Source organism: Streptococcus panodentis (assembly GCF_017884005.1).
GTDB classification, from domain to species: domain Bacteria; phylum Bacillota; class Bacilli; order Lactobacillales; family Streptococcaceae; genus Streptococcus; species Streptococcus panodentis.
In genome coordinates this window covers 1-56,762 of the sequence record NZ_QFAY01000010.1, presented here as the reverse complement: position 1 = coordinate 56,762, position 56,762 = coordinate 1, and the positions used below count along the sequence as shown (strand labels likewise).

General features: G+C 47.0%; 56 protein-coding genes and 2 pseudogenes. 44 read left to right on the top strand and 14 right to left on the bottom strand.

What is annotated here, in order from left to right; genetic code table 11:
• Window positions 1–93 precede the first annotated feature (93 nt).
• The 9 genes and pseudogenes from upp (at window position 94) to DHL47_RS05865 (ending at window position 8,781) form a co-directional block, all read left to right on the top strand.
• Window positions 94–723, top strand: a complete 630-nt coding sequence (gene upp / locus DHL47_RS05905; RefSeq protein WP_128835680.1) for a uracil phosphoribosyltransferase — start codon at window positions 94–96, stop codon at window positions 721–723.
• 189 nt (window positions 724–912) lie between these two features.
• Window positions 913–1,512, top strand: a pseudogene (locus DHL47_RS05900) (ATP-dependent Clp protease proteolytic subunit); the annotation flags it as partial.
• 140 nt (window positions 1,513–1,652) lie between these two features.
• Window positions 1,653–1,922, top strand: coding sequence for a DUF2129 domain-containing protein (locus tag DHL47_RS05895; protein ID WP_209551215.1), 270 nt, complete (start codon window positions 1,653–1,655; stop codon window positions 1,920–1,922).
• An 89-nt stretch (window positions 1,923–2,011) separates the two neighbouring features.
• Window positions 2,012–3,172 carry an ABC transporter substrate-binding protein gene (locus DHL47_RS05890; RefSeq protein ID WP_128835687.1) on the top strand — a complete coding sequence of 387 codons (1,161 nt, stop codon included), beginning with the start codon at window positions 2,012–2,014 and terminating at the stop codon, window positions 3,170–3,172.
• Window positions 3,173–3,396: 224 nt separating this feature from the next.
• Window positions 3,397–4,266, top strand: a complete 870-nt coding sequence (locus tag DHL47_RS05885; RefSeq protein ID WP_128835690.1) for a branched-chain amino acid ABC transporter permease — start codon at window positions 3,397–3,399, stop codon at window positions 4,264–4,266.
• Between the two features lie 3 nt (window positions 4,267–4,269).
• Window positions 4,270–5,223, top strand: coding sequence for a branched-chain amino acid ABC transporter permease (locus DHL47_RS05880; RefSeq protein ID WP_209551214.1), 954 nt, complete (start codon window positions 4,270–4,272; stop codon window positions 5,221–5,223).
• On the top strand, window positions 5,223–5,987 hold the full coding sequence (locus DHL47_RS05875) for an ABC transporter ATP-binding protein (protein WP_128835692.1): 765 nt from the start codon (window positions 5,223–5,225) through the stop codon (window positions 5,985–5,987). The genes DHL47_RS05880 and DHL47_RS05875 overlap by 1 nt, the downstream gene beginning before the upstream one ends.
• Entirely contained in the window at window positions 5,987–6,697 is a 711-nt protein-coding gene (locus DHL47_RS05870; RefSeq protein ID WP_128835695.1) for an ABC transporter ATP-binding protein, read from the top strand. Before DHL47_RS05875 ends, DHL47_RS05870 begins: the two co-directional genes overlap by 1 nt.
• Before the next feature lie 1,427 nt (window positions 6,698–8,124).
• A complete protein-coding gene (locus tag DHL47_RS05865) occupies window positions 8,125–8,781 on the top strand; it encodes a CBS domain-containing protein (protein WP_128835697.1) in 657 nt (218 codons plus the stop codon).
• A 30-nt stretch (window positions 8,782–8,811) separates the two neighbouring features.
• Here DHL47_RS05865 and DHL47_RS05860 read toward each other — a convergent pair whose 3' ends face one another.
• On the bottom strand, window positions 8,812–9,699 hold the full coding sequence (locus DHL47_RS05860; RefSeq protein ID WP_128835700.1) for a YitT family protein: 888 nt from the start codon (window positions 9,697–9,699) through the stop codon (window positions 8,812–8,814).
• A 374-nt stretch (window positions 9,700–10,073) separates the two neighbouring features.
• Here DHL47_RS05860 and tmk point away from each other — a divergent pair, with 374 nt between their 5' ends.
• The 11 genes from tmk (at window position 10,074) to nth (ending at window position 20,265) form a co-directional block, all read left to right on the top strand.
• Entirely contained in the window at window positions 10,074–10,712 is a 639-nt protein-coding gene (gene tmk, locus DHL47_RS05855) for a dTMP kinase (protein ID WP_209551213.1), read from the top strand.
• Window positions 10,709–11,602 carry a DNA polymerase III subunit delta' gene (locus tag DHL47_RS05850; RefSeq protein WP_209551212.1) on the top strand — a complete coding sequence of 298 codons (894 nt, stop codon included), beginning with the start codon at window positions 10,709–10,711 and terminating at the stop codon, window positions 11,600–11,602. The genes tmk and DHL47_RS05850 overlap by 4 nt, the downstream gene beginning before the upstream one ends.
• A 22-nt stretch (window positions 11,603–11,624) precedes the next feature.
• Window positions 11,625–11,942, top strand: a complete 318-nt coding sequence (gene yabA / locus DHL47_RS05845) for a DNA replication initiation control protein YabA (RefSeq protein ID WP_128835708.1) — start codon at window positions 11,625–11,627, stop codon at window positions 11,940–11,942.
• A gap of 2 nt (window positions 11,943–11,944) precedes the next feature.
• On the top strand, window positions 11,945–12,802 hold the full coding sequence (gene rsmI, locus DHL47_RS05840; RefSeq protein ID WP_209551211.1) for a 16S rRNA (cytidine(1402)-2'-O)-methyltransferase: 858 nt from the start codon (window positions 11,945–11,947) through the stop codon (window positions 12,800–12,802).
• Between the two features lie 597 nt (window positions 12,803–13,399).
• Window positions 13,400–14,635 (top strand): ammonium transporter, encoded by a 1,236-nt coding sequence (locus tag DHL47_RS05835; protein ID WP_209551210.1) that lies wholly within the window; start codon window positions 13,400–13,402, stop codon window positions 14,633–14,635.
• 58 nt (window positions 14,636–14,693) lie between these two features.
• Window positions 14,694–15,035, top strand: a complete 342-nt coding sequence (locus DHL47_RS05830) for a P-II family nitrogen regulator (RefSeq protein WP_128835715.1) — start codon at window positions 14,694–14,696, stop codon at window positions 15,033–15,035.
• 550 nt (window positions 15,036–15,585) lie between these two features.
• Window positions 15,586–16,350: a DpnI domain-containing protein gene (locus DHL47_RS05825; RefSeq protein ID WP_128835718.1), complete on the top strand. Its 765-nt coding sequence runs from the start codon at window positions 15,586–15,588 to the stop codon at window positions 16,348–16,350.
• A 410-nt stretch (window positions 16,351–16,760) separates the two neighbouring features.
• Window positions 16,761–17,852 carry a 3-phosphoserine/phosphohydroxythreonine transaminase gene (gene serC / locus DHL47_RS05820; protein ID WP_128835721.1) on the top strand — a complete coding sequence of 364 codons (1,092 nt, stop codon included), beginning with the start codon at window positions 16,761–16,763 and terminating at the stop codon, window positions 17,850–17,852.
• A gap of 12 nt (window positions 17,853–17,864) precedes the next feature.
• Entirely contained in the window at window positions 17,865–19,040 is a 1,176-nt protein-coding gene (locus tag DHL47_RS05815) for a 3-phosphoglycerate dehydrogenase family protein (RefSeq protein ID WP_128835723.1), read from the top strand.
• A 141-nt stretch (window positions 19,041–19,181) separates the two neighbouring features.
• Window positions 19,182–19,535 (top strand): arsenate reductase family protein, encoded by a 354-nt coding sequence (locus DHL47_RS05810; RefSeq protein ID WP_209551209.1) that lies wholly within the window; start codon window positions 19,182–19,184, stop codon window positions 19,533–19,535.
• 100 nt (window positions 19,536–19,635) lie between these two features.
• Window positions 19,636–20,265 carry an endonuclease III gene (gene nth / locus DHL47_RS05805; protein ID WP_209551208.1) on the top strand — a complete coding sequence of 210 codons (630 nt, stop codon included), beginning with the start codon at window positions 19,636–19,638 and terminating at the stop codon, window positions 20,263–20,265.
• Between the two features lie 132 nt (window positions 20,266–20,397).
• Here nth and DHL47_RS05800 read toward each other — a convergent pair whose 3' ends face one another.
• The 4 genes from DHL47_RS05800 to DHL47_RS05785 form a co-directional block, all read right to left on the bottom strand.
• On the bottom strand, window positions 20,398–21,285 hold the full coding sequence (locus DHL47_RS05800) for a diacylglycerol/lipid kinase family protein (protein ID WP_128835731.1): 888 nt from the start codon (window positions 21,283–21,285) through the stop codon (window positions 20,398–20,400).
• Window positions 21,286–22,106: 821 nt separating this feature from the next.
• Complete coding sequence (locus DHL47_RS05795) at window positions 22,107–22,727, bottom strand: N-acetylmuramoyl-L-alanine amidase family protein (protein ID WP_209551207.1); 621 nt, start codon at window positions 22,725–22,727, stop codon at window positions 22,107–22,109.
• A 277-nt stretch (window positions 22,728–23,004) separates the two neighbouring features.
• Complete coding sequence (locus tag DHL47_RS05790) at window positions 23,005–23,391, bottom strand: bleomycin resistance protein (protein ID WP_128835736.1); 387 nt, start codon at window positions 23,389–23,391, stop codon at window positions 23,005–23,007.
• 11 nt (window positions 23,392–23,402) lie between these two features.
• Window positions 23,403–24,230, bottom strand: coding sequence for an exodeoxyribonuclease III (locus DHL47_RS05785; protein WP_209551206.1), 828 nt, complete (start codon window positions 24,228–24,230; stop codon window positions 23,403–23,405).
• A gap of 137 nt (window positions 24,231–24,367) precedes the next feature.
• Between DHL47_RS05785 and DHL47_RS05780 the strand changes: the two genes are divergently transcribed.
• Both DHL47_RS05780 and DHL47_RS05775 read left to right on the top strand, forming a co-directional pair.
• Window positions 24,368–24,820, top strand: a complete 453-nt coding sequence (locus tag DHL47_RS05780; RefSeq protein ID WP_128835740.1) for a DUF3290 family protein — start codon at window positions 24,368–24,370, stop codon at window positions 24,818–24,820.
• On the top strand, window positions 24,817–25,449 hold the full coding sequence (locus DHL47_RS05775) for a DUF421 domain-containing protein (RefSeq protein ID WP_128835742.1): 633 nt from the start codon (window positions 24,817–24,819) through the stop codon (window positions 25,447–25,449). Before DHL47_RS05780 ends, DHL47_RS05775 begins: the two co-directional genes overlap by 4 nt.
• Before the next feature lie 70 nt (window positions 25,450–25,519).
• Here the strand turns inward: DHL47_RS05775 and DHL47_RS05770 are convergent, their stop codons facing one another.
• Window positions 25,520–26,008, bottom strand: a complete 489-nt coding sequence (locus DHL47_RS05770; protein ID WP_209551205.1) for a DUF805 domain-containing protein — start codon at window positions 26,006–26,008, stop codon at window positions 25,520–25,522.
• A gap of 469 nt (window positions 26,009–26,477) precedes the next feature.
• Here DHL47_RS05770 and metG point away from each other — a divergent pair, with 469 nt between their 5' ends.
• From metG to DHL47_RS05750, 5 genes are all read left to right on the top strand, one after another.
• Window positions 26,478–28,475, top strand: coding sequence for a methionine--tRNA ligase (gene metG, locus DHL47_RS05765; protein WP_209551204.1), 1,998 nt, complete (start codon window positions 26,478–26,480; stop codon window positions 28,473–28,475).
• Window positions 28,476–28,804: 329 nt separating this feature from the next.
• The gene (locus DHL47_RS05760) at window positions 28,805–29,602 is read left to right on the top strand and encodes an amino acid ABC transporter substrate-binding protein (RefSeq protein WP_209551203.1); all 798 of its coding nucleotides are present in this window, start codon (window positions 28,805–28,807) and stop codon (window positions 29,600–29,602) included.
• Between the two features lie 238 nt (window positions 29,603–29,840).
• Window positions 29,841–29,975 (top strand): hypothetical protein, encoded by a 135-nt coding sequence (locus tag DHL47_RS13520; RefSeq protein ID WP_275946003.1) that lies wholly within the window; start codon window positions 29,841–29,843, stop codon window positions 29,973–29,975.
• Between the two features lie 4 nt (window positions 29,976–29,979).
• On the top strand, window positions 29,980–30,636 hold the full coding sequence (locus DHL47_RS05755; RefSeq protein WP_209551202.1) for a DUF4230 domain-containing protein: 657 nt from the start codon (window positions 29,980–29,982) through the stop codon (window positions 30,634–30,636).
• Window positions 30,637–31,258: 622 nt separating this feature from the next.
• Window positions 31,259–31,975: a suppressor of fused domain protein gene (locus DHL47_RS05750; RefSeq protein WP_209551201.1), complete on the top strand. Its 717-nt coding sequence runs from the start codon at window positions 31,259–31,261 to the stop codon at window positions 31,973–31,975.
• A 377-nt stretch (window positions 31,976–32,352) separates the two neighbouring features.
• On the opposite strand, the gene DHL47_RS05745 is transcribed toward DHL47_RS05750, so the two are convergent.
• From DHL47_RS05745 to DHL47_RS05715, 7 genes and pseudogenes are all read right to left on the bottom strand, one after another.
• The gene (locus DHL47_RS05745) at window positions 32,353–33,549 is read right to left on the bottom strand and encodes a ferredoxin reductase family protein (RefSeq protein ID WP_209551200.1); all 1,197 of its coding nucleotides are present in this window, start codon (window positions 33,547–33,549) and stop codon (window positions 32,353–32,355) included.
• Window positions 33,550–33,803: 254 nt separating this feature from the next.
• Entirely contained in the window at window positions 33,804–34,106 is a 303-nt protein-coding gene (locus DHL47_RS05740) for a hypothetical protein (RefSeq protein ID WP_209551199.1), read from the bottom strand.
• Window positions 34,107–34,110: 4 nt separating this feature from the next.
• Complete coding sequence (locus DHL47_RS05735; protein WP_128835765.1) at window positions 34,111–34,425, bottom strand: hypothetical protein; 315 nt, start codon at window positions 34,423–34,425, stop codon at window positions 34,111–34,113.
• Window position 34,426: 1 nt separating this feature from the next.
• Window positions 34,427–36,114: pseudogene (locus tag DHL47_RS05730) on the bottom strand (cutinase family protein).
• Window positions 36,107–36,517 carry a hypothetical protein gene (locus DHL47_RS05725; protein WP_209551198.1) on the bottom strand — a complete coding sequence of 137 codons (411 nt, stop codon included), beginning with the start codon at window positions 36,515–36,517 and terminating at the stop codon, window positions 36,107–36,109. Before DHL47_RS05725 ends, DHL47_RS05730 begins: the two are co-directional and overlap by 8 nt.
• A gap of 138 nt (window positions 36,518–36,655) precedes the next feature.
• Entirely contained in the window at window positions 36,656–37,096 is a 441-nt protein-coding gene (locus DHL47_RS05720) for a hypothetical protein (RefSeq protein ID WP_209551197.1), read from the bottom strand.
• Window positions 37,097–37,360: 264 nt separating this feature from the next.
• Window positions 37,361–38,575, bottom strand: coding sequence for a DUF2974 domain-containing protein (locus DHL47_RS05715; protein WP_209551196.1), 1,215 nt, complete (start codon window positions 38,573–38,575; stop codon window positions 37,361–37,363).
• A 163-nt stretch (window positions 38,576–38,738) separates the two neighbouring features.
• Between DHL47_RS05715 and DHL47_RS05710 the strand changes: the two genes are divergently transcribed.
• From DHL47_RS05710 to DHL47_RS05660, 11 genes are all read left to right on the top strand, one after another.
• Window positions 38,739–39,425, top strand: a complete 687-nt coding sequence (locus tag DHL47_RS05710; protein WP_209551195.1) for a response regulator transcription factor — start codon at window positions 38,739–38,741, stop codon at window positions 39,423–39,425.
• Complete coding sequence (locus DHL47_RS05705; RefSeq protein WP_209551194.1) at window positions 39,409–40,389, top strand: sensor histidine kinase; 981 nt, start codon at window positions 39,409–39,411, stop codon at window positions 40,387–40,389. Before DHL47_RS05710 ends, DHL47_RS05705 begins: the two co-directional genes overlap by 17 nt.
• Before the next feature lie 8 nt (window positions 40,390–40,397).
• Window positions 40,398–40,778 (top strand): class Ib ribonucleoside-diphosphate reductase assembly flavoprotein NrdI, encoded by a 381-nt coding sequence (locus DHL47_RS05700; protein ID WP_128835776.1) that lies wholly within the window; start codon window positions 40,398–40,400, stop codon window positions 40,776–40,778.
• 147 nt (window positions 40,779–40,925) lie between these two features.
• Window positions 40,926–41,681 (top strand): TraX family protein, encoded by a 756-nt coding sequence (locus DHL47_RS05695; RefSeq protein ID WP_209551237.1) that lies wholly within the window; start codon window positions 40,926–40,928, stop codon window positions 41,679–41,681.
• A 157-nt stretch (window positions 41,682–41,838) separates the two neighbouring features.
• Window positions 41,839–42,615 (top strand): ABC transporter ATP-binding protein, encoded by a 777-nt coding sequence (locus DHL47_RS05690; RefSeq protein WP_209551193.1) that lies wholly within the window; start codon window positions 41,839–41,841, stop codon window positions 42,613–42,615.
• Window positions 42,599–44,575 (top strand): FtsX-like permease family protein, encoded by a 1,977-nt coding sequence (locus tag DHL47_RS05685; RefSeq protein WP_209551192.1) that lies wholly within the window; start codon window positions 42,599–42,601, stop codon window positions 44,573–44,575. The genes DHL47_RS05690 and DHL47_RS05685 overlap by 17 nt, the downstream gene beginning before the upstream one ends.
• Window positions 44,576–44,724: 149 nt before the next feature.
• Entirely contained in the window at window positions 44,725–45,588 is an 864-nt protein-coding gene (locus DHL47_RS05680) for an ABC transporter ATP-binding protein (RefSeq protein WP_209551191.1), read from the top strand.
• Between the two features lie 2 nt (window positions 45,589–45,590).
• Window positions 45,591–46,457, top strand: a complete 867-nt coding sequence (locus DHL47_RS05675) for an ABC transporter permease (protein ID WP_209551190.1) — start codon at window positions 45,591–45,593, stop codon at window positions 46,455–46,457.
• A 25-nt stretch (window positions 46,458–46,482) separates the two neighbouring features.
• On the top strand, window positions 46,483–46,938 hold the full coding sequence (locus tag DHL47_RS05670) for a LytTR family DNA-binding domain-containing protein (RefSeq protein ID WP_209551189.1): 456 nt from the start codon (window positions 46,483–46,485) through the stop codon (window positions 46,936–46,938).
• A 9-nt stretch (window positions 46,939–46,947) separates the two neighbouring features.
• Complete coding sequence (locus DHL47_RS05665) at window positions 46,948–47,367, top strand: DUF3021 domain-containing protein (RefSeq protein WP_128835790.1); 420 nt, start codon at window positions 46,948–46,950, stop codon at window positions 47,365–47,367.
• Between the two features lie 493 nt (window positions 47,368–47,860).
• Window positions 47,861–48,919 (top strand): linear amide C-N hydrolase, encoded by a 1,059-nt coding sequence (locus DHL47_RS05660; RefSeq protein ID WP_209551188.1) that lies wholly within the window; start codon window positions 47,861–47,863, stop codon window positions 48,917–48,919.
• Between the two features lie 299 nt (window positions 48,920–49,218).
• Here the strand turns inward: DHL47_RS05660 and DHL47_RS05655 are convergent, their stop codons facing one another.
• Window positions 49,219–50,166, bottom strand: a complete 948-nt coding sequence (locus DHL47_RS05655; protein WP_209551187.1) for a hypothetical protein — start codon at window positions 50,164–50,166, stop codon at window positions 49,219–49,221.
• A gap of 156 nt (window positions 50,167–50,322) precedes the next feature.
• Here DHL47_RS05655 and DHL47_RS05650 point away from each other — a divergent pair, with 156 nt between their 5' ends.
• From DHL47_RS05650 to DHL47_RS05625, 6 genes are all read left to right on the top strand, one after another.
• Window positions 50,323–50,889, top strand: a complete 567-nt coding sequence (locus DHL47_RS05650) for a TetR/AcrR family transcriptional regulator (protein ID WP_209551186.1) — start codon at window positions 50,323–50,325, stop codon at window positions 50,887–50,889.
• Window positions 50,890–51,372: 483 nt separating this feature from the next.
• Complete coding sequence (locus DHL47_RS05645) at window positions 51,373–51,723, top strand: hypothetical protein (RefSeq protein ID WP_209551185.1); 351 nt, start codon at window positions 51,373–51,375, stop codon at window positions 51,721–51,723.
• Between the two features lie 9 nt (window positions 51,724–51,732).
• The gene (locus DHL47_RS05640; protein WP_245335559.1) at window positions 51,733–52,080 is read left to right on the top strand and encodes a class Ib ribonucleoside-diphosphate reductase assembly flavoprotein NrdI; all 348 of its coding nucleotides are present in this window, start codon (window positions 51,733–51,735) and stop codon (window positions 52,078–52,080) included.
• 545 nt (window positions 52,081–52,625) lie between these two features.
• Window positions 52,626–54,863: a SpaA isopeptide-forming pilin-related protein gene (locus tag DHL47_RS05635; protein WP_209551183.1), complete on the top strand. Its 2,238-nt coding sequence runs from the start codon at window positions 52,626–52,628 to the stop codon at window positions 54,861–54,863.
• A 200-nt stretch (window positions 54,864–55,063) separates the two neighbouring features.
• Complete coding sequence (locus DHL47_RS05630; RefSeq protein ID WP_209551182.1) at window positions 55,064–55,804, top strand: class I SAM-dependent methyltransferase; 741 nt, start codon at window positions 55,064–55,066, stop codon at window positions 55,802–55,804.
• The gene (locus DHL47_RS05625) at window positions 55,801–56,628 is read left to right on the top strand and encodes a SpaA isopeptide-forming pilin-related protein (RefSeq protein WP_338060090.1); all 828 of its coding nucleotides are present in this window, start codon (window positions 55,801–55,803) and stop codon (window positions 56,626–56,628) included. Before DHL47_RS05630 ends, DHL47_RS05625 begins: the two co-directional genes overlap by 4 nt.
• The last annotated feature ends 134 nt before the right edge of the window (window positions 56,629–56,762 follow it).

Sequence of the window (56,762 nt, the reverse complement as noted above, 5' to 3'; positions counted from 1 at the left end):
AAGAAAATCTTTGAAAAGGCTTGCTTGCTGCGAGCCTTTTTCCTGTGTTTTTGATATAATAAGAAGAATAAGTTGAAAGAAGGAAATCCAATCATGGGAAAACTTGAAGTTATCGCACATCCGCTGATTCAGCATAAGCTGTCCATTTTACGCCGTACGGATACTTCGACTAAGGCCTTTCGGGAGCTGGTCAATGAGATTGCTATGCTGATGGGCTACGAAGTGCTGCGCGACTTGCCCCTTGAAGACGTAGAGATTGAAACACCGATTACCAAGACAGTGCAAAAGCAGCTGACTGGCAAAACCTTGGCCATTGTTCCTATTCTGAGAGCCGGAATCGGTATGGTAGACGGCCTTTTGAGTCTGGTGCCGGCAGCCAAGGTCGGCCATATTGGGATGTATCGGGACGAAGAAACCCTGCAGCCGGTTGAATACCTGGTCAAACTGCCGGAGGATATTGACCAGCGCCACATCTTTGTAGTGGACCCTATGCTGGCAACGGGGGGCTCTGCTATTTTGGCAGTTGATTCCCTCAAAAAGCGCGGTGCCAGCAACATTACCTTTGTCTGTCTGGTGGCTGCTCCGGAAGGTGTCAATGCCCTGCAGGAAGCCCATCCGGATGTCGAGATTTTCACAGCTGCTCTGGATGACCATCTTAATGACCACGGCTACATCGTTCCCGGGCTGGGCGATGCCGGCGACCGGCTGTTTGGGACAAAATAAGAGCCTGAATGGTGAACAGCAAGACCTGCTGCAGCAATGCTTCATCTGTAAAATGGCTTTGCTGGCTTCTTGCTTTCAAATCTTTTGTGCAAAGCAAATATTTGACCTTTTTTGACCAAAAGGCTATAATAGTCCCATAATGTGAAATTCTATTTCCTAGTTTGATAGAAAAATTTTAAAACAGAAAGTGAGAAAACGATGATTCCTGTAGTGATTGAACAAACCAGCCGCGGAGAACGCTCTTATGATATTTATTCCCGCCTTTTAAAAGACCGCATCATTATGCTGACCGGTCCGGTGGAGGACAATATGGCCAACTCGGTCATTGCCCAGCTCCTTTTCCTGGATGCTCAGGACAATAGCAAAGATATTTATCTTTATGTCAATACACCAGGCGGTTCTGTATCAGCCGGTCTGGCTATTGTGGATACCATGAACTTTATCAAGTCTGATGTGCAGACAATCGTCATGGGCGTGGCAGCCAGCATGGGAACGATTATTGCTTCCAGCGGGGCCAAGGGCAAACGCTTTATGCTGCCAAATGCGGAATACCTGATTCACCAGCCGATGGGCGGCACAGGCGGCGGCACCCAGCAGACCGATATGGCGATTGCTGCAGAGCACCTGCTCAGAACCCGTAAGACTTTGGAGCAAATCTTGGCCAATAATTCCGGCAAATCTGTTGCGCAAATCCACAAGGATGCTGAACGCGACTACTGGATGAGCGCTCAGGAAACCTTGGATTACGGCTTTATTGACGAAATCATGGAAAACAGCAATCTGGGTTAAGAGAGAAGGAGCCGAAAGGAGGCTCCTTTTTTTGCAGTTTCCAACTGCTCTTCTGCTGTTCAGCGCTTTTTAAGGGCTGGTTTTTTGGGCCTATCTTTGCTATAATCATGTAAGGACTAGATCTATCGGAAAGGAGTTTTATGCTAAAGAAAAAAGAAAGAGTAGGCTTGGTGGTCTATCTCTATTACAATCGCGATGTTAAAAAGCTGGCCAGTGTCGGAGATGTCATCTATCATTCCAAAAAACATCGCTATCTGCAGCTTTATGTCAATAAAGAAGAGGCAGACAGTCTGAAAAATCAGCTGTCCAAAGAACGCTATATCAAAAAAGTACGGCTCTGCCATATTCAGGATTTAGACACGGATTTTGTCGGCAGCCTCTATCGAAACCAGGAAAACGTTATCATTTGATAAAAGTAAGCATAAAGGGTTGACAATTTTCAGATAATTCGATATATTCTTACTATATCATCAAACAAAAGGAATAAGGAGATTTTGGAATGAAGAAAAAATTTGCTCTGTCCCTAGCAGTATTTGCCAGTGCAGCTCTGCTCGCAGCCTGCGGCGAAGTTTCCAATAACAACTCAACAGCGACCGGTACAGAAATCGGCGACACGCTTAAACTGGGTTTTAACTTTGAAGAATCCGGTGAGGTTGCCGCTTATGGTACAGCTGAACAGCGCGGCGCTCAGCTGGCAGTGGATGAAATCAATGCAGCTGGCGGTGTGGACGGTAAGAAGATTGAAGTAACGGACAAGGACAATAAGTCTGAAACGGCCGAAGCAGCGACCATTACAACCAGCTTGGTAACTCAGGATAAGGTCAATGCGATCATTGGCCCTGCGACTTCCGGTGCGACTGCCTCAGCAACATCCAACGCTGCGAAAGCCGGTGTTCCGATTGTCACTCCGAGTGCGACTCAGGACAATCTGACGGACAAGCAGGATTATCTTTTCCGTGCGACCTTCATTGACAGCTACCAAGGTAAGATTATTTCTAAATATGTAACGGATAATCTGAAAGCGAAAAAAGTGGTTCTCTACTATGACCAATCCAGCGACTATGCTAAAGGAATGGCTGATGCTTTCAAGAAGGAATTTAAGGGTGAAATCGTCGCTACTGAAACCTTCCAGTCTAAGGATACTGACTTCCAGGCTGCTTTGACGAAGATTAAGGGCAAAGAATTTGACGCTCTCGTGGTTCCAGGCTACTACACAGAAGCTGGTAAAATTGTCAACCAAGCGCGTGGTTTGGGGATTACGCAGACCATCGTCGGCCCTGACGGTTTTGGCGATGCTAAGTTTGTGGAGCAGGCAACACCGGCTGCAGCGACAAATGTCTACTATGTATCAGGTTTCACAACTTCCGGCGATATGACTGACAAGGCTAAGAAGTTCATCGAAGCATACAAGGCGAAGTACAATGAAGAGCCTTCAATGTTTGCGGCGCTTTCCTACGATTCTGTGTATATGGCAGCAGAGGCTTCAAAAGGCGCTAAAACATCTGTAGAACTCAAGGATAACCTGGCCAAGCTGAAAGATTTTGAAGGTGTTACAGGTTCAATCACCATTGACAAGGACCACAATCCAGTGAAAACAGCTCTGATGATTGGTCTGAAAGACGGTCAGGTAGATACTGTTGAAACGGTTGAAGCTGAATAAAAGTTACGAGGCTGGGACTATCCCAGTCTTTGACTTGTTTTTAATTTCCAGTTGTTTGAGTGAGATTGGATAGATGACTGCTTGCTGTAAAAGTTTATGTATCAGCTCCTATTCATTTCTTCATCAACTATTATTGCTATTTTGGGAGTGGGATGACAAAATCACGACCTAGTCTGCTGGTTTTTGTCCCATTCCTTATTTTATTATAGAAAGCGTGGTGTGTCATGCTCCAACAATTAGTCAACGGTTTAATTCTGGGCAGCGTCTATGCGCTTCTGGCTCTGGGTTATACTATGGTTTACGGGATTATTAAACTGATTAACTTCGCCCACGGCGACATCTATATGATTGGGGCCTTTATGGGCTACTATCTGATTAATATCCTGAAGTTTAATTTCTTCCTTTCTCTCATCTTAGCCATGCTGGGGACAGCCCTTCTCGGTGTGATCATTGAGTTTCTGGCCTATCGTCCCCTGCGTCATTCGACCCGGATTGCGGCTTTGATTACGGCCATCGGTGTGTCCTTCCTCTTGGAATACGGCATGATTTTCTTTGTCGGCGCCAATACGCGTTCCTTCCCGCAGGTCATGAAGATTGAACGCTACAGTCTGGGTCCGGTTTCAATTTCCAACATTCAGCTGCTGATTCTGGGAATCTCGATTTTCCTCATGGTGGCCCTGCAGTTTATTGTGCAAAAGACCAAAATGGGGAAAGCTATGCGGGCTGTTTCTGTAGACAGTGATGCGGCCCAGCTGATGGGGATTAATGTCAACCGAACAATCAGCTTCACTTTTGCTCTGGGCTCTGCTCTGGCCGGAGCGGCCGGTGTCCTCATTGCCCTCTACTATAATTCACTGGAGCCCCTGATGGGAATGACTCCGGGGATTAAGTCCTTTGTGGCGGCTGTTCTGGGCGGTATCGGTATTATTCCCGGCGCGGCTCTCGGCGGCTTCGTTATCGGCCTGTTGGAAACCTTTGCGACTGTCTTCGGTCTGTCTGACTTCCGCGATGCCATTGTCTATGCCATTCTGATTGTGATTCTCTTGATTCGTCCAGCTGGTATCCTTGGCAAAAATGTGAAAGAGAAGGTGTAAAGTATGAAAAAGAATTTAAAAATAAATGCTTTATGGCTCGGCCTGCTGCTGATTGGCTATGTGCTGATAACAGTTTTGGTCAGTGCCGGTGTCCTCAATGCCTTCTATATCCAAATCTTTGAACAAATCGGCATCAATATTATTATGGCTGTCGGTCTCAATCTCATTGTAGGATTTTCCGGTCAGTTCTCGCTGGGCCATGCTGGCTTCATGGCGATCGGTGCCTATGCTGTCGCCATTATCGGCTCTAAATCGCCTACCTATGGTGCTTTCTTTGCTGCTATGCTGGTCGGTGCCCTCATCGCCGGTGCCGTGGCTCTGACAGTAGGGATTCCTACCCTTCGTCTCAAAGGGGACTATCTGGCTATCGCCACTCTGGGAGTATCAGAGATTATCCGTATCCTCATCATCAATGGCGGGGAGCTGACCAATGGTGCGGCCGGTATCACCTATATTCCGCCTTTTACCTCTTGGCAGATGGTCTATCTCTTTGCTGTTATTACAACGATTTTGACCATCAATTTCCTGCGCAGTCCGATGGGCCGCAGCACTCTGGCCGTCCGCGAAGACGAGATTGCGGCCGAGTCTGTTGGGGTTCATACGACCAAGGTCAAGGTAACCGCCTTTGTATTCGGTGCGATTACCGCGTCAATTGCGGGTTCGCTGCAGGCTGGTTTTGTCGGCTCAGTGGTGCCAAAGGATTACTCTTTTACGAATACGATTAACATTTTGATTATTGTCGTCTTTGGCGGTCTGGGATCGATGACCGGGACGGTTGTTGCAGCCGTAGTTCTAGGCGTTCTCAATATGCTGCTGCAGGATGTATCCAGCATTCGGATGATTGTCTATTCACTGGCCTTGATTTTAGTCATGATTTTCCGGCCGGGCGGCCTTCTGGGCACTTGGGAGCTGAGCTTATCCAAACTCTTTAAGAAGCATAAGGAGGTCAAAGAATAATGGCACTGCTTGATGTAAAAAAATTAACCAAAAACTTTGGCGGTCTAACAGCTGTCAGTGATGTGACGCTGGAGCTGAATGAAGGGGAGCTGGTCGGTCTGATTGGCCCTAACGGTGCTGGCAAGACCACTCTTTTCAATCTCCTGACAGGCGTCTACGAGCCCAGCGAAGGGACGGTCACTCTGGACGGGCATCTGCTCAATGGCAAGATTCCTTACAAGATTGCGGCCCTGGGCCTCAGCCGGACCTTTCAGAATATTCGTCTTTTTAAGGATTTAACTGTTTTGGACAACGTTCTGATTGCCTTTGGCAACCACCACAAAGCGCATGTCTTTGCCTCTTTCTTCCGCCTGCCGGCTTACTATAAGAATGAGGAGGAGCTGAAGACCAAGGCTTTGGAACTGCTGAAAATCTTTGATTTGGACAAGGAAGCAGAGACGCTGGCGAAAAATCTGGCCTATGGCCAGCAGCGCCGCTTGGAAATCGTACGGGCTTTGGCGACAGAGCCTAAGATTCTCTTTCTGGATGAGCCTGCTGCCGGTATGAATCCTCAGGAAACAGCAGAGCTGACGGCCTTGATCCGCCGGATTAAAAATGAGTTCAACATTACCATTATGCTGATTGAGCATGATATGAGTCTGGTCATGGAAGTGACGGAGCGGATCTATGTGCTGGAATACGGCCGTTTGATTGCCCATGGCACTCCAGACGAAATCAAGAACGATAAACGCGTTATCGAAGCTTATCTAGGAGGTGAAGCCTAATGCCCATGCTTAAAGTTGAGAATCTCTCTGTTCATTACGGCATGATTCAGGCTGTCCGCGATGTCAGCTTTGAAGTCAATGAAGGGGAAGTTGTTTCCCTGATCGGGGCCAACGGTGCCGGTAAGACAACAATCCTCCGCACCATTTCCGGACTGGTCCGCCCGAGTGCCGGCAAGATTGAATTTTTAAACAGACCGATTCAAAAAGTTCCTGCTCAGAAAATCGTAGCTGCGGGGCTTTCCCAAGTGCCGGAAGGCCGCCATGTTTTTCCGGGGCTGACGGTGCTGGAAAATTTGGAAATGGGTGCCTTTCTGAAGAAGGACCGTGAAGAAAATCAGGCTAATCTCAAAAAAGTTTTTTCCCGCTTCCCTCGCTTGGAGGAACGGAAAAATCAAGATGCTGCGACCCTTTCAGGAGGAGAGCAGCAGATGCTGGCCATGGGCCGAGCTCTGATGAGCCAGCCCAAGCTGCTTCTCTTGGATGAGCCGTCAATGGGCTTGGCGCCCATCTTTATCCAGGAAATTTTCGATATTATCCAAGATATCCAAAAGCAGGGGACAACTGTCCTGCTGATCGAGCAGAATGCCAACAAGGCTCTGTCCATTGCAGACCGCGGCTATGTCCTGGAAACCGGCAAAATTGTCCTCTCAGGTACAGGAGAAGAACTTCTGGCCTCAGACGAAGTCCGCAAAGCCTATCTAGGTGGCTAAAACTGGACTGACGTCCAGTTTTAGGTTGGGGAGGAAAAACAGAGTTTTCCTCAATGTAGGAGCTTTTTGAAGTCTAAAAGACGAACAAAAAGTCCAATCAGCTACCGCGTCAAGAGTTTTTTACCAAAATAAAGCGAAACTGAAGGACTTTTTATACAGTATCTTCCCAAAGATACATCCCTCTGTGGGTGAGGACGCAGCCATCATGGGAGTCTGTCTCAGCCTCTTTGAGCAATCAGCTACCGCGCCAAAAGTTTTTTACCAAAACAAAGCGAGACTGAAAGCCTTTTTATACGGTATCTTCTAAAAGATACATCCCTCTGCGAGTGAGGACACAGCCATCATGGGAGTCTGTCTCAGCCTCACCTTATGTTAGAATCCGGAGATTGTTTCAGGTTGTGGATGAGAACTCGCGGCAGCGAGTTTTCGTTTTATTAAGGTTCGGTGGCCCTTTTTAAGCTGCGGCTAAAGAAAACGAAGTTTTCATTAAAACAGTCCGGCGGGTATTTTTAGACTGCGAATAAAGCGGCTGTGTTAAAATTCTTCCAATAGCAAAAACGCATAAAATCAAATGATTGCAATAACATTGATTTTATGCGTTTTTTTTACTATCAATCATCGTATTTTTGTTTGGGATTAAATGTCTGCCCAGCCTTTGTCTGTAGAAAAAAAGCAGTGCATAGCATCATACACTGCTGATTAATCGAAACAAATTTGTATATATGGCTGACTAGTTTAAGATTGGCTGACGGCTTTTATGTCGCGTTCTAAGCATCGGCTGCAAAGAGATTAGGAGAACAGACTGTATCCAAGGTAGAACATAATAGCAAAGATAATAATGGCGATGATGAGCTGAACAGGTTTTGGCAGGTTATTCAATTTTTCTGTTACATTCTTCATGGTTTTTCTCCGATTTCACTAATATTTAATCCTATTATATCATTAGTGCGCGATGATTTCAATCGGTATTTTGCTTTTATAGTCTTTTAGTTAGCTTTTAGCAGTGAAACTGTCCGGGGGACAGTTTCAGCCTATCGCTTAACATACAGGACGATAGGACAGCGAGCTGCCCAAAACCTCCAGTGGAAGTTTTGAGGTGGCAGATAAAGCTTCCGCTAGGAAGTGTCAAAAGAGTCTTATACGGTATCTTCTAAAAGATCCATCCCTCTGTGGGTGAGGGCGCAGCCGTCATGGGAGTCTGTCCCACCGCCTTTGGGATGGCCAGTTAACGACGGAATAAAAGAGAAGCTAAATGACGATAAATCAAAGACAAGATACCTAGCCGGCAGCTTTCGCCAATTTTCCCAATCGCGGAATTTTTCTAAATTTTGAAAACTTAGGCAAAGATATTGAAAGCGTTTGAAATCGGCTGCAAAATAAAGTATAATAAGCATAAGAAATACGGATAGGAAGAAGAGGGAACTCTTATGGCAGTTAAAGATTTTATGACCCGAAAGGTAGTCTATATCAGCCCGGATACGACGGTTGCCCATGCGGCAGATATGATGCGCGATCAGAAGCTGCACCGTCTGCCGGTCATTGAAAATGACAGGCTGGTGGGCTTGGTGACGGAGGGAACGATTGCGGAGGCCAGTCCGTCCAAGGCGACCAGTCTGTCCATCTATGAGATGAATTACCTGCTCAATAAAACCAAGGTTGGTGATGTCATGATCCACGATGTCATCACCGTTTCGCAGTTTGCCAGTCTGGAAGATGCGACCTATCTGATGCTAAAAAATAAAATCGGCATTCTGCCGGTAGTGGATAACGAGCAGCTTTACGGGGTTATCACGGACCGTGATATTTTCAAGGCCTTTCTGGAAGTGTCTGGCTACGGCGAAGAAGGTGTCCGTATGCGCTTTGTGACGGAAGATAAGGTCGGAGTTCTGGAGCAGATCATCCGCCTGCTGGTGGAGGAGAACATTAATATTTCCAATACGGTCAATATCCCCCGCAAGGACGGCAAGGTGGTCATTGAAGTTCAGATTGACGGCCAGCTGGATGTAGATGCTGTCAAAAGCAAGTTTGAACAGCACCAGATTCAGATAGCAGAGATTACCCATACTTCAGCTAAAGCTTTATAGGCATGAAAAAAGCCTCCTTTGATGAGGCTTTTAACGTACAATCGGCTGTTTATTAGCATCCAGAGTGAAGCCTTCGCCCAAAATTTCATGAGCTTCGGTAATGGTGGTGAAAGCAAAGGGATCGATGCTGTTGATGATTTTTTTCATTTGCTGCATTTCATTACGGGAAACGACGCAGTAGACAATCTGCAAGTCCTGCTGGCTGTAAAAGCCCTGACCATTGAGGTAGGTGACACCGCGTTCCAGCTTGTCATTGATGGCCTGAGCCAGCTCGGTAGGCTTGCTGCTGACAATCAGGAAGCCTTTTCCGGCAAAGCCGCCTTCGGCAATGAGGTCGATGACGCGGGAGGTGATAAAGACGAACATCAGGGTATAGGAAACCATGCGCAGGTCCTTGAAAACCAGAAGAACCAAGGTGATGACTACAAAATCGACCGTCAGCATGAGCCTGCCCATGGAAATACTGGTGTATTTGTTAAAGATACGGGCGACGATATCGGTGCCGCCGGTGGTACCGCCAGCATTGAAAATGATTCCCAGTCCAGCCCCCAGGATAATTCCTGTTGCCAGACAGGCTATCAGCACATCGCCCTTTAAAGCCGTAAACAGATAATCCTGCAGGGATTTGGAAGCTGGCAGCAGTTCAAAAATCTTCAGCCAGGCCGAGACAGAAAAAGTTCCCAGAACGCTGAGGTAAAGGGTTCGAGGCCCCAGCAGCTTCCAGGCGATGATAAAGAGGGGAATATTGATAATCAGGTTGGTCGTCGAGACCGGAATTTTGAAAAGATAGTAGACGATCAAGGTCAGGCCGGTAGCGCCGCCTTCGTATAGGTGAAAGGGAATAACCAGATAGTGAATCCCAAAAGAAAAAATTCCAGCCCCCACAATGATGGCCAGTATGTTTTTTAATTTAAACATGTCATCCTCCTAACTCTTTTCAAACATTTCTACTGAATATATTTTACCAAAAATTTGTAAGACTGAAAATACCCTGAAAACATTTTTTAGATAATTTCTTCTATAGGCTTTTGTCTTTTTTTTTGGTAAAATAAAGGTTATACTCAAACTATGAGAAGCCACACCAAACAGCTGGGCTTTCAAGGCTTTGTTTTGAGACTGCGGATATAGCCATCTTGGTTTGATTTGCGCTCTTAGCAGCCTCTTTGGACGGCGGTTGCCGCAAGCTTTGTCTGCTTTTGCTGCAGCCTTCTGCTGTGGGTTTGAAACAGAAAGAGTAGTAGATGAAAAAATGAAGAGCCTGGACTTCCTTGGGTCTAAGCTAAAGGTAAAAAATGAAAAAAGGTATTTTAATTTCGCTTGAAGGTCCGGAAGGTGCCGGAAAATCAAGCGTGCTGGAAGCCCTGCTTCCTTTTTTGGAAAACATTGGTACGGGGATTGTCACGACCCGAGAGCCAGGCGGTGTCAAGATTGCTGAAGATATTCGCGCTGTGATTCTGGACCCGGCTCATACGGAAATGGATGCTAAAACAGAGCTTTTGCTCTATATTGCCAGCCGCCGCCAGCACCTGGCTGAACGAGTCCTGCCGGCCTTGGATCAAGGCAAAACGGTCATCATGGATCGCTTTATCGACAGCTCGGTGGCCTATCAGGGCTATGGACGGGGGCTGAGTGTGACAGACATTGAATGGCTCAATCAGTTTGCGACGGACGGGCTTAAACCGGATCTGACTCTTTATTTTGATATTGACGTAGAGGAAGGGCTGGCCCGCATCGCCAAAAACCAAGACCGCGAAATCAATCGCCTGGATTTGGAAGGTTTGGGTCTGCATCAGCGGGTTCGGCAGGGGTATTTGGCTATTCTGGGAAAGGAGCCGGACCGCTTTGTCAAGATTGATGCCAGCCAGCCCTTGGATGCAGTTGTCAGGGACAGTCTTGCGGTTATTCAGAACCGTTTTGGAAAGCTATCATGAAAATAGAAACTTTACGGCAGATTCAGCCCAAGATTCTTGCAAGATTTCAGGGGATTTTGGAGCAGAACCGCCTTCATCACGCCTATTTATTTACCGGCGCTTTTGCCAGTTTTGATATGGCGCAGGTGCTGGCTCAGAGCCTTTTCTGTGAGAATAAACAGGGAGTCTGGCCTTGCCAGTCCTGCCGTACCTGCCGCTTGATTGCTGCTGAAGAATTTTCTGATGTTACCGTGCTTCGGCCGGCCGGCGGGATTATCAAAACCGATCGAGTCCGTGAACTGGTGCGGAATTTCTCTCAGAGCGGTCTGGAAAGCAGCCGGCAGGTTTTCATCATCTGCGAGGCAGACAAGATGCACCTCAATGCTGCTAATTCTCTTTTGAAGGTCATTGAGGAGCCGCAGAGTGAGATTTATGTCTTTCTTCTGAGTGCGGATGAGCAGCTGATTCTGCCGACGATTAAAAGCCGGACACAGGTGTTTCATTTTTTGAAAAATAAGCCTGCTTTGCAGTACAGTTTGGAGCAGGCTGGCTTGGTCAAAAGCCGGGCAGAATTTCTGGCTGCCTACAGTCAGACTCAGGAAGAAGCTGATCGCTTGTCTGATAACTCTGCCTTCTTTGATCTGGTCAGTGAGTGCGAGCGCTTTGTCAAAGAGCTATTGGCAAGACCTGATCAGGCCTATCTGCAGGTCTCGCGTGTGGCCAAAGCAGCAGATGAAAAAGACAGGCAGGATCAGGTTTTTAAGGTATTGGAAATACTCTTTGCTAGAGAAATGATGCAGAAAAAAGGCCGGCAGGCTTTGGCAGCTCTGCTGCAGGCCAAGAAGATGTGGCAGGCCAATGTTTCTTTCCAAAATGCCTTGGAATATATGGTGTTAAATGAGCGATGGTGAGCAGAAAAAGGAGGAGCGCTTCATGGATAAAAGGGATTTGTTTGATGCTTTGGATGATTTTTCCCAGACACTTTTGGTGACTCTGGCAGAAGTCGAGGCCATCAAGAAACATCTTAAAAGCGTAGTGGAAGAAAATACGGCCCTGCGCCTGGAAAATGATAAATTAAGAGAACGCTTGGGCGAGGTAGAAGCAACTGCTCCGGCCAAGGGGCATAAAAGCCGGGATAATCTGCGTAAGATTTATGCGGACGGTTTTCATATTTGTACGGATTTTTACGGTCAGCGCCGGGAAAATGATGCAGAATGCATGTTCTGTGACGAGCTGCTGTTTAGGGAGTAGAGATGCAGATTCAAAGAAGTTTTAAGGACCATTCTGCCTATGGCAGGCTTTATCTGGTCGCGACCCCTATCGGCAATCTGGATGACATGAGCATCCGCATGATTGAGACTCTGAAAGCAGTGGATCTGATTGCGGCGGAGGATACCAGAAATACTGGACTTCTGCTCAAGCATTTTCATATTGCGACCAAGCAAATCAGCTTTCATGAGCATAATGCCCGGGAGAAAATACCGGTCTTGCTGGATCTGCTGAAGAAAGGGCAAAGTATTGCTCAGGTTTCGGATGCCGGCCTGCCCAGTATTTCCGATCCTGGTCATGATTTAGTCAAAGCGGCCATCAGCCAAGACATTGCTGTTGTGACAGTGCCTGGGCCCAGTGCTGGGATTTCAGCTTTGATTGCCAGCGGCCTGCTGCCTCAGCCTCATATTTTCTATGGCTTCCTGCCCAGAAAGGCTGGCCAGCAGAAGGAGTTTTTCAGCAGCAAAATGGCCTATCCCGAGACTCAGATTTTCTATGAATCGCCTCATCGGGTTCGGGCAACGCTGGAAAATATGCTGCAGGTTTACGGCGATCGTTCGGCTGTCTTGGTTCGCGAATTGACCAAGCTTTATGAAGAATACCAGCGGGGATTGATTTCGGAGCTGATAGACCATCTGGCTCAGCATCCGCCCAAGGGCGAGTGCCTCCTGATTGTCGAGGGAGCCCGGGAAGAAAAAAGAGAAATGGCAGATGCTGATCTTTTGGCGGAGATTGCCGTTCTGGTCGAATCTGGCAGCAAAACAAATCAGGCTGTCAAAGATATTGCCAAAAAATACGGCCGAAATAAGAGTGAGCTCTATGCCTTGTATCACAGTCAGTGACCCAGCAGCCTTTCTTTGGCGGTCGATCGGAAGCTTATCTTGAAAATTTTCGGCTTCGCTCTTTGGTTTTAAATCGCCCTGTCCCCACTCCAAGGCTTCAGAGGGACTGTTGGAGGTTGGGAATAAGGCAGACGCACCTTTCGTCAGTCCTGGCAGTATAGGGGCGGAAAGCTCGGGGAATTTTTTCAGTCCGAGCTCAGAAATGGGAGAGCGGGCAGCAGCCAAAGCAGGACAAGCCTGTACCGGACAGAAGGCCAGTACTGCTGAGACTTCCTAAGAGGCTTTTATCTGCCGTCTCAAGGTGTTTGGTGTGCATTCTGGTAGTTGGAGTAAGCAGCCTCTTATAAAAAAAGAATTTTCAGCCGGAAGTTTAACAGAGTGTTTTGAAACCGAAGAATTATCAAAAAACTGACAGGAGTCAGTTTTTTTGATTTGTGTAAGAAAATATAACATAAAAACAAAAAGAACTAAAAGCTTGTTTTTACGGTCTCTGTCGGCAGTTCGGGCATTGTTTTGTCAGAATATTTCAAAAAATCCTTTACACAAAGAAAATTTTATGTTATATTATCTAACATAAAAACAAAAAGGAGTTTCTATATGGATAGTGGAAGTACAGCTTTTATCTTATTAGCAGCAGCCATGGTTTTCTTGATGACGCCTGGTTTAGCCTTTTTCTACGGCGGTTTAGGCCGCAGGAAGAATGTCATCAATACCATGATGATGTCCATTGCCCCCATCGCTCTGGCGGTCTGTCTCTGGATAATCTGCGGCTATTCCCTCTCTTTTGCTGGTCAGGGAGATTTTGTTGGTAATTTTTCTTACATATTTTTTCAAGGTGTCAGTGAAACAGAGAGTTCTCTGGGAAATCAAATTTCAGATATAGCTTTTTCAGCCTTTCAAATGATGTTTTCCATTATTGCTGTTGCTATTGTGACAGGTTCAGTGGCCGGCCGGATGAGGTTTACGCCGCTGCTCTTCTTTATGGCCGGCTGGCTGCTTCTGATTTACTATCCCTTGGCTCACATGGTCTGGGGCGGAGGGCTCTTGGCCAAAATCGGAGCTCTTGATTTTGCTGGCGGCGATGTGGTGCATATTTCTTCTGGTGTGACCGGGCTGGTACTGGCTCTTGCTGTCGGCCGGCGGCGGGATTTTCAGCGGCTGGACTATCGGCCGCACAACATCCCCTTTGTCCTCTTGGGGACGGGTCTCTTGGCTTTTGGCTGGTTTGGTTTTAATGCTGGATCCGCGCTTGAGGCGAATGGAGCGGCAGTTCATGCTTTTATGACGACCATCTTGTCTGCAGCGGCTGCCATGTTTTCTTGGCTGCTGTTAGAGAAAGCTCTTATCGGCAAGCCTTCTCTGGTCGGCGCTTCAACTGGCCTCATTGCCGGTCTGGTGGCTATTACACCGGGGGCGGCCTATGTTCCTTACTGGGCTGCTCTGCTGATTGGCTTGTTGGTCAGTCCAGTCTGCTATTTTGCGATTTCTGTTTTAAAGGTAAAATTAGGCTATGATGATGCTTTGGATGCCTTCGGCTGTCATGGCATCGGCGGTCTTTACGGCGGTCTGATGACGGCTCTCTTTACCAGTCCGCAGCTGACTCCGGAAGCGGGCAATTACGGTCTGTTTTTTGGCAGCAGCCACCTTTTGCTGGCTACTTTAGCTGCCATTGCCTTGACTCTGGTTTGGTCAGCCCTTATTGCCTGGCTTTTGATTCGATTGATTGGCATGTTTACACCCCTGCGGGTCAGCGACCGGGCGGAAGCTCTGGGTCTGGATGACAGTGAGCACGAGGAAACAGCCTATCCAACCTTTATGGGCCTGGATTCTTAGAAATGAAAACAGCCGGAGTGCTGTATGAAAAGAGATACAATAAGGAAGGAGTAAGAAAATGAAGAAAATTGAGGCTGTCATTCGGACTGATAAACTGGAAGATATCAAGGAGGCCCTCTCTAAGGAAACGATTGCCAAAGGACTGACTGTCAGTCAGGTTCTGGGCCACGGCAATCAGCTGGGCTTTGCGGAATATGTCAGGGGACAGAAGATTGTTCCCAGTCTGTTGGCCAAGGTCAAGATTGAAATTGTAGTCCGCGATGAGCAGGTTGAACAGCTGATTGACTTGATCTGTCAGGCAGTCAGAACCGGCGAAGTCGGTGATGGAAAGATTTTTGTCCTCCCAGTTGAGAAAGTCATCCGCATCCGCACCGGTCAGGAGGATGCAGAAGCTCTCTAGCTGAGTCTGATTATTTAAAAACAATCCTGATTGATTTCGGGATTGTTTTTGCAGCGGGAAAGAATGTGAGAGGAGATGATAAAGGTGTATTCTTTCTCCTTTATGTGTTATAATCATTTCATTGCTGGAAAAGATGAGCTATACTCTTCGGAAGCCTTTATAAACTTGGTCATACTCTTTCTATTTCTATTCAACCGTCGTTAGCGTTGAGTTGCTTCAGCCGATTGAGGGCTGAAAATAGGTGAAAAAGATTAAACCTGAGTTCAGAATCAGTATTTATAGCTAACTCCAGCAGCGAACCTCCTCTTTGCTGTCAACCGTTGTTAATGTTTTGAACATATGTTCAGCATTCCTGCAAAGCTTCGTCTGGGAAAGTCGCCTTCATAGTATAGTTTCTTAAAAATAAAATAGCGAAGCCGAAAATTTTCAGGATATATTTTGATATAGTTTTTTTCAATGAACTTTCCGTCTGTAGATGATGGTGCAGCTATCATGGGAGTTTGATTGACCACCAGATTTCACATCGATTTTTAATTTTTTTGAGGTGCTGATGCAATTACAGTTGAATTTGGATTTGATAGAAGGTTATAAAAATAACAGCCAAAAGGCTCGTGTGCTGACTGAAGACTGGGTCAGCCGGCAGGCTTATTGCCCAAATTGTGGTAAGAAACCTTTAACTCACTTTAAAAATAATCGCCCTGTTGCAGATTTTTTCTGCCAAAGCTGTTCAGAAGAATTTGAGCTAAAAAGCAAGGGAGGAAATTTTTCCTCCATCATCAATGATGGCGCTTATAAAACGATGATTGATCGTGTTCAGTCTGATAATCATCCCAACTTTTTCTTTTTGACCTACTCAAAAACTTATGAGGTTCAAAATTTTCTGATTCTTCCTAAGCAGTTTATAACAGTTGAGACTATTATCAAAAGAAAGCCGCTTGCTCCGACAGCAAGGCGAGCAGGCTGGATTGGCTGCAATATTGATTTGTCACAGGTGCCGTCAAAGGGGAGAGTCTTTCTTGTCAAAAGTGGTCAGGTTCGAGAGCCCGAATTAGTTTTTAAGCAATTTACTGAAACCTTGTTTATAAGGGAACAGCCCTTTGCTGCTAGAGGCTGGCTCTTAGAAATTCTCAAATGTATAGATAAAATCAAAGAGAGGGAATTTACCCTTGAACAAATGTATGGTTTTGAAAGTAACCTAAAGCTGATGTTTCCTAATAATAATCATATAAAGGAAAAAATTCGCCAGCAGCTGCAATTTCTTAGAGATAAAGAGATGATAGAATTTGTTGGAAGAGGGAGATACAGGAAACTGTGAAAAAACTGGCTGCCTGCTGCATCACAAGAAGTCTAAGTTTTTTGGAAGTTCAGTCTTTTAGTTTGCTTTTAGTAGTGGCGGTGGGACAGAGAGGCTGAAGGACTTTCCCAGCCTCAGCCTATCGCTTAACATACAGGACAATAGGGCAGTGCGCTGCTCAAAACCTCCAGTGGAGGTTTTGAGGTTGCGGATGGAGTGTCCGACAGGAAGCCATAAATAGTTGGTTTTTGAAGAAACGATTACTTGTCCGTCTCATTCTTGAAGTTTTAGATAAATCAGAAGCTTTCAGAGCTTCTTTTTTCTTCGCTTTTGTTCGGATTTTTCTTGTGAAAGAGCTTGCATATCAAGAAAAAATGGAAATTTTCAGAACATTATGGTATGATAGACAAAATCAATTTCGGAGGTAGGATATGACCATTTACAATTTCTCTGCTGGACCGGCAGTGTTGCCTAAGGAAGTGCTGAAAAAAGCTCAGGCAGAATTTCTGGACTATGCCCAGAGCGGCATGAGCGTGATGGAGCTGTCCCACCGATCCAAGGAATTTGACGATATCATTAAAAGCGCAGAAAGCCTGCTGCGTGAGCTCATGGATATTCCGGATAACTACCGGGTGCTTTTCCTGCAGGGCGGAGCTTCCACTCAGTTTTCCATGATTCCGCTCAATCTGGCTCAGGGCGGCAAGGCCTACTATCTGGTAGCAGGCTCTTGGGGTAAGAAGGCCTATACAGAGGCAGTCAAGCTGAGCAAAACCATTCCCTTTGAACCGATTCTGCTGGCTTCATCAGAGGAGGGGGCCTATACTGAAATCCCATCTTTTGATGAAGCAGCTATTGACCCGCAGGCAGCCTATGTGCATCTGACGACCAATAACACCATCGAAGGAACGGCTATCTATGACCTGCCGGCGACCAATGGCGTGCCGATTGTGGCTGATATGTCTTCCAACATTCTGGCAGCCCAATACCGGGTAGAAGATTTCGGCCTGATTTATGCCGGTGCCCAGAAAAATATCGGACCTGCTGGCGTGACGGTGGTTATCATCCGTGAAGACCTGCTCAATGATGAGCCTGTTCTGTCCAGCATGCTGGACTACCGTATCCAGGCTGACAATGTTTCCCTTTACAATACCCCGCCAACCTTTGCCATTTACATCGCTAAGCTGGTCTTTGAGTGGGTCAAGGAACTGGGCGGTGTAGCGGAAATGGAGCGACGCAACCGAGAAAAATCCGGCCTGCTCTATGATTTTATTGAGCAGTCTGACTTTTACCGCAGTCCGGTCCGTTACAAGGAGCAGCGCTCTGTAGCCAATATTCCTTTTGTATCGCCGAGTGCTGAGCTGGATGCCAAATTTAACAAAGAGGCGGCAGCAGCAGGATTTAAAAATATCAAAGGCCACCGCAGTGTGGGCGGCATGAGAGCCAGCCTCTACAATGCTTTCCCGCTCCAAGGGGTCAAGGACTTGATTGCCTTTATGCAGCAATTTGAAGAAGAAAACAGCTAGGAGAGGAAGCAGATGGTCTTTAGTGTCAAAACCTTTAACAATATCAATCAAATCGGGCTCAGAGAGCTGGGCAATGCTTTTCAGGTTGACGGCGATAAGTCTGGCAATCCTGATGCTTATATCCTGCGCAGCCAGCAGCTGCACGGTCAGGAATTTCCGGCTAATTTAAAAGCTATCGCCCGGGCTGGGGCCGGTACCAATAATATTCCGGTTGATGAGGCAACTGCTCGGGGCATTGTGGTTTTCAATACGCCGGGTGCCAATGCCAATGCCGTTAAGGAAGCCGTTCTGGCCTCTATCCTCCTGTCTGCCAGAGATTATATTGCGGCCAACAGCTGGGCAAACGGCCTGTCGGGTGCGGATGTTCCCAAGCAGGTGGAGGCCGGCAAGAAACAATTCGCCGGAAGCGAAATTTCTGACAAAACGCTGGGCGTTATCGGTCTGGGTGCCATCGGCGGACGCATTGCCAACGATGCCTATCGTCTGGGCATGAATGTGCTGGGCTACGATCCCTATGTTTCCATTGAGACAGCCTGGAATATCTCCAGCCATGTCAAGCGGGTGGCCGACATCAAGGAAATATTTGAAAAGAGCGACTACATCACTATCCATGTGCCTTTGACCGAGGAGACCCGTGCGACCTTTGATAAAGCTGCTTTTGATTTGATGCAGAAGGGAACGACCATTATCAACTTTGCCCGCGGTGAGCTGGTAGACAATGCTGCCCTCTTTGATGCTCTCGAAGCCGGTGTGCTCAAGCGCTATATCACGGACTTCGGTGTAGAGGAGCTGCTCAACCACCCGCAGATTACGGTCTTTCCGCACTTGGGCGGCTCGACCGAAGAGGCTGAGCTCAACTGCGCTATTATGGCCGGCAAGACCATCCGGCGTTTCATGGAAACCGGTGAGATTATCAACTCGGTCAATTTTCCCAATGTCCGTCAGGCTCTTTCAGCGCCTTACCGCATCACCTTGATTAATAAGAATGTGCCCAACATTGTGGCTCGGATTTCCACAGCGGTCAGCGATCTCAACATCAATATTGACAATATTATCAACCGCTCCAAGGGGGACTTTGCCTATACGCTGCTGGATTTGGATGAGTCCGATGAAGGCAAGATTCAGGAGCTGGTGGACAAGTTTGAGGCCAGCGACAATATCGTGCGCGTGCGCTTGATTAAGAAATAAGAAAAAACAGACGATCCTTTCCTAGAGGATGCGTCTCTGCCTGCCGATGAGCCTTCTCTGCTTGTCGGCTTTTTAAAATAAATCAGCCTCAGCTTGACAAGAAGGAGCCAGCTGGGCTATTATAAAGACGGAGGAACCATCATGTTGCAATTTATCGAATACCCTAAATGCTCTACCTGCCGCAAGGCCAAGGCGGAGCTCAGTCAGCTGGGTCTGGACTTTGAAGCAGTGGATATAGTCAAGGATACGCCCAGCAAGAGCCAGATTCTCAACTGGATAGAGAAGTCAGACTTTGAGCTCAAGGCTTTTTTCAACACCAGCGGTCTCAAGTATCGGGAGCTGGGCCTCAAAGAAAAAGTGCCACACCTAACTGCCCGAGAAGCCGCGGACCTGCTGGCCGCAGACGGCATGTTGATCAAGCGGCCGCTCTTGGTCCAGGACGGAAAAATCTTGCAGATTGGCTATCGGAAGACTTACGGAGAATTGGGATTGTAAATGAAGAAAACCGGGGTGACTCGGTTTTTGAGCTGTTCTGCTTGGGGCGCTTGAGATTTCATGGTATAATATTCCTATTCCAATCTTAGAAAGTAATAGTATGGTTTTATCAAAAAAACGGGCTCGTCATGTGCTGGAGGAGATTATTGCTCTGTTTCCAGATGCCAAACCTAGTCTGGATTTCCGCAATCATTTTGAACTGCTGGTGGCTGTTCTTCTGTCGGCTCAGACCACGGATGCGGCGGTTAATAAGGCGACTCCCGGTCTCTTTGCTGCCTACCCGACACCGGAGGCTATGGCCGCTGCTTCTGAGGCGGACATTGCCAAGCACATTTCCCGTCTAGGGCTCTACCGCAATAAGGCCAAGTTTCTGAAGAAGTGTGCCCAGCAGCTTCTGGATGATTTTGATGGTCAGGTGCCCCAGACCAGGACTGAACTGGAAAGTCTGGCCGGTGTCGGCCGTAAGACGGCCAATGTGGTCATGAGTGTAGGCTTTGGCATTCCGGCCTTTGCAGTTGATACCCATGTGGAGCGCATCTGCAAGCACCACGATATTGTCAAAAAGTCAGCTACGCCGCTGGAAGTAGAAAAGCGGGTCATGGATGTGCTGCCGCCCGAGCGCTGGCTGCCGGCCCATCAGGCTATGATTTACTTTGGACGGGCTATCTGCCATCCTAAAAATCCCGAATGCGACCACTATCCCCAGCTTTATGATTTCAAAGACATTTAAAAAGCGAGTCACATGACATCGCTTTTATTTGATGGGGAAGAAGGAGAAGAGGCATGACGACTAGGCCAAGGATGCCCCTTCGCTGAGCAAAGAAGAAGCAGCTGTCTTGGGTAAAACAGTCCGCTCCGCTGATTAGTAATAAACATTGAGATGAGAGGGCAGGACACGGATGGTCACCGGCAGTTCATCGCCTTCGTCGCCGTCAACGTTCACGCTGAGCTCTGCCTCAGGATTGACCAACTCTACCCGAATCTCCTTAAAGGTCAGGTATTCGATATTGTCGCTCTCTTCGCTATGACCTGTGATGAGCTCCGGTACAGCCGCTAAGGTGTCCAAAAGTGTTTTGTCCTTGAAGTAGAGGAGATGCAGCAGACCATCATTGACGGCTGCATCAGGAAGGATGCTCTCGAACCCTCCGATTGAGTTGGTGGAACCAATCAAAAGCGTGCTGCTTTTGATCGTGCGCTCTTCTCCGTCGATGGTTAAGCGGAATTCGTAAAAACTGGTATCCCTCAGCTGTTTAAAGCCTGAGATAAAGTAGGCCAGCTTCCCCCATTTTGTCTTTTCCTCTGGATCAACATTATTGATTGATTCTGGAATGGTCCCAATGGCCACGACATTCATGAAGTAGTCCTGATTCACCTTGCCGATGTCAAGCGGCTTCACCCTGTTAATATCAAGGTTTTGGATTGCCTCTTCAGAGTCTAGCGGAATCCCAAGAGCCCGCGCCAGATCATTGACCGTCCCAAGTGGGAAAAAGCCAAAATTAGGGCGGTAGTCGAGTTCGGCCAGGCCGCTGATTCCCTCATTGACCGTACCGTCGCCGCCCATGACAAAGACGCTGTCATAGCGGTCTTCGGCGGCTTCTTTAGCGAAAGCTGCTGCATCGCCGCCTTTTTCGGTATGCTTAACCATTACCTCATCAAAAAAGCTTTCCAGCTTTTTCTTTGCCAAATCTTCAAAAGACTTGGCTTTCTCGCCTCCTGCACTGGGATTGACAATTAATAGAACTTTAGACATAAACAGTCCTCTCTTTTTATTGATAAGCGTATTATACCATTATGAAAATATTTTATGCAAATATTTGGAACCGTTACCACTGAATAGCTGGAATTCCTCTTTCCTGAAATGCTTTCGATTAGGCTTATTTCAGACTGAATCCACAAATTCGCCTGCAGGCTCCAGCAGTTTCCCGGCTGTCAGAGCAAGGCGGCGCTGATAGGGTTTGAAGAGATTTTCGAGGAGGATAAGCTATTTATCCTTTCTGCTGGGCTGGCCTTTCATAGTTTGAATCCCCGGGATTCATAAAAAGGAAGATCGAAAAGGCGGTGGGACAGACTCCCATGATGGCTGCGCCCTCACCCGCAGAGGGAGCTATCTTTTGGAAGATACCGTATAAAATTTTTAAAAAATTTAGTTCCCTTCACTCTTTTGTTTCTAAGCTCAGGCTGAAAAGGTCTCCCAGACCTTTTCACTCCCAGTCCGCGAACCTCTCACAGTCCACCCGGACTGTGAGAGGTTGGGGATGAGGAAAACAGAGTTTTCCTCAATGTGGGAGCTTTTTGGAGTCTAAAAGACGAACAAAGTTGAGACTTGCTTCGCAAGTCCTATCCGCAACCTCAAAGCAGTGCTTTTGCTGCTTCCTCTCAGAAGCTTTATCTATAACCTCAAAACCTCCACTGGAGCTTTTGAGCAATCAGCTGCTGCGTCAAGAGTTTTTTACCAGAACAAAGCGAGACTGAAGGACTTTTGTCTCAGCCTCCTTTTAGAGCTTCCCTAAATTGCTTCTTTATTTTTATTGGAGCTGGTACATGATACTCCTTTTCCGAACCAGTCAATGGTCATTCAGTCATTAGAAAACCTTCCAATGAATCAAACTGATACCACTTGCCGTCAATCTGCTTCCAGCCTGTCGCCATACTGCCATCTGCTGGGTCGAAGTAAAACCAAGCTGGCTCAGGATGACCGAGGGTTCCGGGTAATTTATACCAGCCAGTCTGCATATCGCCATTTGTTGGATGGAAATAATAGCATTCGTTGTTTTTTCCGACTTGCTGTACCCCAGTCAGCATGTAGCCCTCGGCTGGGTCTAGATAATACCACTTGCCATTGATGTTCTGCCAGCCAGTCTGCATGTCGCCATTAGTAGGATCAAAATAATACCAAGATGTTTCCTTATAATCCCCGAAGCCCTTCAGCTGCTGCCAGCCCGTGAGCAGATAGCCGTGAACATTGAAGTAATAATATTTTCCGTTAATTTGATCCCATTTATTTCGCGGGTAACTGCCGTCAGTGTATTTGTACCACCAACCTTTAGCATCCTGTATCCACTGTCCGTCTGTCTTATTGACAATAACTGGTTTGATCTGGGCCTGTACAGGATTTCCTATGGGAACAGCCACTGCAGTCAAAAGCGCTCCAGCCAGTACCAGCTGAGCCGCAGCTAATTTTCTTTTCATCATCCGTCTCCTTTTTTAATGAAGTAAACGATAAACAGAGAATGGAGTTTTCACAGTCTGTAAACGTTTCCTACCTTAAAATAACATATTTTTTATAATTATTCAACTATAGTCTTTTAGTTTGCTTTTAGTAGTGTCAAGAGTTTTTTACCAAAACAAAGCGAGGCTGAAGGACTTTCGTCCCAGCCTCTTTGAGGTGGCGGATAAGGCTTCCGCTAGGAAGTGTCAGGCTGCTCAGCGGTCTGGGAGACTGTTGGAGCAAGGTGTCTGCCTCTTCATTTCATTCCGTAAATCTCAGGAAATAACCGTCCGGATCTAGAACGGCAAATTCCTGGGGATAAATGATTGTGTTTTCTACCCTAAATTCCCTTTTTATCAGCGGCCGGTGGATGGGATAATCCGCCTCTAGCAATTTCTGATAAAGGCCCGGCACATCCGCAATGCCAAAGGAAATATTGACACCGCGCCCGAAAGGATAGGTCAGCTGAGCTAATTCTTCTGCGCTGCCTTCTTCTAGCATAAGTTGGCAGTCTTCAAGCGAGAGAAAGAGAAATTTCTCTTCTAGACGCTCGTATTCGACAGAGAATCCTAGCAGGTCGCAGTAGAAGTGGCGTGATTTTTCGATGTCAGATACTACAAATTCAGGAATGACAGCTTGATAGTCCATTTGTTTTCTCCTTAAAGTTCAATCTCCATGACAATGGGTGTGTGGTCTTGGCGTGCACCGGAGTCAATCATATCAGACTTGATCACCTTGTCAGCCAGGCGGCTGCTGGTCAGCCAGTAGTCAATTCTCCAGCCTGAGTTGTTGATTTTGCTGGTCTTGCTGCGCTGCGCCCACCAAGTATACTGGTTGGGAATATCACCGTGGAGGTGGCGGAAAGTATCGGTGAAGCCTTTGGCCAGCAGATTGGTGAAGCCGGCGCGCTCTTCATCCGTAAAGCCGGGAGAGCGGCGGTTGCTGGACGGGTGGGCCAGGTCAATCTCATGATGGGCGACATTATAGTCACCAGTAGCGAGGACTGGCTTTTTCTTATCCAGCCCAGCCAGATAATCCGCATATTTCTGGTCCCAAATCTGGCGGTCTTCCAAGCGTCTGAGACCGTCACCAGCGTTAGGGGTATAGACTTGGGTGACAAAGAACTGGTCAAATTCCAGCGTGATAATGCGGCCTTCTGCGTCCATGGTAGAGGGAGCGCCGATGTCTGGGAAGGTTACAGTCGGTGTCAGCTCTTTTCTGTAGAGAAACATGGTTCCGGCATAGCCTTTGCGGGCCGGCTCGACAGAGGAGCGCCAGGTATGCTGGTAGTCGGGGAAGAGCTCTTCTAAGATTTCGATGTGCTTTTTGGTCGGGCCTTTGGCCGACAGCTTGGTTTCCTGAATGGCAATCACATCGGCATGCTCAGCCTGCAGGGTCGCAAGGACAGCCTGAGACAGCTGAGCCCGCGCTGAGTCGCTGGTCAAAGCAGCGTTGAGAGAGTCGATATTCCAAGAGATGAGTTTCATAGGATTTCCTTTTCTAGTATGCATTTGCTCCGTTTATTATAACAAAAATACTGCCCTATTTATAGCAAAAGGGCTGAAAGTTGGCTTGAAAAAAGCTGAAAATTTTTCTATAATAATCCTAGAAAAGGGGGGCTGTCATGAAATTTTATTCCTATGATTATGTGCTAAGCCAGATTTCGACCCAGAACTGGCTTTTATTGGGTGCCTTGAGCTTGCTGCTTCTGGTGACGGCTTACGTTTCCGTTCAGGCTTATAAAAATCAGCGGGACAGCAAGTACCGCGAGCTGGTGATTATCCTGCTCTTGGGAGTGGTGACCCTGGTTTTGGTCGGCATCGGCAATTACCAGACCGATCAGGCTTCTGATGACCAATTTCGTACATCACTCCATTTCATCGAAGTCGTATCTCAGGAGCTCAAGGTTGATAAGTCGGAGGTTTATGTCAATACATCAGCCGCGACGGACGGCGCCATTGTCAAGGTAGAGGGCTCTTTTTACCGGGCCATCAGCGGCAGTGAGCAGGATACCTATCTGCTGGAAAAGATAGAGTTATATGATGCAGATGTAGAATTAGTGGAGGTTGAACAATGACATTTTCTTATCTCGATGTGGCGATTAAGCTGGCTTTGGGGCTGCTGTCTTTGGTCTTTGTCATCAATGTGTCCGGCAAGGGGAATCTGGCGCCCAACTCGGCCAGCGACCAAGTACAGAACTATGTGCTGGGCGGCATTATCGGCGGTGTCATCTACAATCCAGCAATCACTATTTTGCAGTACACCGTCATTCTTCTCATTTGGACGATTTTGGTGCTGACGCTCAAGTGGCTCAAAACCAACAGCCATTTTGTCAAGCAGATGATTGACGGCAGTCCCACCGTTCTGATCAAACATGGGAAATTAGATGTAGAAGCCTGCCGTTCGGTCGGGCTGTCCGCTTCCGATGTGGCTCTTAAACTGCGGGGGCAGGGCATTTATCAGCTCAAACTGGTCAAGCGCGCAGTTTTGGAGCAAAACGGCCAGCTCATTGTCGTGCAGATGGGGGATGAAAATCCCAAGTATCCGATTATCACTGACGGCGTTATCCAGCTGGATGTCTTAGACTCCATCGGCCGCAGTGAGGAATGGCTGCTGGAAACTCTGGAAAAAGACGGCTACAGCAGTCTTTCTGATATTTTCATCGCCGAGTATGACAAGGGACTGATCCGAGTGGTGACTTATTAAGCAATCCTGTCAATGCAGTCAAAAAACAGCCCTCCGGCTCGGAGAAGCTGTTTTGATTTTTTTAAAACTCTTAATTCTGAAAGGGACTTTGGTCTGATGACTGATTTTGATAAGGATTTTGGACAGATTGCTGATTTTGAGCGTTCTGATAATCTGAATAGCCTTGATTATTGTAGGTCTGAGCGTACTCATATTTGCTTGGTTGGCACATCAGGACCAAAAGGATGATGCCTCCAATACCTGGAATCAGAATGAGGAACATGCAGGCCCAGTGATAGCCGCCATCGCGCAAGCGCCGGATACGGATAGCCAATGATGGAAGGAGAGCTGCGATAATATAAACGGTAACAGCCGTGAGCAATATTAAGGATGTAATGATTCCAAAATTACCGGCTCCCTGATTGGCAGAGACATCTATAACTGCCAGAATGCCAAGAACTGCATAGAATAGGATAAATAAAAGAACATTGGCTAAAACAGCAAACCAATAATCCGAACGAGTCGAACGGCCAGTAAAATCAACATAGCCCGTCCAAAATTTCTTATATGCGTCAAACATGTGATAGTTCCCCTTATATTTTTCACCTAGTATACTATATATAGGATGAAATGACAACAGCTTGGGGAAATAAATGGAGTTTTTAAAAGCAGACACCACTATAAAAGGCGGTGGGACAGACTCCCATGATGGCTGTGTCCTCACCCACAGAGGGATGGATCTTTTGGAAGATACCGTATAAAGTCGAAAGCTCTCCGCCAAAAATCAGCATATACATGAATCATCATAATACTCTAAATGATTTGGCAGATCATATTATGTAATAAACAGATAAACATTGCAGATTATTTTATATTTTTAGCCTAGGCTGTTTTTTAAGCATGCCGGGTGGCGTGGGCAAATTGAAAATTCATTGTATTATTTTCTAAATGGTGATACAATAAAGTGTTGAAGTTTGCTGTTTTTCAGCTTGATAAACAGCAATTTCTGAATAAATGGAGGTCTCATTTGCCTCGTAAGGAGAAAGACAATGTCTGAAAAGAATTTTTATATCACTACACCTATTTATTATCCCAGCGGCAAGCTCCACATCGGATCTGCCTATACGACCATTGCCTGTGATGTCCTGGCCCGCTACAAGCGGCTCATGGGCTACGATGTCTTTTACCTGACCGGTCTGGACGAGCATGGGCAAAAGATCCAAGCCAAGGCTGAGGAAGCCGGTATCAGCCCACAAGCCTATGTCGATAGTATGGCTGTCGGTGTCAAGGAACTCTGGAACTTGCTGGATATTTCCTATGATAAGTTTATCCGGACCACGGATGACTATCATGAGGAAGTGGTGGCTCAGGTCTTTGAGCGCCTGCTGGCTCAAGATGATATTTATCTGGGTGAGTATGCCGGCTGGTATTCTGTTTCAGACGAGGAATTCTTTACTGAAAGTCAGTTGGCTGAGGTCTTCCGTGATGAAAATGGTCAGGTGACTGGCGGGATTGCACCCAGCGGTCATGAGGTCGAGTGGGTGTCAGAGGAGTCCTATTTCCTCCGCCTCAGTAAGTACCAAGATTGGCTGACTGACATTTTCAAATCCCATCCAGACTTTATCTCACCGGAGGGTCGTCTCAATGAAATGCTGAAGAACTTCATTGAGCCAGGCCTAGAAGATTTGGCTGTTTCCCGGACCACCTTTACTTGGGGTGTGCCGGTGCCGTCCAATCCTAAGCATGTAGTCTATGTTTGGATTGATGCCCTGCTTAATTATGCGACGGCTCTGGGTTACGGACAGGAAGACCATGCTGGCTTTGACAAGTTTTGGAATCAAGGGACAGTCTTTCACATGGTCGGCAAGGATATTCTGCGTTTTCATTCTATCTACTGGCCTATCTTGCTCAAGATGCTGGGACTTAAGCAGCCGGACCGCCTGATTGCCCATGGCTGGTTTGTCATGAAGGATGGCAAGATGTCCAAGTCCAAGGGCAATGTGGTCTATCCGGAAATGCTGGTGGAGCGCTATGGTCTGGATGCCCTGCGCTACTACCTTATGCGCAGTCTGCCGGTTGGCTCTGATGGCACCTTTACGCCGGAAGACTATGTCGGCCGCATCAACTATGAGCTGGCCAATGACCTGGGCAACCTGCTCAACCGCACCGTGTCCATGATTAACAAGTATTTTGACGGTCAGGTGCCAAACTATGAAGAAAATGTGACGGCTTTTGATACAGATCTGGCGCAAGTGGCGGCCGCCTCTATCGCTGACTATCACAAGTATATGGAAGCAGTGGACTATCCGCGGGCTCTGGAAGCTGTCTGGACACTGATCTCCCGTACCAATAAATACATCGATGAAACAGCGCCTTGGGTCTTGGCCAAGGACCCAGCCAAGCGGTCTGAATTGGCCGCAGTCATGAGCCATCTGACAGCCAGCCTGCGGGTGGTAGCTCATATGATTGCGCCTTTCATGATGGCGACCAGTAAGGCTGTACTCAGCCAGCTGGGACTGCCCGAAGCTGGCTCGCTGGAAGAGCTCAAACTGGCTGACCTGCCAAGCGGTTTGACCGTTGCTGCCAAGGGTACACCGATTTTCCCGCGCCTGGATATGGAAGAGGAAATCGCCTATATCAAAGGGCAGATGGAGGCCGGCAAACCCGCAGCAGAAAAGGAATGGAAGCCGGAAGAAGTCGAGCTTAAGCTTAATAAGAAAGAAATCAAGTTTGACGACTTTGACAAGGTGGAAATCCGCGTTGCCGAGGTCAAGGAAGTGGCAAAGGTCGAAGGCTCAGACAAACTGCTCCAGTTCCGCCTAGATGCCGGTGACAGTGAGGACCGCCAAATCCTCTCCGGCATTGCCAAATATTATCCAAATGAGCAGGAACTGGTCGGCAAGAAGGTCCAAATCGTGGCCAACCTCAAACCCCGCAAGATGATGGGCCGCATCAGCCAAGGCATGATCCTCTCAGCCGAATACGGCGAGCAGCTGACCCTCCTGACCGTGGATGAGAAAGTGCCGAATGGCAGTTTGATAGGGTGAGGAGTCTGTCCCTGGAAGTTTTGATTTAATTATATATCAACCACAAAGCCCTCGTTAGGATTGTCATCTAATGAGGGCTTTTGCCTTGTTTTCATGCGTTAGTGAGTGAGGGTGCAGCTACCATGGGAGTTTGGTCTACTGCCTTTTTTGAAAAATAGTTAGAAGCAGAATTATTTGAAATCCTGACAAATTTTTTCAGCTGGCAGTCGTCCTTTCACAGCTTGGGCCTGTATAAGCAAGGACTATCAGGTTTATAAAAAATTTATATTGGGAAATCTTAGCGGCCTTTGATATGCTAGTGTTAAATAAAGATTTGTTAGGAGAATCCGATGAAAAAACTCTTGCTTCTTTTGCCTTTAACGGCTGCTCTCTTTGCATGTGGGCAGCGGCAGAATACATCAGCCAATCAGGAAGAAACGATTGTAGTTGCAACAGCAGGTGATATACCGCCTTTTGACTACGAACAGGATGGGAACTTGACTGGTTACGATGTAGAGGTTTTAAAGGCTGTTGATGAAAAACTGGATGACTATAAAATAGAATTCCAAAAAATCAGCTGGGAAAGTATTTTTCCTGGGGTTGATGTAGGGCGCTATCAGGCGGCAGCCAATAACTTAAGCTATACAGAAGAGCGGGCGGACAAGTATCTCTACTCGGCTCCTATTGCTAAAAATCCCTTGGTCTTGGTCAGTCGAAAATCTGCACCGATAAAGGAACTAGCAGAAATTGCAGGTAAAAAAACTCAGGATGATACAGGGACCTCCACTGCCAAGCTAGTAAACGACTGGAATGCAGAGCATCCTGAGCAGGCGGCCCAGCTGGACTACTCTGGAGAAGATGTCAGCAAACGTCTATTGGATTTAGATAATGGTGAGATGGATTTCTTGATTTTTGATAAAATTTCGGTAGAAAAGATTGTCAAGGATCGCGGCTTGGATTTGAATATTGTTGAGCTTGACAGCAGCGGCAATCCCAATAATTATATTATCATCGCCAAGGATAAGGCTGATTTTCAAAAAGCCTTTAATCGGGCTGTAAAAGAGCTCTATCAAGACGGAAGTTTAGAGAAGCTGAGCCAGAAATTTTTAAGCGGCAATTATCTGCCTGATGCCAAAGAACTGGAGTAATCAGACAATCCATTCCAATTTCCCCCAAAAAGGCCTGAAAACTCAATAAAACTTCAAAAGCTTAGCAGCACTTTTTAAGAAAGGTGTTTCTGAGCTTTTTTGAAATCGTCAGTTGGGTTAATGTTGCCCCAGAAATGAGTATTTTCCTTAGTTTTTTGACGAAAAAAGTTCAAAAAACACTTGACAATTCATATATATATATATATAATACCTATTGAAAGGTTTTAGGAGTTATATTATGAAAAAAATAAAAATTGCATCACTTCTTGTATGGCTGCTTTTGATTGTCATTCTCTTCCCGCTTAATCCTTATTTGTCAGCATTTCTGGCTGTAGCCAGTCTCGGGATAGCATTTTTGATGGGGAGGAAGTAGGAGTATGAAAATAGTGAAGGATTTGCTAAAAAAAGCTTTAGGGGCTAAGATTTACGTTTGGATTGTGGTAGCCGTTCTCGCTACTCTTTTTGTCGTTGCAAAGTCCAATCATCTTATTGGCTATTTCCAAGGGAAAAATGCTTCAGATGAACGGAGTCAGATTTATGCTCAGATTACTTCTCTGGAAAAGGTTAATGAAACTGTCTTTTTTAATGTTGGCATTCAAAAGGTGGAGACAATTGAGAAAGATAGTAAAATCCCAGGTACCAATATCAGCATCCCGCTGTCTGTAAAAAAGGCTATCATTATTTTGAATTATACTGCCAAATTAGGAATTAAAGAAGCAGTGAAGATTAAAATAACTACTGACCATCACTATGAAGTAACTATCCCCAAATATCAGGTAATAGGAGTAGATGTACCAGATGATCCAAATAAGCAATACAAACTATATGATACAAGCGGAGAACTGCTGAGCGGGGCAACGGAGAACATTGATACAGCAAAGCATACTACCAAAAGTCTTAGCAATAAGGAACAAGAAGAGTATATTAAGCAGTACAAACAACTTATTGCAGAATCAGCAGAGCAATATTATGAAAAGATTGTGACTAGCATTGATCCGGAGGCTAAAGTAACTTTTAAAAACGTTAATAAATAGATTCATATATTTAGGAGGTTTTTATGAAAAAGGGCCCTGCAGTTGTTTGCAAAATTTTCATTTTGCTCAGCGGTAGCTGATTGTTCAAAGCACTGCTTTGAGGTTATGGATGAAACATCCATTAGGAAGTGTCAAGACTGTTCGCCTTTTAGACTCCAAAAAGTCCAATCAGCTACCGCGTCAAGAGTTTTTACCAAAACAAAGCGAGACTGAAGAACTTTTATACGGTATCTTCCAAAAGATCCATCCCTCTGTGGATGAGGACACAGCCATCATGGGAGTCTGTCTCAGTCTCTTTGAGGTGGCAGATAGAGCTTCCGTTAGGAAGTGTCAGCTGTACTGGCGTACGGAAAGGCGAGTTAACGACGTCATAAAAGATAAAATAAATGACGATATCTGACAGAGGTGAGGCAGCTGCTTTTGGGCCAGGCTGCCGTCATCTATCCTTCTCCGCTTTATTAGAGCTGACCGAAAAAATCAGGAACAGTGTATGATGCTGCTCCTGATTTTCATTTCCTGCTTCATTTTTCAAAAAGGGAGCCTGCCGTCTTTTCGCTCTACCATAAAATCTATTCCTCGCTTTTTGTGCTATACTGGTTTCAAATTTAGCAAGGAGGAAGCAATGGGAATTTTTGATTTTTTTAAAAAACAGCCAGAACATGAGGAAGCAGAGGAAGTCTTCTATGAAGAGTACGAGGACGAAGCAGAAGCGGAAGAAGCTGCTGCTGATTATGAGGAAGCTCCGGGCTGGGAGGCTATTTCGACGGAGTTTGCCCGCATTTATAATAATCAGAAGCCGGTGGACCACATTGAGGCGATTGTCAAATGGCGGTCGGGCGGACCAGATCCGCTGGACGGCGTTGACGTCTATGATGCCGGTGATGTCTGGCATTTAGTCAGCTATGGTCTATCTGAGCTTTATGAAAAAGTCAGTCAAGATACAGACTACAGCGGCTATGGCTTTGAATTTACCCTGCGTCTGAAAAAGGGGGACTACCAACCCAATGATGAATTTATCAATATTGTCACTATTTTTCAGGATTTTGCCCGCAGGACTTTTGAAACGGGAGAAGTCTATCAGCCCTTTGAGTATATCTATACCGGTCAGATGCTGGGATTTGACAGCGAGCAGGCATCTGCTTTGACAGGTTTTATCACCGTACCGGATCCTGAGGCTCAGGTCTTGGAGACGGCTCACGGTCTGGTGGAATTTGTCGAATTGGTCGGTGTTACAGACGCGGAACTGCAGCAGATTATGGAGGGTCAGCTGACTGTTCAGGCTCTCTATGCTCAGCTGGGCAGTGATGTGACGGACTATGAGCGGGAATCGCTTGTGTAGCCATTTCATCCTCTTTGAAAATTGAAGAGATTACATCCTTAGGGAAACTTTATCTGCCGCCTCAAAACCTCCACTGGACTTGCCTCGTTTTCGGGTTTCTGGACTCAATCACTGCATTTTGCAATTAAACGATAAAATATATGAAGTTGGGGACTTTTATCTCAGACTCCGCCAGACTGTTTTGACACAAAGGGCAGTTGCCTTATCCCCGACCTCTAACGGTCTCTCAGACTGTTGGAGGTAACGAAGGTTGGTTCTGATGTTCAAAGAGTGCAAATCAAAGATACTAAAAAAACCCAAAGCTGCTTGGGTTTTTTTATGATAGGCTGTTTCTCCTTGGCTGGGAGATGTAAGTGATGGCTTTTGTGCAGGAAGGTCTATTTGAATTTAAATCCTTCATAAACCAAATCGGCCTTGGGATTATTCTTTTTGAAATCTTCGGCGAATTTATCCATCATCTTGACCGGGCCGCACATAAAGACGGTGGTGTCATTGTCCAAGGGATAATCGCTGAAATCCAGATAGCCTTGGGTTTTACTGTCGACCAGATGCAGGTCCAGCAGCGGGTTTTTGGCTGCGTAGTCTTGCAGCAGATCCAGATAAACGGCATTTTCCTGACCGGTATAGGCATAGTAGAAGCTGACCTGGCGGTCCAGAGCTGGATTTTCCCGGATGTAGGAGATAAAGGGGGTGATACCGATCCCGCCGGCAATCCACATCTGCTTGGCCTGTCCTTCCTCCAGAATCATATGGCCGTAAGCCCGGTCAATGGTAACCTTGGTGCCTTCCTTAATCTGCTCATAGAGTTTCTGGGTGTGGTCGCCGGAGTTTTTAATGGTAAAGTAGACGATGTTGTCATGGCCGCCCGAGATAGAGAAGGGGTGGGGCGCTTTCTCAAATCCTTCCTGAAAAATCTTGATAAAGGCAAACTGGCCATACTGATAGTCCAGCTTCTGGCTCAGCTGGATTTTCAGCTCAACGGTATCATGATTGAGCCGCTTGACTTGCAGGATTTTCCCCAGATGCTTGAAAGCCAGAGTCTGGTAGAGAAAGATGATATAAAAGCCGGAAGCAAGGCCGATGACAGCGTAGAGACCGACCACCAGACTGAGGAGACTGGGTGTCAGTAGCTGCCCGCCCGTCAGCATATAGGCATGAAAGAGGCCAAAGATATAGGCCAGGTACACGACCCGGTGGATCCAGCGCCAGACTTCATACTTGATCCGCTTCCCGATGTAGGCCATGGCAACGATACTGATAAAGAGATAGATACTGACATTGCCCAGCTGGGCTGCTAGATGCGACCCCCAGAGGCTGCCGCCCATGGCGACATTGTGCAGGGCTAGGAGGATGACCGAAAAGATAGCGGTAAACTTATGGTAAAAGTACATCTTTTCAATGCCGTGGAACCACTTTTCCAGAAGAGCATTGCGGGTGGCCAGCAGAAAGGTCAGAGACAGGGTGGTCAAGGCCAAGCCTGGCACGATAAAGTTGGTCATACCGGCTGCCGCCCAGGCAAAGACAGTGATGATGATGCTAACAGCAATCAGGGCAATTCCTTTAATTGATTTCATTGATTCTCCATCGGTTTTTATACTAATTAGTTGTAAATAAACTCGTTACATTCTAACAAAGAAAAAACAAGCTGTCAAGATATGAGCTTGTTTTGGAAGGTGGGAGTTGGAAAAATAAGCATCAGCCATTCCAAAGATAAACAAAGCTCCCCTGCAGGAAAGCCGCAGCTGAAGCCAATTGGCAGGAGAGTTATTCTTAGGCTTGTTTTTGGGGAAATTTTAGGGCAAAAGGCACGGCCGGCGGAAGGGCAAGTCTACTCGTCCAGCTTTTGCTGAAAACGTCGATTTTCCTGATAGCGCGCCTCCAGCACATCATCTAGGCGTTTTTTGTATTGCTGATGGTATTGATTCAGATTGTCCTCTATCTGCGAAAGGTGCTGCCAGGCAGGTTCATAGGATACTCCTTTGAAAGCATAGGAGAGCTTCTCCATCAGGGCAGCCGTCTCTCTTTCGAATTTATAATAATAACCATCCAGCCGGACTTCCGTTCTTTCCAGCTCAAGCAGTTTGCGGCCATACTCTTCTTCCAGTTTTTCCCTTTCTTTCTTATCCAGCATTGCTTCACCCTCCTGCTTTGATAGGATTCTTGAGAGAAGGGGCCTGCAGCTGGGTCAGGTAGGTCTCAGCGGCCTGAGCTGCAGCGCCGGAAAAGCCTTCCTTGATATTATTGACATAGGTCTGAGAGGCATAGTTTTTCATATTGGAAGCGGCTAGACCGAGCTGAGTCTCCAGCTCCATATACTTGGCCCCAATCTGCAGCTCTTTGGCTACCAGCAGGGCCTGGATGGCTGCCCGCTCCTGTTCTTTCATCTTTGCTTTAAATTCTTTCTCTAACTGCGCCTTGCTAAAGAGCGCATCATCATGAACAATCAGCATCTTAATTGCTCCTCCAGTTTTTCTTGGTATCTTTTATCAGGCCGTCAAAGTCCACAGCAGCTGCCTGATCGGCAGAGGTAAACTCCTGACTGGCTCTGACCAGAGTCATGCCCAGCTGCTCCATCTCAGTCAGAAAATCGGCCGCGGCTTTTTTGGTTTCTCCTTCGATACTTTCGTCCCAGAATTTGCTCATCTTAAAATCAGCCAGCAGCTCTAAAACCTCAGCATCGCTCAAATAATTGGCCAGGCCAAAAGCCTCTGGCTCCGCACTGTTGACAATTTCCTGAACATCTTCTTTGGTATTGGCTACTAGCTTATCAGCTCCTTTGACCATTCCCTCTATCTCAAAGATAGCCAGCTGAGCCGCCGTCTGCAGGAGCTGGGCCTGCACTAGGATTTTATCATTTCCTGACAGACCGCCATTTTTCAGTTGATGCTGGTAGCGAGTGATAGCTTCACGATCCCAAGTCATAGATTCCAAGCGAGCAACCCTAATAATTTCCTTGTATTCTGTCTCAAATTGATGATAGAAGGCATATCCCAAAACAGCCCTATCAGGAAGATCTCCATTCATTAGAGAATTGAATATATTTGAAGCAGTTTCTTCATTAACTCCCAGTTTTCGAAGAGCGTCCAGAGTTTTGGCAATTAGACGCGCCAGCTTTTCTCCCGCTCTCAGCAGCTCTGGGTGAAAATCCTCAGAAGCAACGAGGAAGCTGCCTTTGCCATCACTCTGAAAAACACCAAAATCATGAGAACTCTCCGAATCGAAGCTCTGTGTATAGTATAAGGGAACTACAATATTGACTTTACCAACTGGCTTTTTAAGTGGTTCATTGGAATCACCAGGTAGGTGAGTGATAGTATGTTCCCGATTGAGCATACTTACCATATCAAAGGGATTGACATAATACTCTATTTTTTCGCTGATTTTTTTGATTTTCTCATCGCTGAGTCCCATTTTCTTTAAGCTCTTAGTCGTATCTGGACCGTCGAAGAGGACCACCTTGCCGATTTTCTCCAGTTCCTGATCGCTTAAGCCGGCAACCCCTTGAGCAGAGACCATAGTTCCTAGCGAGTGAGCTGAAAGGTCCATCTTAGCATCTGGTGCTTTTTCACTCATCTCTGCGATTTTAACTTTCATTCCTTTTGTAGCTAACTTTGCTTGTGGAATATGAATATGATTAATAGCAAACTGAGCATCATTATCAACCCAGTCGTTCCAATTATCTAAACTAATACCATCACTGCCTCGAATGGCCATATAGGTTTTCTTGGTATCCTTACCCAGAGTCGGAGTATCTGTTAAATAGTAAGCATTAAAACCTGCTTTTTCATCGGTTAAAAGCCCTTTTTGATAGCGATTGACGACATCTGTTTCTTTGTGATAGCCGCCATTGGGACTAGGAACTTGGAGATCCATCGTCTCTTCTACAGTATGCAAATCTGGATCTGGCTGCAGGTAAAGCTTGCCGTCATGGTCAAGCTTTTTTCCGCCGGGGGTGAGTTCTCCTTTTCGCGTCACCACATCTTGTGAAAAATTAAATGGAACGGATTCACCAGCATCTAAAATCTGTCTTCTTTTTTCTGATAACGTTTCATAGGGAAATGTAACAGGTCTACCAGTATAAGCGGATTGCGCTAGATTCGCATAAAGATATCAAAATTTTTTAAATTACTGTTACTCAAAAAGCTCACCTCCGTAAAACAACCCATTTCTTAAAGTCATAGAATCTAACTCTACTTTGTTATTCTCTATATTACAAATAATATTCCAATCGGATTCTTTGCTTTCGTTAAAAGTCCCATACAGACTAACAACCTCTCCCCCTCCCTGCGGTGTTCCATTGCCAACTTCTTCCCAACGCGTCTGTTTCCAGTCAATCTGAACTGACTCAATTTTATCATTTTGTGATTTCACAAAATCCTTAATCTCCTCCTCATGTTCTTTGAGATAAGCCAACTGCTTCTCCCGCGGACTTGGCTCTACCTCGACCAAGCGTCCAAATATGTTCATTTCCTGGGCCATCCAAACTCCTCCTCCAATAATAACAGTGGCTAGAATCAGCCAAAGCAAGGTACGTTTTTTCATCTCTTTCCTCCTAAATAGTGGAAGTTAAATCTATTATATCACAAATTACATAAAAAAAATACTTTTAAAAAGTACTTCGCTTTATTATTCGGAAAAATCTGAACCAAATCAGCATAAAAATTGTCAAAATTTTTTAAGTTACTTTTCGTCATAGTAATACCAACCTCCATCCCGATAAATTCTTATGGGTTGCATTTCATAGATTCCCAATTCTTTTGGTATACTATTAGCATTGTCTCCCAAATCAACTCCTAAAGTAAATTCAGTTTCTTTTATATTATTTACCCTTCCATTTAGAGTTAGTATGTAACCACCACCTTGTGGAGTGCCATTTCCTACCTGACCAACTTCCATACTGTCCCAATCAAACTGTACGCTTTCAACTTTAGGACTTAAAGCCTTCACAAAATCTGCCAAGTCTTTTTCATGTTTTTTTAAGTAAGTCAACTGTTTTTCTCTTGGACTTCTCAAATCGAAAATTCCATCAGTGAACAAACTTTTATTTTGAACTGTCATAATCGTTCCTCCTACGACTAGAGCAGCAGCTGCCGCCAGCATAAACATTCTGCCTTTTTTCATTGTCAATCCTCCTAGATATGCGGAAGTTAGTTTTATTATACCCAAAAAATGGCGGTGGGACAGACTCCCATGATGGCTGTGTCCTCACCCACTGAGGGATGGATCTTTTGGAAGATACTGTATAAAAGTCCTTCAGTTTCGCGGGCTGGGAGTGAAAGGGTTTGGGGAACCTTTTCAGTCTGAGCTTAGAAACAAGAGAGTGAAGGGAACTAAATTTTTAAAAATTTAGTTCTGTCCCACCGCCATTTTCCAGATAGGATTGGGCTATTGGTCCTCTGTCAGTTTTGAGTTTGGCTGGGTCTCTTTTTCTCTGCCAATAAAGGGCAGGCGCTGGGTCAGCTGGGAAATGTTTTTGCCAATATCCTTACCGATGGCCGTCGGGCTGGGCAGGCTGATGTCCTCTTTCCAGCTTTGGAAGCGCATATCTACCAGCAGCTTTGCCAGCTGGGTTAATCTGTCACTTTCTTCGGCTGGCAGGTTGTTGGCATTTTTGAAGATCGCCAGCACTTTTTTGACGTTTTCGATTTTTGAAAAATCATTAATAGAAGTGATGCCGGCATCAAGAATCAGGCCGAAAAAGAGATCAAAGAAATCTTTCAGCTCGTCATCCGAAACACTGCCTACCCAGTTTTTCAGTGTTTTGTCTGTCTGAAGGCTGTCTGCGGCCAGCGTGTCCGTGAGGACAAAGGCCTGATCCTTAATCTTCCAAGAAAAGGTATTGTGCTGGGCAAAGCCGCCGATGGCGCTGCTTTTGACAATCTGAGCTTCCTTAGGTGTTTCCAGCATCATACCGACAATCGAGCTCTGAGGCAGGAAGCGTCTCAGCTTGTCTACAATAGCCTGATAGCCGGCGCTCTCAATGACTGCGTGGTTGAGGCCGGGAGCGTCATAGCTGTAAATGGCTTGGATCCGCTCTTGATCATCCGGCTCCATTTGGCTGGCTGCATAAGAGGCCAGATTCCCCCCCTTGGAGTGACCGCACAGAATGAAATTTCCCGGGAGCAGCTGCATGGCCTTGCGCAGATAGTTAGCTGCAGTCTGTTGGGCCGGCACTTGGTCCATGTAGGTCATGTGAAAGTCTTCCTTCCAGCCGATGATGGAGTCATCTGTGCCGCGGAAGACCAAGGCATAGGTATCTGGCTTGATTTTGAAAATCAGGGCTGCAAACTGCTTTTGGACATCGGGGTCAATGTCGTTGACATAGCCCATGAGTTTGCTGTTTTTGAAACGGGTGCTGGCCGCCGCTTTTTCCAAGAGTCTGAGCCGGCTTTTGGTCACCATCATGGACAGCTCCTGAGGCATGGCTTCGACCGTGTCCAGCAGGCGGCAATCGCAGTTGGGAGACAGCTCTGCATCGACAATCTGATCAAAAGGCAGGTAGGTCAGCTCAGTCAGAATCAGGAAATCCAGTTCATTGAAAGGCTGGTCGTAAATACTGTCATAGGCCCTTTGCTCCAGGTAGTCAAAAATCATTTCCATCGTCAATCTCCGTTTCCTTCTATCTTATATATAGCTTAGTATAGCATATTTTTATAAGATTGTTTCCTATTTCCAGAAAAATCCTACCTCAGACTGAGGATGATACATGGGATACGAGAATTTTTTTGGTATAATGAAACTAGCAAGAAATTGGGAGGGAAAGATGCATAAGATTTTATTGGTAGAAGACGATTCGGTTATCCGTCAGATGATAAAGAAAATGCTGGAGCAGTGGGGCTTTCAGGTGGTTGCTGTGGAAGATTTTATGCAGGTTTTGACCGTCTTTGTCAAGGAGGAGCCGCATCTGGTCCTCATGGACATCGGTCTGCCGCTCTTTAATGGCTATCACTGGTGCCAGGAGATCCGCAAGATTTCGACGGTGCCTATCATGTTTCTGTCTTCCCGTGATCAGTCCATGGACATTGTCATGGCTATCAATATGGGGGCAGATGATTATGTGACCAAGCCTTTTGACAACAATGTCTTTCTGGCTAAGGTTCAGGGGCTGCTGCGCCGTTCGTATGAGTTTGGAACGGACCAGAGTCTTTTGGAATACCAAGGAGTCATTCTCAATCTCAAAACCATGGATCTCATGTATGAGGGCCATGTGATAACCCTGACTAAAAATGAATTTCAGATTCTGCGCATCCTCTTTGAGCATGCCGGCAGCATCGTGGCGCGTGATGACTTGATGCGGGACCTTTGGAACAGCGACTTTTTCATTGATGACAACACCCTGTCGGTCAATGTAGCCCGCCTGCGCAAGAAATTAGAGGAATACGGCCTGAAGAACTTCATTGAAACTAAAAAAGGAATAGGATACGGTCTGCTCAATGGACATGCGGGATAGATTTTTCTTTTTAAAACATTATCTTTACTCACGCCGTTTTTTCCTGGTTATGCTGTTCTTGCTGCTGGGGGTTATTCTCTTTTTTGCTTTTGTTTTTTATGAAAGCAAGAACCTGCTGGAGTATGTGGCGCTGGTGCTCTGCTTTCTGTCTGCCCTTTTTATCAGTGCGGATGCCTGGGCCGACTACAAAGCTTACCGCAGTCAGCTGCTCTATGCTGCCGGCAATCCTCAGACAGCTTTGGAAAGCTTGCTCAAGGAAAAGGTGGCTCTGCTTGAGCTGGACAGGAAAAATCAGGTCCTGCTGGAGCAGGAAAAATATAATGACCTGCTGGATTACTATACGCTCTGGGCCCATCAGATCAAAACCCCTATCGCAGCCAGCTCGCTCTTGATTGGAGATTTGAAAGACCAGCCTGCTAAAAAACAGCTGGAGCAGGAGCTTTTTAAGATTGAATCCTATGTCAATCTGGTCCTGCAGTATCTTCGCTTAGAGAGTTTTCACGAAGATTTGGTGCTGAAAAAGGAAAATGTGCAAGACTTGGTCAAGGAAGTGGTCAAGAAGTACGCGCTTTTCTTTATCCAGCAGGGACTCAGTCTTGACCTGCATGACTTGGAGCAGAGCATTGTTACGGATAAGAAGTGGTTTGTCGTCATTTTAGAGCAGGTCCTGTCGAATAGTCTTAAATACACGAAAGAAGGCAGTATTGAGATTTACTTTCAGGAAGATACGCTCTATATCAAGGACACGGGGCTGGGCATTCAGGATGCAGATTTGCTGCGGGTCTTTGAGCGCGGCTTTTCGGGCTACAATGGCCGTCTGACCCACCAGTCATCGGGTCTGGGGCTTTATCTGTCCAAGAAAATCGCAGATGCTCTGGGCCATCAGCTGACGCTGGAATCTCAGGTCGGCAGGGGGACCACTGTGAAGATTAGCTTTTCGGAAAAGAAACTGGTATTTGAATAGGAGGGAACATGCTGACTGCAGTATATGATAGTCTGACCGGTCAGGGGAAGAGATTTGCTCAGAGTCTGGGACTGCCGAGCCAGTCTGTGCTGAAAAAGCTTGACGGCCCCTGTATTTTAGTGACGCGCAATAGCGGACGCGGGCAAATTCCCTGGACGACCAAGCGCTTTGTAAAAAAATACGGACACTTGATAAAAGGCTTTGTCATGAATGGGGATCAAAAGCGCTACCCCAGAACCTTTTGCGGAGCAACGGATAAGATTGTAGAGCAGTATGGCTTGACTCATATCCGAAATATAGAGAGAGCAGGGACAGAAGCGGACCGGGAAGCGGTCAAAATCTTTCTAGAACAGTTACAGATGGCTGAAAGTGCTCATAAAAACCACTAAAGTTTGTTTTATTTTTGACAGAGGTTTCTGCAGGATTTTCAAAGTGACAAAAATGTAAGAATAAAACTGCTAAATGAAAGGTTAGGTTATGGCACCGGCCTTTCTTTTTTTATATCATAGACTTATCAAAAGAAGGAGTAAATGATGATGAAAGAAAAAGGGCTGACAGCTTTTCAGTTAAAATTGGCCATGGCCTTGCTCATGGTTTTTGATCATATCAGCGTGATACCGGGCTTGGTGCCGGCTGGCTGGGAGGGCGTCCTGCATGCCCTGACCCGCTGTGTCGGAGCGGCATTTGCTTTTCTGGCCGTCGAGGGCTTCCTTCACACCCGCAGCCGCCTGTCTTACAGTCTGCGCCTTTTCTTTTGGGCGGCCCTGATGCAGACAGGCAACTATATCCTGACTCTGCTCTTTCAGGAAAAGGGCATCTACCTTACTCACAATATCTTCCTGACCCTGGCCTGCGGGGTCCTTATGCTGGGTCTTTTCTTTGGCTTTTCTGAAAATAGCGGAGCTGCTAAGGATAGGAAGCGTGGCTTGCAGCTGACAGCAGCAGTCTTGATCCTGCTGGCAGGTCTCCTCATTTGCGAAGGCGGCATGGTTCTGCTCCCTTTCATGCTCCTGACCTACCTTTTTAGAAATCAGCTCTTTTTCAGAAACTTAGCTTATATCATTTGGGCAGGAGTTCTCTTTGCCATGAGTATTCAAATCTATCCGACCCTGCAGGATACTCTGTCTCTGCTGCTCTATAACTCAGACTGGCTCTTTATCACGGTTTTGCCGCTTATCTATCTCTATAATGGCCGGCGCGGTTCCCGCAGTATTTGGAGCAAGTATTTCTTCTATGTCTTTTATCCAGCTCACCTCTGGCTGATTGCTTGGCTGGCCTTTTGGGTCAAATAAAGCCCAAACTTACAAAAGTGTAAGATTAGCCTCTAAAATGTAAGGTGAAATTATGGATAGGCTGTAGCTATTGCGCTAGAATAGAGGAAGAGATGAGGGAGCTCAGACTCCTTTGCAGCAAACTTTGACAATCATTTGGTCACAGAAAGGAATCAAGATGACATTATTAGACGTACAGCACGTGAAGAAAATTTATAAAACCCGCTTTCAGGGCAGTCAGGTAGAAGCCCTCAAAGACATCCACTTTACAGTGGAAAAGGGGGAATATGTCGCCATCATGGGTGAGTCAGGCTCAGGGAAATCCACCCTGCTCAACATCCTGGCCATGCTGGACAAGCCGACTGAGGGCCGCGTCTTTCTCAACGGGACCGACACAGCAACCATCAAAAACAGCCAGGCTTCCAGCTTTCGCCGGGAGAAGCTGGGCTTTGTCTTTCAGGATTTCAACCTGCTGGACACCCTGTCCGTCAAGGACAATATCCTGCTGCCTCTGGTCCTGTCCCGCCGGCCCATCACCGAGATGATGCAAAAGCTGGTTACGACCTGCAATGAGCTGGGGATAAATAAACTCCAAGAGAAGTTTCCTTATGAGATTTCCGGCGGCCAAAAGCAGCGGGTGGCGGTGGCCCGGGCCATCATCACAGATCCTGAGATTCTGCTGGCGGATGAGCCGACCGGGGCCCTGGACTCCAAGTCATCGGCGGCCCTTCTGGATGTCTTTGACGACATCAACGACCGGGGCCAGACCATTCTCATGGTGACCCACTCGACAGCGGCAGCCAGCCGGGCCAAGCGGGTGCTCTTTATCAAGGACGGCATTCTCTACAATCAGATCTTCCGCGGGGACAAGACCGAGCGGCAGATGTTTCAGGAGATTTCCGATACCCTGACAGTGATGGCAAGTGAGGTGGGAGATTATGTTCAAACTAACTAGTAAACTGGCTTTTTCTAATCTGGTCAAAAACCGCAGTCTTTACTATCCTTTTGCTTTGGCAACGCTGGTGGCAACGGCCATTCTCTACAGCTTTGTCTCGTTGGCTTACAGTTCCAATATGGAGGCTTCCTATGGCGGTGCGGCGGCGCGTTCGACCCTGCAGTTCGGGATCTGGGTCATTCAAATCGCTGTTCTCATTCTCATCACCTATGCCAATAGCTTTGTCATGAAAAACCGCTCCCGAGAGCTGGGAGTCTACAGCCTGCTGGGCATGGAGAAAAAGCACCTGCTGGTCATGACTTTTTTTGAGCTTTTCTACTTTGCCCTGCTGACAGTCGGCCTGGGGCTGGGCTTGGGGCTTATTTTGGACAAGATGCTCTATGCGCTCTTGCTGAAGTTTATGGGCATGCAGGTGGTGATTGCCTCGACCTTTCAATGGAGCAATGTGCTGCTGGTCCTTATCAGCCTGGGCCTTGCCTTTGGCGTTATCCTCTTGCTCAACTCGACCCGCCTCCTGCGCTACAGCTCGCTGCATCTGGTCAAGGAAAAGAAAGCTGGGGAGAAGAAGGGGCGTTTCCTGCTGCTGCAGACCATTCTGGGTCTGGGCCTGATGGGAGCAGCCTACTATATCGCCCTGACGGTGACACATCCTGTATCGGCCTTGGTCATCTTTTTCTGGGCGGTGCTCATGGTCATTTTTGCGACCTACCTGCTCTTTAATGCAGGCTCGATTACGCTCTTGAATTTCCTCAAGAAGCGCAAGGGCTACTATTATAAGGCGGAGAATTTCATCTCTGTGTCCAATCTCATTTCCCGCATGCGCAAGAACGCAGCAGGGCTGGCGACCATTTCTATCCTGTCCACCATGCTGCTCGTGACGCTGGTGGGGACGCTCAACATTTACATCGGCGGACAGGACTATCTCAACGGTCTCTACCCAAAAGATTATAATATCAGTCTGGGCTTGAGTAAGCCAGAAGAAGTTTCCAGCTTTTCAGAAAAGGTCAAGAGCCTGGCTCAGGAAGCCGGCCTCAAAGACCCGAGCTATACAGATCATCTCTATCAGCTGACCTATCTGACCCAGCTGTCTGGCAATCAGCTGACTGCGACGGACAAAGTAGATGCGAGCCTCATCTCGAGTGCAGCCGGTATCCTGATGCTGGTCAATCGTGAGGACTATGAAAAAATGACAGGCCAGTCGCTGGAGCTAGCAGATGATGAAGCAGCGATTTATGCGAAAAATGTTTCCTTCCAACAAGATCAGCCCCTGCGTGTCAATGACAAGGACTGGAAGATCAAGCAAGTCCTGAGCGAGAACTTTACTTACGGACAGCTACCGGTAGACTATGCCATGGTGTCGGACAAGAACATCTATATGGTGGTCAACGACATCAACCAGGTCGGTCTTCAGACGGGCTATAGCTACTATATGGGCATCCAATCTGAGACCAAGGAAAACCAGACATTCCAGACAGCTAGCCAAAACCAGCTGGCAGAGCTGTCAGAGGCTCAAGGCGGCGGGAACTTTAACGTGACGGTCCGTGCATCAATTGAGCGCGAGTACAAGGGATTGGTAGGAACCCTTCTCTTCATCGGTGTCTTTCTTTCTATCATCTTCCTTTTAGGAGCTGTTTTGCTTATTTATTACAAGCAAATCTCTGAAGGCTACGAGGACCGGGAAGGCTTTGTCATCCTGCAAAAGGTCGGTCTGGATGAAAAGCAGACCAAGAGCACGATTCGAAAGCAGATTTTGACCGTCTTCTTCCTGCCCCTTATCTTTGCCTTCTGTCACATTGCAGCAGCCTTTCACATGCTGCGGCTGATTGTGGCCTTGCTGGGCGTGACCAACGTTCCGCTGTTGATTCAGATTACCATCGGCACCTGCGGTATTTTCCTGCTGGCCTATATCCTGGTCTTTCTTCTGACTTCCAGAAGCTATCGCAGGATTGTCGCCCGCTAATAAGCTTCCCTGACCTCTGGTCGGGGATTTTTTGATGTCTGGATTTTTACCTCTCATCTCCCTCATTTTACCGCTTGTCCAAAAAGCTGAGATTTTTCAAAAAAGACTTGCTATCATAGTCTCAGAAGTAAAGAAGAGGAGAGAATATCATGTTAGTTCAAACGCAAAATCTGACAAAAGTTTATGGCGGCAAGGTGGCCGTCAATGGTCTGAATCTGGAAATTGAGGCTGGCAGTTTTACGGCTGTCTTGGGCCCTAATGGAGCAGGCAAGTCCACGACTATTCAAATGCTGATAGGGCTCTTGCAGCCGACGTCAGGGCAGATTGCTTATGCGGACCAGATCAAGCTGGGCGTGGTTTTCCAAAACAGCGTTCTGGATGATCAGCTGACCGTCATGGAAAATCTGCAGATCAGAGCCAAGCAGTATAAAAATGTGCAAGCCGGAAAAATGGAAAAACTCATCTCCCAGCTGGGGCTGGCTTCCTTTGCCAGCCAGCGCTACGGCACACTCTCTGGCGGCCAGAAGCGGCGGGTGGACATTGCCCGGGCCCTGCTTAACAGTCCCGACCTGCTCTTTCTGGATGAGCCGACCACAGGCCTGGATATTCAGACTAGATCCAGCATTTGGGATTTGCTGAGAGAGCTGCAGCGGGAAGAAAAGATGACAGTGGTCCTAACGACTCATTATCTCAATGAAGCGGATGATGCGGATAAGATTTACATCGTGGATCACGGCCAAGTCATTGCGGAGGGTTCTGCCGACCAAATCAAGCGGGACTATGCCCGCAGCTGTCTGCGGATTCTGAGTCGGGAGGTTCCCCTTTTGAAGGAGCTCTTGGCGGCTTATGACTGCAAGGAAGCTGGAGAGGATGAGCTGCTCTTTTATCCTGAGACCACCCAGCAGACCCTGAATCTGCTCAATCAGGCTGCTCCTTATATCGATGAATTTGAATACCAGCCCGGCACGATGGATGATGCCTTCATGATTCTGACAGGAAGAGAGGTACGCTAAAAATGTCAGCATTAATCAAACGAAATTTTCTGCTTTATTTCCGCAACCGCAGCGGAGTGATTTTGTCCCTTCTGGGAGCCCTGATTCCCTTTGTCCTTTATCTGATCTTTCTGCGAAATAGTATGAAAGGTCATTGGGATGCCAGCAGCCATGCAACGGAGATGTTGGACTTTTGGCTGATGAGCGGGGTTTTGGCTGTTGCAGGTCTGACCACCACCCTGTCTGCCTTTGCCCGGCAGGTCGAGGACCGGGAGCGCAGGGTCACGGATGACCTCTTTATCACGGACTTGGGCCAATGGGGCCTACAGCTCAGCTATCTGATCAGCAGCCTGATTATTGGCTTTGTCATGCAGGTTCTCATGTTTGCTTTTATGCTGACCTACTTTATGCTGGCGGACAAGATTTCCTTTGACTGGGGTCTCCTGCCCCAGTTGGCTCTCCTCATGCTGGCCAACAGCATATTAGCTAGTCTTCTTAATGCCTTGCTGGTGCGCTTCTTTAAGTCGGTGGATTCTCTGGGTAGATTTGCGACGGTTATGGGCGCGGCTTCTGGTTTTCTGGTGGGGACCTATATGCCGATTGGCGTCCTGCCTGATCTGGCCCAAACCATTATGAAGCTCACTCCCTTTACCTATATGGCTTCTCTCTTCAGACAGGTCCTGATGAAGGGGGCTCTGGCTGAGGTCTTTGCCGGCAAGAATCAGCTCCGGCCGGAGTTTGAAAAACTCATGGGCATCCGGCTGGACTGGCAGGGGCTCTTGACAAGCCAGGAGACTTTCTATATAGTGGGGGTAGTGATTCTTGCAGCGGCCTTGATCTGGGGCGGGCAAAACCTGCTGCTGAATCGGCGCGTGAAAGCAAGAGTATAAAAAGTCGGAAAGAGGAGGACGAGGCTTGCGGACAAAATTTGAAGAGGATTCCCATATTTCCTCCAGCGACCCGCTGGTGGTCGTGAGAGCGGATCAGCTGACCGGCCAGGCCAAGGATATCATGGACTATCTGGACCAGTACAAGGCCGGCCCCAGCGGAGTCCTGCCCATCAAGTCAGATGATAAGCTGGTCATGCTAAAGACTGAGGACATTATCCTAGCGGACATCAACCAGACCACGCTGATGATCTACAGCACTGAGGGCGTCTATGCCACGACAGAGACCCTGACCCGTTTTCAAAACCGGCTCAATAGCCGCAATTTCATCCAGGTTTCCCGGCATGCCGTCATCAACATTGACCATCTGGAATCCCTGTCTGACAGCTTTTCGGGCAATATGGCAGCCAAGCTGACCAATAATATCAAAACCGAAGTCAGCCGCCGCTATGTCAAGCTCTTGATGGACTATCTGGGCATTTAGGAGGGAACTATGAATTATCTGAAAAAAATGATTTCCGCTATTCAAAGCGGCTTGCGAACGGGCAGCTTGGTTTACTTGCTAGCCCTGCTCCTCTCTATCCAAAAATCACCCCTTTCTCATGGCAATATCATCAGTGTTCTCGTGATGTCTGGCCTAGCTGGTCTTTTGACCCTCATCTTTGAAGCATCGGACCGCGTCCCTTTTCCCATTCTCCGTTTCCTTCATTTTATAGGAACAGCTGGTCTGGCAGCCGGCATGATGGTCTACAATGGCTGGGGAGATTTAGTTTTCAGCTGGAGTTTCGGGCTGTCTTTTGTCCTTATCTATCTCTTCGTCTGGCTGCTGGTCTATGTGGACTCTGCCCTTAAGACCCGAAAGATTAATGACGCTCTGGCAAAACGTCGGAAAAATAAAGCTAATACTCTTTGAAAATCTCTTCAAACTATGTCAACGGCGCCTTGCCGTACTTTTGACACTTCCTATCGGTCTTTTATCTGCAACCTCAAATAGCCCCCGGACTATCTGAGCAGCCTGCGGCTTGTTTTCGACGCTGTTTGTTTTGAAACGATTATTTTCAAAACAAACAGTTAGTGCGGGAGTTAGAGCAAGTCCACTAGGATTGCTCGTGACATGATGAGCAATTTATTTGCCATCATGTCTGCTCCTGCCTGGTTTGCTCTTTGATTTTCTTTGAGTATAAAAATAAATAATAGCAATCAGATTTCGAGAGGAATCTGATTTTTTAATGTGATTGTAAGGAAGCAGCCCCGCACACCCAGCTGTACAGAAGTCAAGAGATGATGCCATCCCTGCATTTCAACCGCTTATCTCTCTGTCAGGACCGTTTATGGAAAAAGCCGGGATTTTTCCTCCTTAGCCTGTTATCATCAAGGCAAGCTTATTTTAAATGAGAGGGGAAAATATGTGTACAACTTTTTCACTTAACAAGGACCGCTTGGTCGGTCAAAATTATGATTTTTACTTCGGTCACGGCTGCATCCTTTTCAATCCCAAGAATCTGAAGAAATACACGCCGGTCCAGCCGCCGCAAAAGCCCCTGACCTGGCTCAGCTCCTTTAACAGCCTGACTTTTAACCAGTTTGGCTGTGAGTTTCCCACGGGTGGCATGAATGACCAGGGTCTGGTTGCGGCCATTATGTTTGACGAGGATGGGATTTTTCCAAAAGAGGAAGCCAGCAGTGGGCTCAGTGAGCTCCAGTGGGTCCAGTACCAGCTGGACAATTTTGCGACCGTGGCGGAGGTCCGAGACCATCTGTCTGAGACCCTGCCCTTTGCCCAGTTCATGCCGCTCCACTATACCCTGGCCGATGCCAGCGGCCAGTCTCTGATTGTCGAATTTGTCGATGGTCAGCCAGTCCTGCATGATGATCAGGATTTTCATGTCCTGACCAATACCAATCTGGAGCGCACCCAGCAGGAGGCCCAAGATCCGCCCCAGACCATTGACAAGGACCGGGACCTGTCTGTCCGCCGCTATGCTAGCCTGATGGCCGATTTTGCAAGGGATAAGGACCAGACGGCCGATGTTGATCAGGCTTTTGATTATCTGAATCGGGTGGCCTTTCTCAATCAGGAGGATAATATCGGCTTTAACTTCATGCTGCAGGAGGAGGTTCCCGTCTACACCTACTGGTCGATCGTCTACGACAGCCAGCAGAAGCAGATCTACCTCAAGACCTATGACCACCCGGATCTTAAAGTCTTTTCTTTGGAAAAAATGGCAGAGCGTTACCAGAGGATTTCTATGCTGGATATCGAGACCAGTCAGGCAGGCGATCTTAGTCAGGCCCTGCAGCCTTTTGATCCGGCCCTCAACCGCTCTATGATAGCACAGAGCTATTCTCAGCTTGCGCCAGATCTGCCCAGTCAAGTCCTCGACTGGCTCAGCACCTATCCCCAGACCTTCCGCAGGAAGGGCGCATTGATGCAGTCTCTCCGCAGGCTTTGGGGGCGGGCCTAATAAGACCATAAAAGGAAACAAGAGACAGAGAGGAAGCTGCCTATGTTTAGAATCTTTTGTAAAATGATTTTCAGAAGCATTGCATTTGCTGTTAAGGATTGAGAAAAGAGAAGGGAATGAAAAAAATCTATTTTTTATTGGTATATCTCAATCTGGAAGGAAAGCGAATCTGTATCTGCCAAACTCTTGAAGATTAGGGTGATATCAAGATTCCGCCGCGCATATATAAAAATAGCCCCCTGAGTCATGCTCAGGGGGATGCAGTTAGAATCTGTATTTACAGGACAGAAATTTTTAGACTAGAATCCCAGTCTGATGTGCGGGAAGTGGTTGTAGAGGTAGTCAAAGGTTGACTGGAGTTTGGTATCTGTTGTTTTGCCAATGTTTTTGATAGGCATTTGGTATTTCTTGTTATTGGAACGGATAGCAATCAGGGTTGAATTTCTGTTTGAGACAACAAAGCTGCGGCGCATGGTTATGATATGGTGGTAGAGATGGACCACGTCATTCAGATCAACTGCCTTAAAGCCATTGTAATAGCTAATCAAATGGTGCTTGTAGATGATAATCTTCAGCACCTCATCATGGTAGCTGGCATTTTCCAGCAGAATATTGAGGTTGTCCTTGGCTTCCGGATAGACTGCATAGATTTCATCGTAGGCCTGAATGTTCTTCCTGCGGCCGATAATCCCCAAAATGATAAATAAAATACTGATTCCGACCATGAAGAGCAGCATCCAGGTATGCTCAAAACTGCTGGCTTGGTAGCGGGAAATGGAAACATAGGTATCCGTAGCTAAATAGTTTGACACTCCGTCAAATTCAGCGCCTACGCTGCGGATGAGGCTGCTGTAATTGCTGATTCTGTCCTTTGTTTTGGAGTTTGAACTGATATATTGGCCGATCACGCGGACGGGTTTGTCAGCTAATTCCCCCTTTTGGGCCTTTTGGACAATGTCTGCGACTTGTGAGTCATTCTTTTTGGCTTGGAGAGCGGAATAGCCATCCTTGTACTGAATCAGCCAAACCTCCGTATTGTCATCAACATCAATAACAGGCTGCTCGGAAATGTTGTAAACATCAACATAAACCGTTTCATCACTGGTCTTGGTGCTGTCTCCGGCATAGGCAGTCTTAGGATTGGCCTCGCTGTAAAGCATGTAGCCGAAAATAACTGCTGGAATGAGAAAGAGTGCAGCGACAATCACCAGAGCAACCATTCCCTTGTTGCGTTGTTCTTTAAGCATGAGTAAACCTCCAATTTAATCTGGATTCTTTGAAATTCAAAGTACCCTAACGACTCTAGTATAACATAATTGCTTGACAAATGTAAATAGGGTGTTATAATATGAATGAATAGAAAAAATGATTCATTCAAATAATCAGAAAGCAGGGCAGAGGAGATGGAGAAAAAGGCAGAATTGCTGGCTGCAGCGAGGGAAGTCTTCGCCGAAAAAGGCTACAAGGCCGCTGGGATTTCTGATATAGCTAAAAGAAGCCATATGGCTGTAGGATCCTTTTATAAGTATTATGAGTCCAAAGAAGCTGTTTTTCTGGATGTTTATGTGGCGGAGAACAGCCGTATACGTGAAGAAACCATGCGACGTGTGGATTGGCAGGACAAGCCTGAAGCGGTTGTTGAACAGCTCTTTGCAGTGACTTTTGAGTTGATTTCGCCCAATAAAATTCTGGCTGAGTGGAACAAGCCGGGCATTTCTCAGCTTCTGCATGATTACTATCGTCAGGAAGAAGGCCGAGCCGCCAATGCCTTTCATCGCTTTCTGATTCAGACTTTCAGCCAGCGTCTGCAGGAAGAAGGCTTTTCAAAGGAAAAAACTGCTGAAATTATGAAGGTCTATGACTTGATTTATTACATCGACATGCATGTGACCGAGCAGGAATTTCCAGGCTATTTTAACAGTATCGAAACCTTGGTAAAATACTTTGTGAAGGGAATTTTTTCAAAATAATGAACCTTCCTTTTCTTGGGGTTGAGATGAATGAATGGATTAAAATGTTCATTCATTTCCGTGGAAGTGATTGGCGGTGGGACAGAAGAGGCTGAGACAGACTCCCTTCACTCTTTTGTTTCTATGCTCAGGCTGAAAAGGTTCCCCAAACCTTTTCATTCCCAGACTGGGAGAGGTTGGGGATAAAACAAACGCAGTTTGTGTCAAAACAGTCCGGGGGACTGGGAGGGGTTGGGGATAAGGCAAGCGAAGCTTGCATCAGCTCTACTTTTGAGACTTCCTCACGGAAGCGCCATCCACCGCCACTGCTAAAAGCAAACGAAAAGACTATACATGCGGATGAACTTTGGGGTGATTCATTCAATCAAGGAGGTGAGGACTATGAGATGAGGCCTGCTGCTGGGATGAGACGGCTTTTCTATTTAAATAGATATGAATGAATTGAGAGAATTATTCATTCAAAAAAGAGAGTGAGGAAACAGAATGAACAAAGAAGAAGGATTTGCTATGAGCGGAATGGCAATTTTAGGCATCTGTCTGCTGGTGATTGGTCTTTTGATTATTGGCTATGGCGGAGTGAGCTATGGGTTTGGGCTGAGCCTGGATTTTCAGTCCTTTCTGGTGGGCGGTCTGACTGTTGCCTTGATTGGTGCAGGTCTGATTCCGGGTCTGCCGGCAGCGGCCAAGCTGACTGTACTGGCTTTAGCAGCCTTAGCGGGTCTCCTTTATATTCACAGCATGCCAGATGATTTTGAGCTGATGATGAAGCTAATTGCTGATGTCGTGGTTCTGGGTCTGGCAGCCTGGCTGGCGACCATTTTTCTAAGAAAGTAGGTGGAGCAGATGATGATTGTTTATGATTCTCATACAGGTGTCGGCAAGCGCTTTGCAGAGTCGCTGGGTTATCCGGCCCAGTCGGTTAAAGAGCGGCTGGATGAGCCCTGCATTTTAATCACACGAAACGCGGGGGCGGGGAAAATTCCCTGGTCAACCAAGCGCTTCATCAAGAAGCATCCGGGCCTGATTAAGGGCTTTGTCAACAACGGTGACTCGGTTAAACACGGCCGGACTTACTGCGGGGCGACGCCGTTGATCATTGAAAAATACGGTCTCAAGCATATCCGCGATATTGATCGGGGCGGCAGCTTGGACGATGTCAAAGCAGTGCAGGCCTTTTTGGCCGAGCTTTAATGTTAGAGGATCTTTGAGCAGCAAGGCCAACCGTTGTTATGCATTTGAAAATCGAAGAAAGCGAGGATGGGACCAAAGTGTTTCAGCCTTGCTTTTTTTTCGATAAAAAATTCGTAACGCGGCAGCTGATGGCTAAGAGAGCGGGACGGCTACCAATAAAGGCTGTGTCCTCATCTGCAAAGGGGACAATCTTTGATATAGTCTTTTAGTTTGCTTTTAGTACGAGGCAGCGAGCCACAGACAGTACTGGCGTACGGAAAGGCAACGCTGACGCGGTTTGAAGAGGGTTTAGAAAAGTTTAAGCTTTTAAATTGGCATATCAGATGGCGTATGGTAAAATGGAATAGTATTGTATCTGGAGCGTCTGCATACAGGAGACAGTGGCATAATTGAACCTGCCCATCCGGATTGCAATAACACCTTATACTTTTATTTTACGAAGTTCGGACGGAAGGGTCTGAAAAGGTGAATCTGGGGGAGCGGCTGCCTCCTAATCAGCTTTTCTGCTTTTCCAGATGTCTTGCATTTTATGAAAGGAAGTTTGTATGAACAAGAAATTCAAAGCATGGTTTCAGGTTATCATTCTTTGTCTCGGTATTTTTCTGCCGTCTTTGTCCCATGCGATGAAGGCCCAGGCAGCGGAATTTGACAATGTCATCACTAAGATGGACATTAAAAACAGCTCTGGTACTGACTTGACCCAAGGGATAGATATTTGGGAAGCCTTCCGTATCAATGCTCAGTTTGTCCTGCCGGACAATCAGCTGCATGCTGGAGATACGACGACAGTCTCCCTGCCGACGGAGTTAGCTTTCAGCAATTCGTCAAATATCGAGCTTAAAGATGAAGATGGACAGGTTGTTGCAAACGGAGTTCTGGATAATGCTTCAAAAACCATTACATTGACCTATACGGACTATGTAGAGCAAAAATCTGGGGTTCGCGGAGAATTCTTCTTCTATGTGCGTATTGACCACGAGGTTGTCACAGAAGAAAAAGATATTCCAATTACTGTCCGCGTGGGCAGCAATACCTTTACCCCCGGTACGGTCCACTACAACGGCCCGCCCAAGCAGTATGACTCTAAGATCGAGAAAAGCGGCTATCAGGCCAGTGAAGATGCCAAAAATGAAATTCACTACAACATTGCCGTTAACCGCAATATGGATCAATACAACGATGTATCGGTGACGGACCAGCTGGCAGATTCCAGTATCAAGATCGAGAAAGACTCTATCAAGGTCTATAAGATTGACTGGCGCTGGAATAACGGCGACTGGGCGCGTGACAGTACGGAAGATGTGACTGCAGACTTCCAGTCTAATATCGCTGTTACGGGCGACGGTGAAGGCTTTACTGTTGATTTTGGCGACTTGAACAAGGTCGGCTATCTCATTGACTATAAGGCCAAAGCTGACTATGATCTTGTCGATGGGGAGAAGGTCAGCAACAGCGCAACTTTGAACTACAATGATACCCAATCTGTCACTGTTGCCAATGACTATTCCTATCAAATTGCCGGCGGTACTTCAGAAGGCTATACCTTTAAAATCGCCGTGCAGAAGACTGATGAGTCCAATGCTCCGCTGAACGGTGCGGTCTTTGAGGTTATCCGCAAGTCCACTAATAAAGTCGTCGGCACTATCACGACAGATGCAGACGGCAAGGCAGAGGTCGGCAATTTGCTGCGCGACACTTATCTGCTTCGCGAAACAACTGCCCCAGCGGGCTATGACAAACTGACAGAGGATATTACCATTGGTGCTGGCGACTTTGGCAAGACGCTGACAGTCGGCAGTCCGGCATCTGGTGACTCTGGCGACAGCAGCCTTGTTGCGGTCAATGTTGTCAATAAAAAGGCACAGACTGCTCAGAAGGTTGCTTTCAGCAAAACCAATCTGGGCGGGCAGGAGATTGCCGGAGCGCAGATTCAGATTTTCAAGGGGAGCACGGCAGAGGGCACAGCAGTTGCCAGCTGGACGTCGGAAGCAAATGCCAGCAAAGAGCTGGAGCTGGAAGCCGGAACCTACACTTTCCACGAGGAAGCAGCTCCGACCGGCTACCTGAAAGTGACAGATATTACCTTTGAGGTCAAGGCTGACGGTACAGTGACGGTGAGCAATATCGGGGAAAAAGATGCCAAGGGCGAAAGCAATCAAGCTGTCGCTGCCGGCTCAACATTGACCGTTACTGATAAGGATGATGATTTGCCGCGCAAGGTGACTTTCAGCAAGGTCAATGTCGGCGGTGAGGAAATTGCCGGAGCGCAGATTCAAATCTTCAAAGGCAAGGAGGCAGCCGGAACTCCTGCTGAGGCATGGACTTCGGAAGCCGGCCAATCTCATGAGATTGACTTGGCGCCGGGCATCTATACTCTCCATGAGGAAGCAGCTCCGACCGGCTACCTTGCTGTGACGGATATTACCTTCCAAGTCAATGCCGACGGTACAGTGACCGTTCTGGATGCCAACAGCAATGCTGTGGAATACAAGGACGGCAAGCTGGTTATTACCGACCAGCTGAACCCCGACTCTGACAAATCGGATCCGTCCGACGACAAGAACAACTCTGGAGACGGCAATCATTCCGGCAGCCAGAATGACCCTGGCAACTCTGGCAGTTCAGATCAAGCGGGTGACCCTGACCAAACAAGCAGAGGACAAGGGAAATCGAAAAAGGTTCTCCCGGCGACGGGCTCTGCGGACAGCCTGACTCTGGTCATGGCAGGTCTGGTTCTTTTGGCACTTGGCGGTCTCTGCTGCAGGGTGCGATTGTCTAAATAATCACAGAAACAAGTGCTAAGATATTAGCGCTTGTTTTTTTGCAGACCGGCCTGCTGTACCCTAGATGTTTCGAAAGAGGCCTGCAGCTCACAGGGCTTTCTCTGCCGCTTGCTGATTCTTTTTGACCACTTAGCGCTAAGCTCTTGCTTTTAGCTCGGAATCTTCTATAATAGTTAGCAAATAGGAAAGGAAGATGACATATGACAGAATCAAAACTGCAAGACAAACTCAAACCAGGCTTGAAATTAGAGGATTTCCAAAAAGAGGGAGAGATTTATCTGGCTCTGAATCCAGACTATCTCTCCGGTGATAATGCCAAGTACATGACCATGTATAACAAACTATCCCGCTGGTATGATATAGGTGAGAGGTGGTTTGGCCGTCTGGTCTATGGCAATAGCCTGACTCAGATGAGGAGAGAGCTGATGGAGGAGATTGAGTGGCAAAATGGCTTATCTGTCCTCTACGTATCTATCGGGACAGGCTCTGACCTGCGCTATCTTCCCAAGGGAGTCGACCTGAAAAGCTTGGACTTGGTCGGAGCAGATATTTCCATGGGCATGCTGAAAAAATGCCAAAAGGCTTGGTCCCAAAAGACCCATCTGCATCTGTTTAATGCCTGTGCAGAGGACCTGCCCTTTGCGGATAATAGCTTTGACATCGTTTACCACGTCGGGGGAATCAACTTCTTCAGCGACAAGAAAAAGGCCATGCAGGAAATGCTGCGGGTAGCCAAGCCCGGCACCAAAATCCTGATTGCAGATGAGACGGCAGATTATGTAGATCAGCAGTATAAAAAGAACCACTTCAGCAAGGACTACTTTAAGGATGCGGAGGTTGATCTGAGGGAAATCGAGGCCGCTGTGCCGGCCGGAGTCAGGGAGAAGGAGATGAAGTTCCTCTGGGGCGGCAAATTCTATGCCCTGACCTTTAGGAAATAATAAGAACCGGACTGTGTTTCCGGTTTTTTTGCTTCGGAATGACAGCAACAGAAGGCCAAGCAGTCGAAAGCTGGACATCCGAAGCAGGTAAGTCTAAGGACATCAACTTGGCACCAGGTACTTATACCTTCCATGAGGAAGCTGCACCGACCGGCTACCTGAAAGTAACCGACATCACATTCCAAGTCAACCATGATGGTACAGTGGAAGTGATTAATGTCGGTGAGAAAGCCGCTAAGGGCGAAACAAATACGGTCGCGACAAATGGTTCGACTGTTACAGTAACCGATAAGGACGATGATCTCCCACGTAAGGTGACCTTCAGTAAGGTCAACCTTGGCGGTACTGAGATTGCCGGTGCAGAGATTCAAATTTTCCAAGGCAAAGAGGCAACTGGTAATCCTGTAGCAAAATGGACTTCAGAAGCAAATACATCGCACGAGCTTGAATTAGCTCCTGGGGTATATACCTTCCATGAAGCTGCAGCCCCAACTGGTTACTTAGCTGTTACTGACATTGTGTTCCAAGTGAATCTCGATGGCACAGTAACAGTCGTAGATGCCAATGGAAATACAGTAGAATACAAGGATGGGAAGTTAGTCGTAACTGATCAAACGAAACCGACTGGTCCAGACAAAGATCCGTCTAAAGAAACACATAATTCAAATCCGAAAAAATCAAATCAAGATAAACCTGGAGATAAGGGGAAGGCGAAGAAAGTTCTGCCTTTCACAGGTACAGAAATCAGCTTTACGCTACTTGCTATAGGCTTGATTATCATAGTTGGTTGTGGGGTTTATTTCGGGATCCGTTTCAAAAAATAAAACAGAAAGCAAGGCGGTGGGACAGAACTAAATTTTGAAAAAATTTAGTTCCCTTCGCTCTTTTGTTTCTAAGCTCAGGCTGAAAAGGTCTCCCAGACCTTTTCACTCCCAGCCCGCGAGGCTCTCACAGTCCG

Bases quoted from the DNA above. Each gene is read 5' to 3' on its own strand.
- DHL47_RS05755 (WP_209551202.1), top strand. From the start codon at position 29,980: ATGAAAATAGTGAAGGATTTGCTAAAAAAAGCTTTAGGGGCTAAGATT.
- DHL47_RS05700 (WP_128835776.1), top strand. From the start codon at position 40,398: ATGCTGACTGCAGTATATGATAGTCTGACCGGTCAGGGGAAGAGATTT.
- DHL47_RS05715 (WP_209551196.1), bottom strand. From the start codon at position 38,575: ATGGAAATGATTTTTGACTACCTGGAGCAAAGGGCCTATGACAGTATT.
- DHL47_RS05760 (WP_209551203.1), top strand. From the start codon at position 28,805: ATGAAAAAACTCTTGCTTCTTTTGCCTTTAACGGCTGCTCTCTTTGCA.
- DHL47_RS05890 (WP_128835687.1), top strand. From the start codon at position 2,012: ATGAAGAAAAAATTTGCTCTGTCCCTAGCAGTATTTGCCAGTGCAGCT.
- DHL47_RS05705 (WP_209551194.1), top strand. From the start codon at position 39,409: ATGGACATGCGGGATAGATTTTTCTTTTTAAAACATTATCTTTACTCA.
- DHL47_RS05790 (WP_128835736.1), bottom strand. From the start codon at position 23,391: ATGGACTATCAAGCTGTCATTCCTGAATTTGTAGTATCTGACATCGAA.
- metG (WP_209551204.1), top strand. From the start codon at position 26,478: ATGTCTGAAAAGAATTTTTATATCACTACACCTATTTATTATCCCAGC.
- serC (WP_128835721.1), top strand. From the start codon at position 16,761: ATGACCATTTACAATTTCTCTGCTGGACCGGCAGTGTTGCCTAAGGAA.
- DHL47_RS05835 (WP_209551210.1), top strand. From the start codon at position 13,400: ATGGATAGTGGAAGTACAGCTTTTATCTTATTAGCAGCAGCCATGGTT.
- DHL47_RS05795 (WP_209551207.1), bottom strand. From the start codon at position 22,727: ATGATGAAAAGAAAATTAGCTGCGGCTCAGCTGGTACTGGCTGGAGCG.
- DHL47_RS05655 (WP_209551187.1), bottom strand. From the start codon at position 50,166: ATGCTTAAAGAACAACGCAACAAGGGAATGGTTGCTCTGGTGATTGTC.
- DHL47_RS05880 (WP_209551214.1), top strand. From the start codon at position 4,270: ATGAAAAAGAATTTAAAAATAAATGCTTTATGGCTCGGCCTGCTGCTG.
- DHL47_RS05685 (WP_209551192.1), top strand. From the start codon at position 42,599: ATGTTCAAACTAACTAGTAAACTGGCTTTTTCTAATCTGGTCAAAAAC.
- DHL47_RS05695 (WP_209551237.1), top strand. From the start codon at position 40,926: ATGAAAGAAAAAGGGCTGACAGCTTTTCAGTTAAAATTGGCCATGGCC.
- DHL47_RS05710 (WP_209551195.1), top strand. From the start codon at position 38,739: ATGCATAAGATTTTATTGGTAGAAGACGATTCGGTTATCCGTCAGATG.
- nth (WP_209551208.1), top strand. From the start codon at position 19,636: ATGGTTTTATCAAAAAAACGGGCTCGTCATGTGCTGGAGGAGATTATT.
- tmk (WP_209551213.1), top strand. From the start codon at position 10,074: ATGAAAAAAGGTATTTTAATTTCGCTTGAAGGTCCGGAAGGTGCCGGA.
- DHL47_RS05665 (WP_128835790.1), top strand. From the start codon at position 46,948: ATGAATTATCTGAAAAAAATGATTTCCGCTATTCAAAGCGGCTTGCGA.
- DHL47_RS05830 (WP_128835715.1), top strand. From the start codon at position 14,694: ATGAAGAAAATTGAGGCTGTCATTCGGACTGATAAACTGGAAGATATC.
- DHL47_RS13520 (WP_275946003.1), top strand. From the start codon at position 29,841: ATGAAAAAAATAAAAATTGCATCACTTCTTGTATGGCTGCTTTTGATT.
- DHL47_RS05690 (WP_209551193.1), top strand. From the start codon at position 41,839: ATGACATTATTAGACGTACAGCACGTGAAGAAAATTTATAAAACCCGC.
- DHL47_RS05815 (WP_128835723.1), top strand. From the start codon at position 17,865: ATGGTCTTTAGTGTCAAAACCTTTAACAATATCAATCAAATCGGGCTC.
- DHL47_RS05745 (WP_209551200.1), bottom strand. From the start codon at position 33,549: ATGAAATCAATTAAAGGAATTGCCCTGATTGCTGTTAGCATCATCATC.
- DHL47_RS05720 (WP_209551197.1), bottom strand. From the start codon at position 37,096: ATGAAAAAAGGCAGAATGTTTATGCTGGCGGCAGCTGCTGCTCTAGTC.
- DHL47_RS05680 (WP_209551191.1), top strand. From the start codon at position 44,725: ATGTTAGTTCAAACGCAAAATCTGACAAAAGTTTATGGCGGCAAGGTG.
- DHL47_RS05780 (WP_128835740.1), top strand. From the start codon at position 24,368: ATGAAATTTTATTCCTATGATTATGTGCTAAGCCAGATTTCGACCCAG.
- DHL47_RS05635 (WP_209551183.1), top strand. From the start codon at position 52,626: ATGAACAAGAAATTCAAAGCATGGTTTCAGGTTATCATTCTTTGTCTC.
- DHL47_RS05875 (WP_128835692.1), top strand. From the start codon at position 5,223: ATGGCACTGCTTGATGTAAAAAAATTAACCAAAAACTTTGGCGGTCTA.
- rsmI (WP_209551211.1), top strand. From the start codon at position 11,945: ATGCAGATTCAAAGAAGTTTTAAGGACCATTCTGCCTATGGCAGGCTT.
- DHL47_RS05860 (WP_128835700.1), bottom strand. From the start codon at position 9,699: ATGTTTAAATTAAAAAACATACTGGCCATCATTGTGGGGGCTGGAATT.
- DHL47_RS05785 (WP_209551206.1), bottom strand. From the start codon at position 24,230: ATGAAACTCATCTCTTGGAATATCGACTCTCTCAACGCTGCTTTGACC.
- DHL47_RS05770 (WP_209551205.1), bottom strand. From the start codon at position 26,008: ATGTTTGACGCATATAAGAAATTTTGGACGGGCTATGTTGATTTTACT.
- upp (WP_128835680.1), top strand. From the start codon at position 94: ATGGGAAAACTTGAAGTTATCGCACATCCGCTGATTCAGCATAAGCTG.
- DHL47_RS05800 (WP_128835731.1), bottom strand. From the start codon at position 21,285: ATGTCTAAAGTTCTATTAATTGTCAATCCCAGTGCAGGAGGCGAGAAA.
- DHL47_RS05870 (WP_128835695.1), top strand. From the start codon at position 5,987: ATGCCCATGCTTAAAGTTGAGAATCTCTCTGTTCATTACGGCATGATT.
- yabA (WP_128835708.1), top strand. From the start codon at position 11,625: ATGGATAAAAGGGATTTGTTTGATGCTTTGGATGATTTTTCCCAGACA.
- DHL47_RS05825 (WP_128835718.1), top strand. From the start codon at position 15,586: ATGCAATTACAGTTGAATTTGGATTTGATAGAAGGTTATAAAAATAAC.
- DHL47_RS05850 (WP_209551212.1), top strand. From the start codon at position 10,709: ATGAAAATAGAAACTTTACGGCAGATTCAGCCCAAGATTCTTGCAAGA.
- DHL47_RS05650 (WP_209551186.1), top strand. From the start codon at position 50,323: ATGGAGAAAAAGGCAGAATTGCTGGCTGCAGCGAGGGAAGTCTTCGCC.
- DHL47_RS05660 (WP_209551188.1), top strand. From the start codon at position 47,861: ATGTGTACAACTTTTTCACTTAACAAGGACCGCTTGGTCGGTCAAAAT.
- DHL47_RS05895 (WP_209551215.1), top strand. From the start codon at position 1,653: ATGCTAAAGAAAAAAGAAAGAGTAGGCTTGGTGGTCTATCTCTATTAC.
- DHL47_RS05885 (WP_128835690.1), top strand. From the start codon at position 3,397: ATGCTCCAACAATTAGTCAACGGTTTAATTCTGGGCAGCGTCTATGCG.
- DHL47_RS05640 (WP_245335559.1), top strand. From the start codon at position 51,733: ATGATGATTGTTTATGATTCTCATACAGGTGTCGGCAAGCGCTTTGCA.
- DHL47_RS05775 (WP_128835742.1), top strand. From the start codon at position 24,817: ATGACATTTTCTTATCTCGATGTGGCGATTAAGCTGGCTTTGGGGCTG.
- DHL47_RS05725 (WP_209551198.1), bottom strand. From the start codon at position 36,517: ATGAAAAAACGTACCTTGCTTTGGCTGATTCTAGCCACTGTTATTATT.
- DHL47_RS05865 (WP_128835697.1), top strand. From the start codon at position 8,125: ATGGCAGTTAAAGATTTTATGACCCGAAAGGTAGTCTATATCAGCCCG.
- DHL47_RS05740 (WP_209551199.1), bottom strand. From the start codon at position 34,106: ATGCTGGATAAGAAAGAAAGGGAAAAACTGGAAGAAGAGTATGGCCGC.
- DHL47_RS05675 (WP_209551190.1), top strand. From the start codon at position 45,591: ATGTCAGCATTAATCAAACGAAATTTTCTGCTTTATTTCCGCAACCGC.
- DHL47_RS05645 (WP_209551185.1), top strand. From the start codon at position 51,373: ATGAACAAAGAAGAAGGATTTGCTATGAGCGGAATGGCAATTTTAGGC.
- DHL47_RS05630 (WP_209551182.1), top strand. From the start codon at position 55,064: ATGACAGAATCAAAACTGCAAGACAAACTCAAACCAGGCTTGAAATTA.
- DHL47_RS05750 (WP_209551201.1), top strand. From the start codon at position 31,259: ATGGGAATTTTTGATTTTTTTAAAAAACAGCCAGAACATGAGGAAGCA.
- DHL47_RS05810 (WP_209551209.1), top strand. From the start codon at position 19,182: ATGTTGCAATTTATCGAATACCCTAAATGCTCTACCTGCCGCAAGGCC.
- DHL47_RS05735 (WP_128835765.1), bottom strand. From the start codon at position 34,425: ATGCTGATTGTTCATGATGATGCGCTCTTTAGCAAGGCGCAGTTAGAG.